Source organism: Marinomonas sp. G8-14 (assembly GCF_055808935.1).
In genome coordinates this window covers 2,437,259-2,494,929 of record NZ_CM147891.1, presented here as the reverse complement: position 1 = coordinate 2,494,929, position 57,671 = coordinate 2,437,259, and the positions used below count along the sequence as shown (strand labels likewise).

Here is a 57,671-nt window from a genome sequence, read left to right as displayed (position 1 = left end):
TCTGCTCCCATTTGCTGTGCCAAGAAAGCATGTTCAAAATAAGCGGAATTATAGATACCCGGTGTGAGTACAACGATTTCTGGGTTTTCTATGTTTCTGGGTGATAAAGCGGCTAAGGTGTCAAACAGTTGTGAGGTATAAGAGTCAACTGGCAGGATGGATTCGTTTTCAAACAATTCTGGCAGTACGCGTTTAGTAATAGCACGATTTTCTAACATGTAAGACACACCAGAAGGTACCCTTAGGTTGTCTTCTAATACAAAGAAGTCACCGTTTTCATCACGTACTAAATCCGTACCACAGATATGTGCCCAAACGCCATAGGCTGGCGATACGCCGACGCATTCAGGTCGAAAGTTTTTTGAGTCTTTAATAATGTGTTCTGGGATAATGCCGTCTTTGATGACGTTTTGATCGTGGTAGAGGTCGTTGATAAAAAGGTTTAGGGCGGTGAGTCGTTGTTTTAATCCTGCTTCTGCGATTTTCCAGTCTGAGGCTTCAATGGTTCGGGGAATGATGTCAAAGGGCCATGCTCTATCTATATTGCCTTCTTCTGTGTAGACCGTGAAGCTGATACCCATCTCTTGTATCGTCGCTTCGGCGGTGAGACGTCTTTTTTCGAGTTCATCTTCTGAGAGACTGTCTAGATATCCCAAGAGTTGTTTTGCTGGAGATCTTGGGGCGCCCTTGTCATCTATTAACTCATCAAAAAAATTAGATGACTGATAATGGCTCGTTAGTTTTTCCATGTATACCTCGTTCTCTTTATCAAGCCGGAGGTGGGTGCTTTAAATTTGCACATGATTGTGTGCCTTTTTTGTGCATCCGCCCCACATTGGGGAGACTTCTTCACTTTATAAGGTTAGACCCAGTGATATCGTTGTCTTTTTGTTAGGTCACGCATAGTGTTTTCGCACTACTGAGGGAATAAAGCAAGGATCGAGCCATAGTATTTGAAATTTTTTTTGCCCGTTAGGTTTTATTAAGCATGATATAGATCGGTTTTATTCCGCTTGAAATTCGCTAAGATGGCGCTCTGTAATTCATATAAATTTGTTATTTATAAAAAAAGGAAAGGTGTGTGGATCAGCTGAGTCATGTTGTGATTGCTGGGGCGGGGATTGGTGGTTTGTGTGCTGCATTGGCTCTGACTAAGCAGGGGAGGCAAGTGGTGGTCTGTGAGCAGGCCGCTACGCTTAGTGAAGTGGGGGCAGGTTTACAGATAAGCCCTAACGCCTTGAAAGTGTTACGACATTTGGGTTTAGAGGATGAATTACGACCTTTTGCTTTTGTGCCGGAATATGCAGCGATCCGTGACTATAAAACGGGTGAATACTATCTTAAATCACCTCTAGGGACTTCGGCAGAAAGTCGTTATGGCGCGCCTTATTGGCACTTGCATCGCGCAGATTTACACCGAGTTCTTGTAGAAGCTTGTTTACAAGCGGGTGTGGAGTTGGTCCTAAATGCTGCGGTGGTTAGTTATCGCGAGAACCTCGAGCGTCAGCCAGTCAGTTTGTTGCTCGAAGATGGTCGTGTGTTCAGCGCTGATTTGTTAATTGGTGCAGATGGTATTCGTTCAAAAGTACGCGAGCAAATGTTAGGGCAAGAGCGTCCAACTTTTATGGGGCAAGTTGCTTGGCGTGGGGTGATTCCAGTGAGTGATCTGACTGTTGATGTGAAGCCTGATGCCTGTGTGTGGGCAGGACCAGGCCGTCATTTTGTCAGTTATTACCTGCGTGGCGGTGATTATGTGAATTTTGTCGCTGTGGAAGAGCGAAGTGATTGGTTGTCAGAGTCATGGCGCGAAGAGGGTAATGTTGACGAGTTAAAGCGAGCGTTTGCTGGCTGGCATCCCGAAGTAAGCGAATTACTTCAATCTGCACGCAGCACGTTTTTATGGGCATTAAATGGTCGTGAGCCATTGTCAACCTGGCATCAAGGTCGAGTTGTTTTATTAGGTGATGCTTGTCATCCAATGTTGCCTTTTATGGCGCAAGGCGCGGCGATGGCGATTGAAGATGGTTATGTTTTGGCAAAATGCCTGTCTCGCCATAGCTTGAAAGATGCTTTGTTTCAATATGAACACTTACGCAAACCCAGAGCGACTAAAATTCAGCAAATGTCGAAAGCTAATGCCGGCTTATATCACATGCATGGGGACGTGCTTGGTAGGATGAAATTGACTGCGCTCCAAGTCGCTGGCCGATTTGTTCCTAATGTTATCCAATCTAAGTTAGATACCGTGTATGGTTATGATGTCACTGAAGTTTGAGATGGATTTGATGATAAATATGTAAGAAAAAAGTCTATTTTGTTGTTTTATGCACTACACTTTTACTTTGAGTTGTAATCATTTATTGTAATTAAGCCGCTGACGGTTGTTTTGTCGTGTAGCTTATTTTTTTATGAATTAAACAATGAATTTAAACGCGAAGGGATTGTGTCCTATGATTGTTCTCTCGGTACTCTTTTGGGCTATTGGTTTAGCTTTGCTAGTGGGTGGTGGCTGGCTAGTGTCACTTGGTGGCAGTCTCTATTATGTTATTGCTGGTGTGGCATTTATTGCCGTTGCTTTATTGTTAAAAAAACGCAGTAAATCCGCCAATTTTTTATATGCTTTGTTGTTAATTGGTACCTTGATTTGGTCGATTACTGAGTCAGGTTTAAGCTGGTGGCCTCTTGCAACGCGTATGGGGCTTTTCTTAGTTCTCGCTATTCCGCTCTTACTCATGGCGTATTTTAAACACCGTGGTGGTAGTCGTTTTTTACTTCCCGTTTGGATCGCGACGGCTTTAGTGACGCTATCTCCTTTGTTCATGGCGTCACCAACAACACTCGAAGGTCAAATGACACGTTCTGTCACTATGTCTGATGCCGATATGGGGGATGTCAATCAGGGAGAGTGGAACGCCTATGGACGTAGTAATTTGGGGCAGCGTTTTTCTCCTCTAAGTCAAATTACGCCAGACAATGCAAATCAGCTTCAGTTAGCGTGGCAATATCAGACTGGTGATAAAAAAGGGCCAAAGGATATTGGCGAGACAACGTACGAAGCAACTCCGCTAAAATTGGCGAATGCCCTTTATGTTTGTACTCCACATAACTGGCTTGTGGCATTGGATGCCGATACCGGAGAGGAGCAATGGGTATACGATGCAAAAGTGCCTGCTGACAGTCAGCGTCAACACCAGACTTGTCGCGGTGTGTCTTACTTACCACCGTCTAATGTGGATACGCTTCCACCTGTACAAAAAGCGTCTGTTCCTGCAGAAAGTCTAAATAGTATGCAGTGTGACGCCCAATTGTTCTTACCAACGTCCGATGCGCGTCTTATAGCCGTAGATCCAACGACGGGGGCCCGTTGTGCGAACTTTGCTGACAATGGTGTCTTGGATTTAATGCACAACATGCCGTTTAAACAGTCAGGTTATTATTACTCTACGTCGCCACCATTGGTTGCTGGTGGCGTGGTGATTGTTGCAGGGTCCGTCAATGATAACTACGATATTAATTCTCCCTCTGGTGTGATTCGCGCTTACGATGTAAAAACGGGGGCATTAAAGTGGAACTGGGATTCTGGAAACCCTGATGATACAGCGCCAATTGGCACGGATGATGTGTATGCGACGAGGCTCGCCAAATAGTTGGTCGGTGGCCAGTGCGGATGAAAAATTAGGATTAGCGTATTTCCCCATGGGTAATCGTACGCCGGATCAGTTGGGCATGTACCGTAGTCCAGCAGAAGAAAAATACGCTACCTCTGTGGTGGCGTTAAGTTTAGAAACCGGCCAAGTGTCTTGGGTGCAACAGTTTGTTCACCATGATTTGTGGGACATGGACACACCTGCGCAACCTTCTTTATTGGATTTAGATACCCCATCAGGCAAGCAGCCTGCTTTGGTTGTTCCGACAAAGCAGGGGGATGTGTATGTGTTGAATCGAGCCACTGGTGAACCGATTTTTCCAATAACCGAAGAGCCAGCACCGCAAGGCGCGATTCCTGGTGACTATACGGCGCCAACTCAGCCCACTTCAGCACTGTCTTTTAAACCAGCCGATTTAACCGAAGCGGATATGTGGGGGGCGACACCGTTAGATCAGTTATTGTGTCGTATTGAATTTAAACAGCTGCGTTATGAAGGGCGTTATACGCCACCTTCAGAGCAAGGGTCTATTGTCTATCCTGGCAATTTTGGTGTGTTTAATTGGGGCAGCATTGCAGTTGATCCGAAGCGTCAACAAATGTTCGGGATGCCTTTGTATCTCGCGTTTACATCGACTCTAGTACCAAAAGCGGACTTAGATTTGAGTGAAACAAACAAAGGTGAACAAGGCGTGAACTCTAACGATGGTGCCAATTTTGCCGTTCAGTTAAAACCTTTTTTATCTCCTTTGGGCGTTCCTTGTCAGCAACCACCATGGGGTTATGTGGCTGGTGCCGATCTTAAAACTGGCAAGACTGTTTGGAAGCACAAAAACGGTACCATTGAAGATATGACACCATTGAAGCTGCCAATAGAAATGGGTATGCCCGGCATTGGTGGCCCAGTAATTACTGATGGTGGGGTTGTCTTTATGGCCGCGGCGGTTGATAACTACTTGCGAGCCTATGACATGGCTACGGGCGAGGAGTTATGGAAAGGCCGTTTACCTGCCGGTGGGCAAGCTACACCCATGACTTACTTGAACAGCAAGGGGGAGCAGATGGTGGTTCAGGTAGCTGGCGGGCACGGGTCTATTGGTACAACCATTGGCGACTATGTGGTTGCATACAAACTTAAAAAATAGCTTTTTCGCTATCACTTTTTTCGATTGTTAGCCGTATTTAATGACGACTTAGCCCAGTGTGAATGAGTCAAATGGATGACTGGTTGATACTGGGCTTTTTATGTCAAAAGCATATATCTGTTTGGTATAATGAATTTTAAATTTAATCTTTTTTGTTATAATGTTTGGTAACAACGACATCGCGATTTATTATTAGTCTCATGCATGACTTTTTACTATCATTCGCGCCTTCTTCCCTAAGATCACAAGTCACAGGGCTAACTCAATCTGGAATCCTCAGACGATATGACTTCTAAATCTCCTTTGGCACTGTTGCCACTGTTACTTTTTCTTATTCTTTTTGTTGGTAGTGGCCTTTGGTATCAGTCCGAAGGTGTAGACTTTGCCTTTTATCAGATCTCTGCCCCCGTCGCGATTTTGCCTGCGATAGCCTTGGCTATATTGTTGGGTAAAGGGCATTTTAATCAGCGTATTGAAACTTTTATTAATGGTGTGGGTGATAACACCATTATTACTATGATCCTGATTTATTTGTTGGCTGGTGCCTTTGCTAGTGTCGCAAAAAGTGTGGGTGGTGTGGATGCCACCGTCAATTTCGGTTTAAGTGTCGTGCCTCCAGCCTTATTGTTGCCGGGTTTATTTGTGATTACCGCGTTTGTGGCGACTTCGATGGGAACGTCCATGGGAACGATCGCCGCGATTGCTCCCATCGCGATTGGTGTAGCGGAAGCGGCAGATTTACCTTTGTTACTGACGGTTGGTACTGTGATTGGCGGCGCTATGTTTGGTGACAATTTGTCGATTATTTCAGATACCACCATCGCGGCGACGAGAACGCAAGGCTGTGATATGCGTGATAAATTCCGCATGAATTTTAAGATTGCCTTACCTGCAGCATTGGTGACATTAGTGTGGTTGTTTTTCCAAGGCAGTCATGCGCAGATCGCTGATATTCAAGATTATGATCTCATTCGAGTTTTGCCTTATGTTGTAGTACTAGGCCTAGCAATCGCTGGTGTGAACGTCATGTTGGTTTTGTTCAGCGGGATTATTTTGGCGGGGGGATTGGTTTGACTATGGAGGCCGATTACACAGTGGCTTCTTGGTCTTCTGATATTTATGCTGGTTACACTGGTATGCAGGAAATTTTGATTCTTTCGCTATTGATTGGTGGTCTTGCCGCTTTAATGAAATCTCAAGGTGGTTTAGCATGGCTAGTGGGTGCGATTGAGCGTATTAGTCGTATACTAGGTGCCAAAGCTGGCTCAACACGAGCGGGAGAATTGAGCATCAGTGCTGCCGTCGCGTTAACCAATTTATGCACGGCGAACAATACGGTGTCTATTTTAATCAACGGTTCTGTCGCAAAAAATATCGCTGAACGCTACAATGTGGATCCAAGACGCAGTGCCAGCTTGCTCGATATTTTCTCATGTGTGGTACAAGGTGTTTTACCTTATGGTGCGCAAATATTGCTAGCCTCTTCTTTGGCGGCGGTTTCTCCTTTTGCTTTGATTGGTTATGTTCAGTACAGCTGGTTGTTGGCTGTTGCTGCTTTGATTTCTATTGTGATCGCTTGGCCTAAAGGCGCAAAATAGACTTTCTTAAAGGGTAAATAATCCTTTTCAAAGCCCGCTAATCTAGTCTTTTTGTACTAGGTGTGCGGGCTTTTTTGTGTTGTCTAATGTTAGTACGTTTTATTTTATAAGGAAGATGTTTGAAACAGGTTACTCATATAAAAGCTGAGCTTATTTTGGTATTTGTGACCATTCTTGCTGGTTTTGGCTGGATATTTTCGAAAGAAGCATTGGCCGGTTTGCCACCGCTGTTTTTTATGGGTGTGCGTTTTATTATTGCCGGTTTCGTATTATTTTTAGCAGGGCAAAAATATTTTCGAGGTCTAGACTGGCAAGACGTTAAGCAGGCCAGTTTGGTCGGCATGGTAATGGGCATTACCATGATGTTTTGGGTAACGGGATTGGATCAAGGTTCTAATCTTGGTGTGGGCGCTTTTATTACCAGTCTTGGTGTGGTGCTCGTTCCCGTAGTTGCACGGTTTATGTTTGGCGCTAGGCCGCCTTTGAGCATTTGGGTTGCTCTGCCAGTGGCGATTATTGGACTTGGTTTTTTGGCACTCAATAACGGTTTAGACTTTGAATTTGCGCATTTGTATTTTTTGGGGGCTGCCCTAGGGTCAGCTTTACAATTGAACTTATTGTCGCGTTTTTCAATGCGTATGCACGCATTAGTTCTGACGGCTATTCAATTAAGTGTGGCAGGGTGTTTGCTACTGTTTCTTTCTTTGTTAACAGAAACCTTACCACACAGCATTAGTATTGAGGTCGCAGGTTGGTTTTTGGCAAGTACCTTGATTGCTAGCAGTTTACGATTTTTATTGCAGACTTATGGGATGAGTTTGACGCCTGTCAGTCATGCTGCGGTGATTATGAATTTAGAGCCTGTATGGACCGCTATTTTCGCTGTATTTTGGTTTAGCGAGTCTATGGGGGGCGGTCAGGTGATTGGTTGTTTACTGATCTTTATTGCCATGATAGTGAGCCGTTGGCCACAAATTAGAGCAATTTTTAAACCTCATTAATTAAATGTTGTCAGGTAAAATAATATCCAATGTTTGGCGATAAATTTGTTGCATTTCCTCATTGAAAGGTCTTGTTTGGAAATCCCAGCGGACCAGTAATCCTTCTGTCAGTGTCACTAGCATTTCAATTCGTGCAATAGCCTCGCTTTTGGTGATGGTTGGATAGCGTGATTGTAAAATACCCACAGCTCTGTTTTGTAAGCGGTTGTGGGATTCTACGTAGATTTCAGCAATGACAGGGTTTCGAGTGGCTTCGGCTTGAATTTCTGCATGCATCACTCTCATGTTATGAGTTTCTTGATTTTCCTCAGAAAAATGACGATTTAACCAATCTTTTTTGTCCAGAAAAGAGGCCATAAACTGTAATCGTTTTTGTGTAAACTGTTCGACGAGCCTCACGAATAATGTCGTCTTTGTGGGCAAAATAGCGGTAAATTTGCCCTACACTTAATCCTGCGGATTTAGCAATTTCGCTCATACTTGCTTTATGGAAGCCTTTTGTTAGTGCGTGTTGTTCCGTGGCATCAATAATGCATTGTTTCCGTTGGGCGCTGTCATAGGGTAATTTATTAGTTCTCATTTATTTGCACGTTTTGTCATATATTAGGTATATAGCTTATATTATAGTGCTAGCGAATGATCATTCTCAATGTTTCAAAAGGAAGTCTCCTCAATGTTGTCTAGATTTAAATATGCTTCAAGTGTGCTGCTTGTTCTGTTGTTGGCTGGTTGTCAGGAGGAGGCGCCTAAGTCTGCTGTTGCACCATCCCCACCGAAAGTTCAAGTGGGTATTGTGACTATCGAACCCCAAAAGATAGATTTAATCACGGAACTGCCTGGCCGAACTACGTCTAGCTTGGTTGCGGAGATTCGCCCACAAGTGGGGGGTATCGTAAAAAAGCGTTTTTTTGAAGAAGGTCAAGATGTTAAGACTGGAGATTTGCTTTATGAGCTAGATGATTCCACTTATATTTCTTCCTACAAGCAAGCACAGGCTGATTTAGAATCTGCCAACGCCAGCCTAAAGTCCGCGCAGCTAAAATATGAGCGTTACACGCAATTGCGCAAGCAAAATAACGTGTCTCAGCAAGATCTTGATGATGCGCAAGTAGCTTTTTTAGAAGCAACAGCTAAACAAAAAGGCTCAGAAGCCGCACTAGAAAGTGCCAAAATTAATCTCGATTATACCAAAATTCGTTCGCCTATTGATGGCCGCATCGGTATTTCGCAAGTAACGGTTGGCGCATTGGTAACAGGCAGTCAAGCGACGGTAATGACGACAGTACGTTCATTGGATCCAATCTTTGTTGACTTGGCGCAAACCAGTTTGGATCAGCTTAAACAGCGCACTTTTTTGGCATTAGATGATGTTGAAAAGGGTTCTAATAAGGTTGCTTTGTTGTTGGAAGATGGCACCAAATATCAAGATCAAGGTACATTAAAAGCACGAGAAGTCAGTGTGGATGAATCGACAGGCAGTGTCACACTTCGTGCGGAGTTTCCTAACCCTGACAACTTGTTGCTTCCTGGCATGTTTGTGCGTGGTTTGATCCATGAATTGACTCATAATGCTGCACTTTTGGTACCACAGCAGGGCGTTTCTAGAGATGTAAAAGGCAATCCCATTGCGTATGTGGTCAATGCGAACAATGTAATAGAAAGCCGAATTCTGACTGTAGAAAGAACAGTAGATAACCAGTGGTTAGTCACGGAAGGTATTAAGGCGGGTGATAAAGTCGTTGTTGAAGGGTCGTCAAAAATCAGATCGGGAAGTGAGGTGACCACGGTAAATATGAAGCGTGATAGTCAAACTGGCGCGATTGTTGCCGACAACTCGAATGGCTCTTCAGCCCAAGGGAACTAATCTATGTTTGCGCAATTTTTTATTAATCGTCCGGTCTTCGCATGGGTTATCTCCATTGCGATCATGTTGGCAGGCCTTGCGTCCATTTTGAACCTGCCGATTGCTCAATATCCAAACGTAGCGCCACCTACTATTAGTATTTCGGCGACTTATTCTGGTGCTTCTGCTGAAACGGTTGAGAACAGTGTGACGCAAATACTGGAGCAACAGCTTACCGGCTTAGACGGCTTGTTGTATTTTTCTTCCTCAAGCAGTTCTAGCGGTCGTACCAGTATCAATGTGACCTTTGAGCAAGGTACGGATGCGGATATTGCTCAAGTTCAAGTGCAAAACAAAATACAGCAAATCACCTCGAATCTGCCCGATTCAGTGCAGCAAAATGGCGTGACTGTAAAAAAATCGAACTCAGATTTTTTGCTGGTTGCGGCCATTTATGATGAAACAGACCAAGACACTGCGAATGATATTTCGGATTTTTTGGTTTCGACAGTTCAAGATCCCGTTTCCCGTGTGAATGGGGTCGGTAGTATTCAGGTGTTTGGTGCGGAATATGCCATGCGCATATGGTTAGACCCGCTGAAATTAGCGTCTTATAAACTAATGCCTTCTGACATATCGTCTGCCATTAGTGCCCAAAATACTCAAGTCGCAGCGGGTAGCCTAGGAGCTTACCCTATTGTGCAAGGGCAAGAATTAAACGTTACCGTCACGGCACAGTCTAAGTTGCAAACAGTTGAGCAATTTAACAATATTATTCTAGCGTATGATGATAGCGGTGCTACGGTTCGTTTAAGTGATGTGGCTCGAGTCGAATTAGGCAGTGAGTCTTATGGCTATATTCCACGTTTGAACGGTCATCCGGCTTCAGGTATGGCGGTTATGCTGGCTCCTGGAGCGAATGCGCTGTCTACTTCTGAGGCGGTTAAAAAAGTATTAAATGGTTTGTCTGGTAGTTTACCAGATGGCTATAAGCTTTCGTATCCGGTTGATAATACTAGCTTTATTCGTATCTCTATTGAAGAGGTAGTGAAAACACTGTTTGAAGCTATTTTGTTAGTTGTTATCGTCATGTTCATTTTTTTGCAGAATTGGCGTGCAACATTAATACCGGCGATTGCCGTGCCTGTTGTTCTTTTGGGTACATTTGGTATTTTAGAACTATTTGGCTTCTCCATTAATACACTCACTATGTTTGGTATTGTTTTGTCCATCGGTTTGCTGGTGGACGATGCGATCGTTGTGGTTGAGAACGTCGAACGAGTAATGGAAGAAGATAAATTGTCTCCCAAAGAGGCAACGATAAAATCGATGAAAGAGATTACCAGTGCCTTGATTGGTATTGCGGTTGTCTTGTCTGCGGTGTTTTTGCCTATGGCCTTCTTTAGTGGTTCCACTGGGGTGATTTATCGCCAGTTCTCCATCACTATCGTTGCGGCAATGACTTTGTCTGTTTTGGTTGCATTAACCTTGACGCCAGCTCTATGTGCCACCTTCTTAAAAGCTAATCATGAAACAGCTAAAAAAGGTTTAGGTGCTTGGTTTAACCGTAATTTTGATCGTGCAACAGGGAAATATTTTAGTGGTGTTAATCGCATTATTAAGAAGCCTGTTCGTTGGATGCTAGGTTACGGCATTATTGTGGCTGGCTTAAGTGGTTTAATGATGACCTTACCGTCTGGTTTCTTGCCAACGGAAGATCAGGGCCGTGTCATGGTGATGGTGTCTTTGCCTGAAGGTGCCTCCATGTCTCGTACTGACAAAGTGATGCGAGAAGTGGAAAGCTACTTTTTGGAAAAAGAAAAAAATAATGTAAGCGCCATCTTCACTATTTCTGGTTTTAACTTTATGGGCAGCGGACAAAATGCCGGTATGGCATTTGTTGCCTTAAAAGATTGGAGCGAGCGTGTTGGACCAGAAAACAGTGCTGGTGCGATTGTTGGCCGTTCATACGGTGCGTTTGCTGGGCTGCGAGATGCGAGAATTTTTTCGTTGATACCGCCATCTATTCAAGGGTTAGGGCAAAGTAGTGGTTTCACTTTCCAGCTACAAGCAACGGGTAACACTGACCGAGCCACCTTATTGGAAATGCGTGATGCGCTATTGCAAAACGCCAACACTAGCCCTCTGTTGATCGGTGTTCGTCTTGGTTCTGATTCAGAGGCACCACAGCTGCATATTGATATTGACCAAGAAAAAGCCTCGGCACTCGGTTTGTCTTTGTCGGACATCAGCTCAACATTAAGTAGCGCATGGGCAGGCTCTTATGTAAATGACTTCATTGATCGTGGACGAGTCAAAACTGTTTATATGCAAGGTGATGCGCAATACCGTTCTTCCCCTGAGGATCTACAACATTGGTATGTACGTGGTAGTGGTAACACCATGACGCCGTTTTCGGCATTTGCTAAGAGTGAATGGACTTACGGACCAAAAAGTTTAACGCGTTTCAATGGATTAGCTTCTTATGAAATCCAAGGTTCAGGAGCCGATGGGGTGAGTTCGGGGGCCGCAATGGATGAGTTGCAGCGTATTTCTGACGATTTGCCAGCTGGTGTAACTGGCGCGTGGAGTGGTCTGTCTTATCAAGAGCGATTATCAAGCGGACAAACTCAAATACTCTATGGGATTTCTATCCTAGTTGTGTTTTTGTGTCTTGCGGCTCTATATGAAAGTTGGACAGTGCCATTCTCGGTGATATTGGTGATACCGCTTGGTGTCATTGGGTCGGCAGCAGCAGCGCATTTACGTGGTTTGGAAAACGATGTGTATTTCCAAGTGGCTCTGTTAACGACCATTGGTCTATCGTCGAAAAACGCGATATTGATCGTTGAGTTTGCGGAAGCGGCTTACCGTCGAGGGTTGAACGTATGGGATGCAGCTGCTCAAGCGGCTCGTTTACGGTTACGTCCGATTATTATGACGTCGATGGCATTCATGGTAGGAACACTGCCGTTGGCCTTGTCTTCTGGCGCTGGCGCCAACAGTCGAATCTCGATTGGTTCGGGTATTGTGGGTGGTACATTAACCGCAACTGTGTTGGCGATTTTCTTTGTGCCACTGTTCTTTGTTGTGGTGCGACGTATTTTTCCTAAGCGTCCTGATGGTTTGGTTGAGTCAAAGAATATCGATTGATTTTTTGACTGTATAAACAAAAAGGAGTCCAATGCGGACTCCTTTTTTATTGCTTAACGGGTAGTCATAGCGATTGTTTAGATGAGACGCTTACGCACGTTTACCACTAGAATTTCGGCTAGAATTACGATAATGAAAATCGCTAATAACGATACAGCAACTCGGTCCCATTGGAACAAGTTCATTGAGTCATCTAGTACTACACCGATACCGCCCGCGCCCACTAACCCAAGTACCGCAGACTCTCGGACATTAATGTCCCAACGAAAAAGGACGATACTAAAAAAAGCGGGTAAGACTTGTGGCCAATAACCTTTTAGTAAAATAGACAGCCAAGATGCCCCAGTGGCTTTTAGCGCTTCAATGGAGCCCCATGTTAACTTCTTCGAGTGCCTCTCCTAAAAGTTTGCCAACAAAACCTATGGAGCGGAAGGCAATAGCCAATACGCCAGCGATGACTCCAGGGCCAAAGATAGAGACAAACAAGAGCGCCCAAACTAAAGAGTTTACCGAGCGCGAAGACACCAGAAAAAACTTTGAAATCCAGTGACACCAAGTTGAGCTTACGATGTTGCTGGCATTCATAAGGGCTAAAGGAATGGCAAAAATCAACGTAATTAAGGTTCCCAGTGTGGCAATGTTGAGGGTTTCAATCATGGCGTCATGAACCGTGACTGGATAGTAGGCGAAATCCATGGGCCACATGCGAGAAAACATATCTGCCATTTGTTCTGGTGCATCCAGTAGGAACTCGGGAATTACCTCGACAGATTGAATGGACTGGATAAAAGCTATTACCAAAACCAAATAGACAGCATAGCGAGAGAGTTTCTGCTTTAGCGTAAAACGTTGCCAATGATGATCAATAGCGTTCATAAAAATGCTCCTAAGTCAGGTTAGCGAAAAATGCGTCGAACGATGTTGGATAGAAACTCGCCAAACATGATTAGAGCGATAATGACGATTAAAATGGCCGCCACAAAGTCATAATCAAAGCGCTGGAAGGCCGAGAATAAAGTTCCTCCTAATCCGCCCGCGCCGACAATGCCGACCATGGTGGAGTTACGCAAATTCGAGTCGAGCTGATAGGTTGAAAAGCCAATAAAACGCGCAAATACTTGTGGCATGACGGAAAATAAAATGATGCTGGTAAAACCGGCACCGGTCGCTCGAATGGCTTCCACCTGTTTGAGAGAAATCTCTTCAATCGCTTCAGCAAACAGTTTGGCAATAAAGCCAATTGACGCAACGACGAGGGTGAGAATGCCTGCTAGCGCGCCAAAGCCAACACTTTTGACGAACAAAATAGCAATGATAACGGGATGAAAAGTGCGACAAAGGGCAATCAAAGCCCGTACAGGCGTACTGATCCAGCTTGGCATTAAATTACGTGCGGCAAATAATCCGAGGAATAATGAAATGAAAATGCCGCAAATACTTGAAATAATAGCAATTTCTAAACTTTCTATGAGGCCGCTTAAGAGTAGCGACCAACGACCAAAGTTGGGTGGCACCATGCGTGCTAATAATTCACTGGCGTGCCCTAAACCATCACTAATTCGCCCCAAGCTCAGATCCATTGCATTGAAGGAGTAGATGACATAACAGATGACCAGTAGCCAAAGTGAGCTTACTAGCCAGTTATGCTTAAACGGATTTTCTCTGTCTATATTTACTTGTGAGTGAGTTGAGTTTACGCCAGCCATGATTCACCTCCATAGATTTGTTTTAGGTGCTCGTCAGTGATGCCTTCTGGTGGGCCATCGTACACTACCACGCCATTACTCATACCTATCATGCGTTTCGCAAAGCGGCTAGCTAGCTTAACGTCGTGAATATTCACTAAAGCGGGAATATTTTTTTCTTGTGAAAAACGCTCTAACAATTCCATGATTTCGACTGCCGTTTTAGGATCAAGCGATGAGGTCGGTTCATCCGCAAGCAAGATACGAGGGTTTTGCATTACGGCTCGGGCAATACCGACACGTTGACGTTGACCGCCAGATAAACTGTCAGCACGTTTACTCGCATGTTCGGTTAAACCAACGGCATCGAGTAATTCAAAGGCGGTATTGATATCTTGTTGGCTAAATTTGCGGCGCCACGCTTGCCATGCAGACATATAACCGAGCCTTCCAGTTAAGACGTTTTCAATCACAGTGAGGCGCTCAACAAGATTGTACTCTTGGAACACCATGCCAACTTGACGGCGTAGTTTGCGTAGCTGAGCACCTTTGGCTAAGCAAAGGTCGGCGTTATCAAACAAGATCTTTCCTTCCGTGGGATCAATTAATCGGTTGATACAACGTAATAGAGTACTTTTTCCTGTCCCAGACGGGCCGATAATGGCCACAATCCCAGGTTCCGTAATGTGAATATCTATGCCTTTTAAAATGGGGTTGCCAGGTGTGTATTCTTTTTTTAAGTTGAGAATTTCAAGGAAGTTTGAGTGCTCAGTAGAGCTTTGGGTGACAGACATAATCGTTTCCTACAGGCGAAGAGGGCTAACAACCTGATGCTTTAGGTTGTTAGCATGTATTAAGTGAATTTTTAATCGATTAAGCGAGTAGTCGCTGCTTATTGGCTTTTGCTGGCAGCTTCTTTGGCGCGTTTGTCGGCAGCGGCTTTAGCGGCATCGGCTTCCGCCAGCTGCTTAAGTCCTGTTTTGGTATAGGCGGTACCAGAAGAGTGGGCAATATCGCGGATGACCTGCCAATCTTCTTTATAAGTAATTGGGAAGAAGCGATCAGCGCCACCAAAGGTTTTTTGCATTTCAGCGGGGAAGCGGAAGGTGAAAAAGGCGTGTTTAATTTTTTCAACCAGTTCTGGGTTCAAATCGTAAGCATACCCAAACGAAGAGGTTGGAAAACGGGGGCTGGTATAAATAATACGGAAGTCCTCTTCATTGATACGTTTGGCATCAATCATACGTTTTAGAACGTCAGAAGCAACCGGAGCGGCATCGTAATCGCCTGACAATACGCCCATAACAGACTGGTCGTGTTTGCCTGAGTATTTGACTTCATAGTCTTGATCTGGTGTCAGCCCTAGCGCTGGAAAGATCGCTCGTGGAGCAAGGTTTCCCGAGTTTGACGATGCCGATGTATGGGCAACGACCTTGCCTTTTAAATCCGCCATTTTCATGATGCTACTGTCTTTGCGGACAATAGTGACTAGGTTGTAGCCTTGAAAGGCTTCCTCGGTGCCTTTTACGGCAATAGGAACAAGACCGCCTAAATTAACCGCGTAACCTGTTGGACCTGTTGAGAAACCTGCAATGTGTAAACGACCTGAGCGCAAAGCTTCCACTTCGGCCGCATTGGAGTGAACCGTGTAATACACGACTTTTTTACCCGTCACTTCACTAAGGTATTTTTGGAAGTCACTGAATGCGTCTTTGTAAACTGCAGGATCTTCTACCGGCGTGTAGGTAAACACTAAAGTACTAGGATCGCGCCATTGGCTTTGATCTTTTGGAAGATCAGCGACGAGGTCGTAGTTTTCATCACAGAACTTATCATCCAGTACGCCACGATAGCTGCAATCATCGGCTAAAGCGACACTGCTTCCTATCAAGAGTGAGCTAGAGAGCATTAAACCAGTCAGTAATTTAATAGACATTATTGTTTTCCTCGAGATGTATTTTTTATTGTTATCACCGGTCGGGAGGTTCCGTTGTCGGAGATGAGTCAATCCTGTGGGTTCACTGGATTGACTGCCTTGTCGGCGCATAAAATATAGCAAGGCTGGTGCCAATAGTGAAAAAACTATATAAAACATAGGGTTGTGTGTTTATTAGGCTTATATTTTTTAGGTGTTGGGACTTTAGAGTCTCATTGGAAATAAAAAATGGGTCATTCTTGTCCTTCATCTTCGAACGCTTTAAAGTGTTGTTTATCTAATTGGTGTTTTTTCATTTTGCGATACAGTGTCTTGCGTGACATATCCAACAGTTCGGCCGCTTCGTTTAATTGGCCGTTTGTGACTCTTAGTCCTTCTTCGATAATGTGGCGTTCAAATTGCTCCATGCGTTCTTCGTAACTGCCGTTACTATCGTCTTCGCGTTTAATGGAGGCGAGGGAGGTTTCACTGATACCGAGCACAAAACGATCGGCGGCATTTTTTAGTTCACGTACATTGCCTGGCCACGGGTGTTGAATTAAGTATTCTAAGTACGCAGATGTGATCAGAGGTAGAGGGCGAGAAAAATGCTCGGCGGCTTTGTGGGCGTAATGATGGAAAAGGGGAAGGATGTCTTCAGGACGATCTCTGAGAGGTGGAATGGTGAGACTGGCAACGTTAAGGCGGTAAAACAGGTCTTTACGGAATTTTCCCTCTTCGCCTAATTGGGCAAGGTTGTCCTTACTGGCAGCGATGACGGTCAGCTCAACGGGAATGGGCAGGGTACTACCAACGCGTTCAATCGTGCGTTCTTGTAACACTCTTAATAATTTTATCTGTGCGGGTAGTGGCATGGTTTCTATTTCATCAAGAAACAAGGTGCCCCCATTGGCGGCTTCTATTTTGCCAATGTGACGTTTATTAGCGCCTGTGAAGGCACCAGCTTCGTGACCAAATAGCTCGCTTTCAATCAGGCTTTCGCTGATGCCACCACAGTTGATGGCAATGAATCGGCCTTTGTTTCTAAGACTAAATTGATGCAAAGCTCGGGCAACGACGTCTTTACCACAGCCCGTTTCACCGTAAATAATGGTGTCGATATTGGCTTGAGCCAAAGAAGATATATGTTGACGAATGCTCTTGATGGCCGCTGATTCTCCAATAATGAGGGCTTCTAAGCCTGTTTGTTGGGCAATATTTTGCTTTAGTTTCCGGTTTTCTAATACTAACTGCCTTTTCTCCACTGCGCGCTGCAGTTGGTTGATCAGTAGTGCAGGTTGCAGTGGTTTTTCGAGAAAATCGTAAGCACCTTCTTTCATGGCTTCTATCGCCATCGGAATATCCCCATGACCACTCATCAGGATAACGGGCAGCTCGCTGTCCAGCGTTTGAATACGAGCCAGAAGACTTAAGCCATCCATTTTAGGCATTCTTACATCACTTAAAATGACAGCGGCCGTCTGATGATTTAACGTGGAAATGGCTTTGTCGGCGCTTAAATAACTGCTGATCTGGAAACCTTCTAGCTCAAGCATTTCGGTTAGTGCTTCGATAATGGCTTGATCGTCGTCGATAATGATAACTTTGTTTGTGTTGTTCATTTATTTCTCTGCCTTGTTTAATACTAAGGTAAAGCAGCTGCCTTTTTCGGGAGCGGATACCACTTTAATTTGACCACCAAAATCTTGCACTATGTTATAGCTGATGGATAAGCCTAGTCCGAGGCCTTGCCCTACGTCTTTTTGGGTAAAAAACGGATCGAATATTTGCTCAATTTTGTCTGCTTCTATGCCTATGCCCGTATCACTCACCTCGACCATGACTCTATCGTTGAGTTCGTACACCGCAATGTTTAATTGTTTGACCGATGCGCTAGACAAGGCATCAACGGCATTGCTAATAAGATTAACCATTACTTGCTCAAGACGAATTGGTTCGGCTAATACGTGCAGCGACAGTTTGCTTGGCTGATAATTGAGTATGCTGTTTTGCTCATCAATCTGGCTAGACATCAATTCGATAGCATCTTCTATGACGGTTGCCAAACAGACAGGAGTGAGTTCTGTGCCCGCAACGCGTGCAAACGCTTTAAGGTGTTTGGTGATGCGGGTGATCTTGGTGAGTAGTTGGCCAATTTTATCAAGGCTATTTTGTGCTTTATCCAATTGGTTTTTTTCTATGTGACGCCCCGCCGTATGAAGGTGGCTTGCGATGGCGGTTAAGGGTTGGTTTATTTCATGGGTAATGCCCACACCAAGTTGGCCTAGTGCAGCGAGTTTTCCAGCTTGTACCAGTTCATTTTGGGTCGCCTTTAATTGTGCTTCGGCGGCCACTCGCTCTTCGATTTCGGCGGCGAGCCTTTGATTAGTTCGTTCAACCTCAATGGCCGTTTGTTGAAAGTATTGCAGATCCCTAGCCATACTAGACACTTCATCATTACCAGCTATACGGATTTGTGTGTCTAGCTGTGAGCTGGCAATAGCACGCATGTTTTTCTGTAATTCTACAATGCGTTGTAGCACATTGCGCCGGACATAAAACCAAGAGATGGCACAGGCAATGCTCAAGCTAATAAGAGACAACAGTAAAATATTACGAATACTGCTGTTGATGGATTTAATGGCACCTTCTAAAGAACCACGAATACTGGTGTTGGTATAATTAGTATATTGGTTGATTTGGGCGGCCAATTGTTGAATATGTCGTTGACTGTTTTCAAGTAAAAAGCTTTGTTGATACAGTAAATCCAATTCTTCGTTTTTGAGTTGAAAAAGTTCGCCTTGCCGAGAGACTCATGTTTAAAAGCGCTAGTAAGTTTTGCGCTAAAGGCGGTGAGACTTGTGGCAGTAATGTCAGATATTGAGCGATTTCCCCCCAGCTTTTCCAGCCGTAAAAAGGTGTAATCAAGTTCGTTGAATGACGCATCGTTGCTGATTTTTTCCATTAAACCTGAGAAGTAATGAAGTCGATGAATGACTTGTTCTAACTCGGCACTGCGTTCTAGCTGATTCAGTTGCTGAATTAGGGCTTCAAACAAAGGAAAGATAAGTAAAGACGATTGTGCTAATTCGCGTCTTATGACTTCGCGACGTTCAACGCTTTGGTTTAGTAACGTGAGGCTGTTTTGGATCTGGGTGATGAGTTCCAAAAAGTATCGATTGTAATCCGGTAAGTTGCGCATTAAAGCATCCATCTCACTAATAGCAAGACTGAGTGCTGCCATGGTTTGCTCTCTAGATATGGCGGCATCGCTAGTGACCAGAAGTGGCGCCGTTGCGACAATGAGACGACTTTTATCGTTTAGTCTAGCGGCGGCATCTAGGCCCGGAATGTCTTGGTATTTCAGTAGTAAAAGACGATCACTTAGTTGCAAATAGGTATTGGTTGACAAGCCACTTGCGACAATTGTAATAGAGGAAATCAGCACAAAGGCGAGAAAAAGCCGACCACCAATGCCGATATTGCGAAGCCAAAGTAATGTGGGAATACCCATTAGTCACTTGTCCTGTTATTTTTATAATTGGATGACACGTTCGTACGATTCTTGTGTCGGTTAGTACAATGAAAAATTAATGCCAACTTTTAGCCCGTGTACTCAGGGGGATTGAGTGATACTGAGGACAATAATGTCCCATTTAAAGTATTTGGGAATTAATCTCATCGGAATATATCATGATACTGATGATTGGGAATGAGCTGTTTTGGAAATGATATGATTTTGACTTTGGCATACAGTGAAAAAGCGTTTGCGATTGAAAATAGTCTGGATGAAACGGAGAGGCAGCGTGCTGCTTCATTTCGTTTTGCGTATTTACGTGATGCTTATGTGTTTGCCCATGCCTTTAAACGTCGCGTTTTGAGTTATTATTTTCCACTCAAAAAAACATCAGAGTGGTCCTTTTATCGAACGTCGTCTGGTAAGCCTTTTATACAAGAAAATATTGCCTTTAATTTGAGTCACAGCGCGGAGTCGGTGGCAGTAGCGTTGGCTCAGTCTAGCGATGAATGCGCTATCGGGGTGGACGTAGAATGTTACAAAGATATGGATGATCTTGAGAGCATGATTGATATGGTATGTCATCTGGATGAGAAAAGTCTGCTGGAGGTATGTGCAGACAGGCAAGCGAGTTTTTTTGCCTTTGGACAGCCAAAGAAGCGTTATTAAAAGCCAATGGCAGCGGCTTAGTTGATAATTTGAGTCAGATTAACTGTGCCCCGAGTTTGCTGAATAGGGAGCCGTATGGCTTGCCTTGGCAAGGTGATCAATATCGCTTGCAAAGCTTTCATTTTCCTTGGGGGGTGATTTCTCTTGCCTGGCGAGAAAGGCTCAGTGTGTCTGATATTCAACTGGTTGATTGGACATCTGGAGCGCCTATTACTGAAGTGAATGGAATGAAAAATTAACAAATTGTCATATTAGTTCTCGTTAATGGCGACGGCTAAGTATCTTGCTTTAAGCATGTGTGGTTTAAATAGTCATGAATTCCATCGTCATTGATTGTTTATAACTTCGAGATCAGCGAAAATAGCGCCAAACGTAATCACGATTAACATGACGGGGTTGGCAAGCGCTGATTATGCTGTGCTGGTCTTTAAGAAGATGAGAGCAACGCCCGCGTATAACCTAAAAGAATTTTTTAATGGCAAACCAGAATTTTCTCAACGAAGTAAACGAACGAAGAACTTTTGCGATCATATCGCACCCTGACGCCGGTAAAACCACCATAACGGAAAAGCTTTTGTTGCTTGGTCAGCTTATTCAAACGGCGGGTTCGGTAAAAGGCCGTAAAGGCGACAAACATGCGACATCTGACTGGATGGCGATGGAGAAGCAGCGCGGTATCTCTATTACCTCTTCTGTGATGCAGTTCCCATATAAAGACCGTATCGTCAATTTACTTGATACGCCTGGGCACGAAGATTTCTCTGAGGATACCTATCGTACGCTTACCGCGGTTGACTCGGTCTTGATGATTATCGACGGCGCAAAAGGGGTAGAGGATCGCACTATCAAATTGATGGACGTTTGTCGTCTTCGCGATACGCCTATTCTGACTTTCATCAACAAGATGGACCGAGATATTCGTGATCCGATTGAGCTGTTAGACGAAGTGGAAGATGTTCTAAAAATTGCCGCCGCCCCTATTACTTGGCCGATCGGTATGAGCGATTTTTTCAAAGGGGTTTATAACCTTTACACTGACACGATTCATGTATTTGTACGTGGTCGTGGTCATACGCTGATGGATGATATTCGCATCGAAGGGCTGCAATCGGATGAAGCCAAGGCTTTGTTGGGGGATGATTGGGAAGCGTATGTAGATGAGATCGAACTGGTGCGTGGTGCAAGCCATGAATTTGATCATGCAGCTTATTTAGCGGGTGAGTTAACACCTGTTTTCTTCGGTACAGCTTTATCTAACTTCGGTGTTCGTGAAATGTTGGATGGGTTTGTTGAGTGGGCGCCTTCACCAATTGATCGTGAGACCAACAGCCGAAAAGTATCGGCTACGGAAGAGAAGTTTTCAGGGTTTATTTTTAAAATTCAAGCCAACATGGATCCGAAGCACCGTGACCGTATTGCGTTCATGCGAGTGTGTTCTGGAACCTATAGTCGCGGTATGAAGATGCGTCATTGCCGTATCGGTAAAGACATTAAAGTGACGGACGCGGTGTCTTTTACTGCGGGTGATCGTGAAGGGGTTGAAGAGGCCTTTTCTGGTGATATCATTGGTTTGCATAACCATGGCACGATTCAAATTGGCGATACTTTTACGGAAGGCGAAGACTTAAAATTCACCGGGATTCCCCATTTTGCGCCTGAACTTTTCCGTCGAGTCCGTTTAAAAGACCCTATGAAAATGAAAGCCTTGCAAAAAGGCCTTCAGCAGCTTTCTGAAGAAGGGTCGACTCAGTTGTTTATGCCACAACGTAATAACGAATTAATCGTGGGGGCCGTGGGGCAGTTACAATACGAAGTAGTGGCCTACCGCTTGCAGGATGAGTACAAAGTAGAATGTATTTATGAGGCGGTCAACGTTAACACCGCGCGCTGGGTAGATTGCGACGACGCTAAGAAATTTGAAGAGTTTAAAAATAAGTGTCGTGATTATCTGGCTGTTGATGGCGGTGGGCATTTGACTTACCTGGCTCCAACGCGAGTAAATTTAATGATGGCAGAAGAAAAGTGGCCTCAGGTTCGTTTCCGTTCAACTCGAGAACATTGATCAATACTTGACTAAATTACTAGGTTAAGCGGATAATCTGATCATCGGTAATTGTTATAGTGGTGTCAAAATGAGCATGGTTGAATCGATTGATCCTATCGAATTTACAGACGCAGCGGCTGCAAAGCTGCAATCTTTGATCGAAGAAGAAGAGAATGATCGGCTCATGTTACGTGTTTATGTGACGGGTGGCGGTTGTTCAGGCTTTCAGTATGGTTTTACGTTTGATGAAGAGCATCAAGAAGACGATACAGAAGTGAAGCGTAACGGTGTGACTTTGGTCGTTGATCCGTTGAGTTTTCAATATCTTGTTGGATCAGAAGTAGATTACAAAGAGAATTTAGAAGGCTCACGCTTTGTCGTGCAAAATCCTAACGCGACGTCCACTTGCGGTTGCGGAGCCAGCTTTAGTATTTAGCTTTAATCGGCCACACACAGACTAAAGATGAAAAATACACCCTTTATGCCTAGCCGTATAAAGGGTTTTTTATTGTTGTTTTGTGATGTTGTGTCACGTTTTTGGTTTTTCTATTTGCTTGTGAGGCCAGCATATTTCAAACCGCGTACCGCCTTGTGCTGTTGGGTGGCAGCTTGCCTCGCCATTATGCGCTCGCGCAATAGCAGCAACCACGGCTAAACCTAAACCACTTCCCGTTGCGTTACTGTCAGATGAGCGTCTGAATGCGGTGAATACATGTGGCGCTAAGGCTTCAGCAATACCAGGGCCTTCGTCTTCTACAGATAAGGTCAAGGAATGTTGTGTTTTTCGTGTTTGAATCTTAATGCAACCTGGTACAGCATGTTTGATGACATTGGTAAGCAGTGCAATGAGTGCTTGTCTGATTCTGGCTGGATCACAAGAAGCATCGTTTACAGCGAGATCTAGTTCTACATATTGTTGTGTTGAAGCGAGAGCGTCTTTCATAAATTCGACAACGGCATTGATTTCCGTACTTAAATTAACCTCTTGTAATCTTAAATTTAGGTGACCACTTTCTTCTAGGCTGACGACTCGTAAATCTTCCACGAGATTTTTTAGTCCATCCACCTGCACTAATAAACTGCGCAGTTGATGATTGTCTGAGGTAAATACGCCGTCAAGCATGCCTTGTAAACGACCATACAAAATCGTAACAGGCGTTCGTAATTCGTGGGCAATGGCCGCGTTCCAAAATCTCTGCTCGTTGGTCATTCGCTCTAATCTCTCGGCGAGTAAATTAAAATCACGAATAAGCTGATTTGTTTCATTTTGTGCATTATTAAACGACGCGGCTCTCGCTGACAAATCGCCTTCTGCGAGAAGGCGAATGCCTCTCGTAACGGAGTTAAGAGGGGATAAAATATGACGCGCCAAATTGATGGCAACGGCCACGGTAATGCTGAGTGATAAGATGGTTGTTCCTGCGAGCCAGATGAGTTCTGGGCCGGAAGGAATATAGCTGTCTACAAAAATATAATCTGGCCAAAATGTATCCATGAAATAGTAAAAAAGGTACGCGGTAAAGAACACAAGCAATATCGCAAGTAAGGTGATAGCCATCATTGAGGCAATGATTTTGCCACTTAATCCAACTATTTTCATTTTCGATCCCAAAAGCGGTAGCCAATGCCTCTGACGCCAACAGGAATGTCATGGACGCCAACCTGTTCCAATTTTTTTCGTAGTTTACTGATATGACTGTCCACGGTACGCTCTAATGTATCGCCTTCAGGTAAACAATTCTCCAGAAGTTCTGTTCGACTGTAAGCACGTTTTGGCGTGCGGGCCATTAGTGTTAATAGTTTAAATTCGGTCAAGGTTAGCGTGATGTCTTTGTGTTGTGTTTCTTGCTTTACTGACACCGAATAATTTTCTATATCAATGTGTAATGGACCTATTTGAAGTATTTGTTGTGCTGGCGACTCTTTTACCATGGTTCGGCGTAATACGGCTTGGGTTCTTGCGACTACCTCTGCAGGGTTAAATGGTTTAACAACATAATCATCAGCGCCAGTACGCAGTCCCATGAGTTTATCTATGTCTTGATCCATGGCAGTCAGCATGATGACAGGCGTATTACCGCGATGGCGAATTTCAGATAATACACGCCAGCCATCCAGTTTTGGCATTTGGACATCCAGTAAAATAATATCGGGTTTATAATCTAAGTGAAGTTCAAGTGCTTGAAGGCCATTGGCTGCATGTAGGGTGCGCATGCCAGATTTTTCTAAATAGGCGGTCAAAATTTCTGCAATACCCAGTTCGTCTTCTGCAATTAGTACGGTGGCTTTGCTATCCGAGCCCATTGCTGAATCTGTCATCAGATTATTCATAAAAAGTATTCATCTCCATCAAATCTACACACATTCTCGGTCATAGCTCCATTGAGTAAAAGTAGAATTTAGATTATTCAATGTTTGCTTACCTTAAATGGTAAAGGATTTTCGATGAAGTTTGACCTTAGTAGTACCCGCTATGGAATGATTGCTGTGTTAGCTTTTATTCTTATCGCCTGCGATCAGTCACAATCAGATGAAGAGGTTTTGATTCCACCACCTTTAGTATCGACAATGTCTTTAACGCCTGAGTCACTAACCGTGAGGGATACATTACCAGGCCGAGTATCACCGGTGCGTAGCGCTGAGATTCGAGCTCAGGTCGGTGGTATTGTTCAGAAAAAGCTCTTTGAGCAAGGGCGCGAAGTGAAGGCAGGTCAACCTTTGTATCAAATTAATCCCGAGCCTTTTTTGGCTGAGGTTGATACTGCCGTTGCAGGTCTAAAGCGTGCAGAAGTGGCATTAGCGCATGCTCAGGCGCAAATGCTTAGAGTGAGTTCATTGCTTAAGTCCCATTCAATTAGTCGTCAAGTTTACGATGACGAGGTGTTTAAACGAGATCAGGCGTTAGCGGAAGTTGCGCAAGCTCGAGCAATGCTGGAGCGCCGTAAGCTTGACTTAAAATTTGCTACGGTAGAGGCGCCTATATCAGGCCGAATCGATCAGACTTTAGTGTCTGAGGGCTCTTTGGTGAGTAGCACTGATAGTAGTCCAATGGCTCGTATTCAGCAGATCGATCAGGTTTATCTGGATTTACGACGCCCAGCCTCTTCATTGGAATCTTTACAAAAAGCACTCACCACACAGCACTCTGAAAATGGTTTGCCGGTATCGGTTTTGCGTTCTAACGGTGAACCTTACGGTATAACAGGACGTGTTTTATTCTCCGGTATCAGTGTGGATTCTGGTACGGGAGATGTGTTGCTGCGTGTGCTTGTGGACAACCAAAATCAACTGCTTTTGCCTGGCATGTTTGTACAAGCCAGAGCGGATCGTAGTTACTACGACAGTGCTTTGATGCTGCCTCAGCAGGCAATAGTGCATTTTGAGGGAAAGTCTCAAGTATGGGTTATTGATGCTAATCGTCGGGACTCATCTTGTGCCAGTCGAACTCGGAGAGTTGGTTGATAGACATTATCGATTGAAGGCAGGTCTAACCGCTGGGCAAAAGGTGGTAATAGAGGGTATGGATCGACTTAATGATGGCATGGACGTTCGCGAACAAGAGTGGCAGTTAAATAAGTCCGTTTCTGGTGTTGACCACTAAAATTACAGGAAAATGTCGTTATGGCTCAGTTTTTTATTCACCGCCCAGTGTTTGCTTGGGTGATTGCTTTGTTTATTATTTTGGGTGGCGTGTTGGCTATTCCGCAATTGCCAATTGCTCGTTACCCATCTATTGCGCCTCCATCGGTCAGTATCTCTGCAAGTTATCCGGGCGCAGATGCTCAGACGATGAATGATGCTGTGCTCAGTTTAATTGAGCGTGAGCTTTCAGGTGTTAAGAATGTTTTGTATTTTGAGTCTTCAGCAGATGGTTCTGGATCCGCCGCGATTAGCGTGACGTTTACGCCTGGGACGAACCCTGAGTTGGCCCAGGTTGATGTGCAAAATAAAATTAAGGCCGTCGAGGCTCGTTTGCCACAAGTGGTTCGTCAAAATGGCTTGAGTGTCGAATCTGCAACCTCTAGTTTTCTGATGATTGTTGGCCTTAAATCTGATGATGGACGTTTTAGCGAGACGTCGTTGAGTGATTATATGGCACGAAACCTAATGGAGGAGTTTCGTCGCATCGACGGTGTTGGTAATGTGCAGTTGTTTGGTTCTGAACAAGCGTTGAGGGTTTGGGTAGATCCAAATAAGTTAACGTCTTATGGTTTGACTATGGCGGATCTCACGACAGCCATTACGCAGCAAAATACACAAATTGCTCCCGGTAGCATTGGAGCGTCACCTACAGTAGCTGGTCAGCGAGTGACCGTTCCGCTAACGGTTCAGGGGCAATTGAGCCTCGCCTGAAGCGTTTGCCAATATTGTGGTGAAGGCGGGCTTCAGATGGTTCAAAAATTGTCTTGAGTGATGTGGCGCGCGTTGAAATAGGTGCCCAGTCATACGGTTTTAGTAACCGTGAAAATGGCAAAGTGGCAACGTCTGCCGCCATTCAATTAGCGCCAGGTGCTAACGCTGTGAGTACGTCAAATAAGGTGCTTGCTCGTCTGCAAGAGCTAGAGCCTACTATGCCTGCTGGCATGAGTTATTCTATCCCTTTTAATACTGCTCCCTTTGTGAAAGTGTCGATTGAAAAAGTGATTTACACCTTGCTTGAGGCGATGACGCTGGTATTTCTCGTGATGTTTTTGTTCTTACAAAATATCCGTTATACCTTAATCCCGGCCATTGTTGCACCAATCGCTCTGTTGGGTACTTTTTCGATTATGTTGTTGGCGGGCTTTTCGATTAACGTCTTGACTATGTTTGGCATGGTGCTGGCCATCGGTATTATTGTCGATGATGCTATCGTTGTGGTGGAAAACGTTGAGCGGATTATGACGGAAGAAGGGTTGAGTCCGAAGGATGCGACAGTCAAGGCAATGAGGCAGATAACGGGTGCGGTAGTCAGTATTACCTTGGTGCTAACCGCTGTCTTTATTCCTATGGCCTTTGCTAGCGGCTCAGTGGGCGTTATCTATCAGCAATTTGCGCTGTCCATGGCGGTGTCTATTTTGTTTTCTGCATTTTTAGCTCTGACTCTGACTCCGGCGCTGTGTGCCACATTGCTTAAACCTCATGCCCAACAACATCTTGATAAAACGGGATTCTTTGGCTGGTTTAATCGAATGTTTGATGGCATGACAACAGGGTATGTCTCTTGTGTCGGTAAGTTGGTGATACGAACTGGACGGATGATGATGATCTTTGTGGTTATTGTCGGGATCTTGGTGATGGCTTTACGGCATTTGCCAACGTCATTTCTACCGGAGGAAGATCAAGGATATTTTATGACAACCATCCAATTACCCGCTGACGCGACAACAGAACGTACGCTGGATGTGGTGGAAGTGTTTGAAGAGTATATCGCTTCGCGTCCTTCTATTGTGTCAAACCTGTCCATTTTGGGTTTTGGGTTTTCAGGCTCTGGCTCAAATGCCGCGATGGCCTTCACTGTTTTAAAAGATTGGAAGGACAGAGAAGGTACAACGTTACAAGAAGAGGTAATGCTTGCGCAGCAGGCCATGTCCAATATCGCTGAAGGCTCTGTGATGACGTCAATGCCTCCAACAATAGATGAGCTAGATACGAGTTCAGGCTTTTCAATGCGCTTACAGGATCGTGCGAATCGAGGTTATGACGCGTTAAAAGAGGCAGAAGCCAAACTGCTTGCATTGGCAGCGAAAAGTAACATTGTGACGGGTGTCTATTCTGATGGTTTACCTTCGGGGGCGAGTATTCGGCTAGATATTGATCGTCTTAAAGCAGAGGCAATGGGGGTATCGTTTAGTAATATTAGTGACACTCTTTCTACTGCGATGGGGTCTGCCTATGTAGGGGATTTTCCTAATGCTGGACGAATGCAGCAGGTTATTCTTCAAGCTGATGTTTCTGCACGAATGCAGATTGATGATGTGCTTAAATTGTACGTACGAAACAGTAACGGTGGAATGGTGCCCTTATCGGAGGTGGTGACTCCCGTTTGGATAGAAACACCTTCACAGTTGGCTCGTTATCAAGGTTTTCCAGCTGCACGCATATCGGGAGCTGCGGCGACGGGTTTTTCAAGTGGCGCAGCGATGCAGGAAATGGAGCGTTTAGTGGCCCAATTGCCAGCTGGTTTTGCTGTCGCTTGGAGTGGGCAGTCACTTCAAGAGCGTCAATCCTCATCTCAAGCGCCTTTGTTAATGGCGCTATCCATGTTGGTTGTATTTCTTGTGTTGGCCGCATTGTATGAAAGTTGGTCAATTCCTCTTTCTGTTATGTTGGTTGTGCCGCTGGGTTTGCTTGGGGCCGTGATCGCGGTATTGCTTCGAGATATGCCGAATGATGTTTTCTTTAAGGTTGGTATGATTACCGTTATTGGTTTGTCTGCTAAAAATGCGATTTTAATTGTTGAGTTTGCTAAGCAATTACGTGAACAAGGTAGGGGGCTTGCTGAGTCTGCTATCATGGCGGCACGTCTTAGGTTACGCCCGATTCTGATGACATCTCTTGCTTTTGGTTTGGGGGTGATTCCTTTGGTTATCGCTTCAGGTGCCAGTGCTGAAACACAACATGCAATTGGAACGGGAGTGTTGGGTGGAATCATTAGTGCGACAGTGTTAGCAATCTTTTTTGTTCCAGTGTTCTTTGTCTTTGTTATGGGGATTCAAGAACGTGTTAGACGTTGGCGGTTATCTTATTAATTTATTAGCATATTGATTCGTAAAAAAATAAGCTCTTCATGCGCACGGTATGGAGGGCTTTTTTATGGCTAAAATACTACGCCTTTGTATAAAGGTTGTTGGCCTGTCTTGCTCGCTCTTCTTCGGTAATGGGATTTCCTTCTATGGGAGGGTAGTGCCCCACAAATAATAAGCCTATTTTGCTGTCTCCTAGAACCGCGGGCGTCAAAACCTGATTTTTTGCCCGCCAAATTCGCAAACCAAACGCTTGAGGGGAGGTGTTGCTCTCGCTTATTTTACCTTGGTTTAGGTGTGGGTAAAGCGCTGACAGCTGATCTTGTTCGCCATCTTGATCTAATAATATGTGGTAATGCGTGATTTGTTGGTCAAGGAATTCCGGTGAATAGGGCGTGCGTAAAATGGGCAGCCAACTTTCTTGCGCAAAGGTATGAAAAAAGATAGGAGTTTCTGGGGACCCGTTGTGAGGCGACATTAGGACCGTCATTTCGACAGGAATGCCATATAGCGGCTTAACTGGAATGTGAAAGATAAGTTGTTTTGCTGGTGGTCGCTGGGGAACTTCTGGTGCTATGTAGTCATCCGCTCTTTTGATTTTTTCTGTATTCAGTGGTGGAACTTGTAAAAATATCTTCCACTCTTTTGAGTCCAAATTAAGCTCTTCCGGGGAATGCAGGTTAAGGGCGGAATTCATGATGTGGCTTAATACGTGCTCAATGAGATTGGCAAAAATACTGGTTGACGCTGTGAGTGGGTTTTTTGTCTGGCTATCTAAATGAATTTCTTTGACTTGATGAGCAGCAGAGCTTAGGTCAACAGAGTCTTTATTGCTGATGATGGGGCGATATTTGTTTCTCGAGATCAACTTTCTTTCGTTGGTCTGGGTGCTGGCTCTATTGAGTGCCTCTATAAATATCATGATCCGACTCCTTTGTTGGCTGTCAAAGGTATCGGCCATTTTTATGAAGAGTTTAGAGATAGTCTGTTTTTTGAGCAAAAAAGACTATCTCAGTCTACGTTACTAACGAAGTAAGTTGGACAATTTAGGATTTGGCTTGAGCGCAGCACGGTAAAAGAGTGCCACTTTGCCAATCGTTTGTACTGTTTCAGATTTCATTATTTTATTGATTTCTTCAATCAGTGCTGTACGTACTTCACGATCTGTAATGCTAATGCGTATTTTAATCAGCTCGTGATCTTCAAGGGCGCGATCAATCTCAGTAAGAACGGATTCTGTTAGGCCATTGCCCGCAATCATAACCACTGGATTAAGTGCGTGTCCGATTAGGCGATATTGCTTTTTTTGGGCGTTTGTAAGACTCATAGTAAAATTTTCTCATATTAGTTGATCCTCTTTATTGGAGGCTGAAGAGGTTAAGCGATATTATAGCGGAATATTGACTGATTTAGGTATGATGAAAACGTGGCAAGATCAAAAAGTAGTAATAATTGGATGAAGGAACATTTTGACGATCCGTATGTCAAAAAATCGCAACAAGATGGTTATCGCTCCAGAGCCAGTTATAAACTGATAGAAATTAACGATAAGGACAAGTTGTTTCGACCCACGATGCGTGTCGTTGACCTAGGTGCGGCACCAGGTGGCTGGTCTCAGGTGGCAGCGAAACTGGTAGGAGATAAAGGAACGATTGTTGCCTCAGATATATTGGAAATGGCGCCCTTGCCAGGTGTGCGTTTTGTTCAAGGTGATTTTACTGAGCAAGAAGTATACGAAGCGATTTTAAGGGAAATCGGAGATGAAAAAGCAGATCTTGTAATTTCCGATATGGCCCCCAATATGAGTGGGAACAGTTCTACTGATCAGCCACAAGCTATGTATCTTGTAGAGCTTGCTTTGGATATGGCATCTCAAGTGCTGCGTCCGGGCGGAAATTTTCTAGTGAAGGTGTTTCAGGGGGAGGGGTTTGAAGAATACCTCAAAGCCATGCGGGCTCAATTTGATTCTGTTGTAACACGTAAGCCGGATGCCTCGCGAGCAAGAAGTCGCGAAGTTTACTTATTAGGAAGACAATATAAGGGTTAATAGGGTATGTTCTGGTATTATTACCAGAGATATTAAAAATAACCTTTAAGAGGTGTGCTCTTGAACGATATGCTGAAAAATATACTGTTGTGGTTAGTAATAGCTGCTGTACTGCTAACTGTGTTTAATAATTTTAATACAACGGCCGACACGAACCGGATTTCCTATTCCGAATTCGTAAAAGAGGTGCAAGATGGTCGTATTGCGAAAGTAGTGGTGGATGGTTATACCATTAGCGGTAGCAGAACAAGCGGTGATACCTTTGACACTGTGCGTCCTGCGGCAGCTGATCCAAAGATAATGGATGATCTGTTGAGTAATAATGTCATTGTAGAAGGGCGCATGCCTGAGCAGCAAAGCATTTGGACTCAATTGTTGGTAGCCAGTTTCCCAATTCTTCTGATACTTGCGATTTTCATGTTCTTCATGCGTCAGATGCAAGGCGGTGCTGGTGGCAAGGGTGGCCCTATGTCTTTTGGTAAATCCAAAGCACGCCTTTTACCAGAAGATCAAATTAAAACCACTTTTGCTGATGTAGCTGGTTGCGATGAAGCGAAAGAGGACACTGAAGAGCTTGTTGATTTCTTGCGTGAGCCAAGTAAATTTCAGCGCCTAGGTGGAAAAATTCCTCGTGGTATCCTGATGTGTGGACCTCCAGGAACAGGTAAAACTTTGTTGGCTAAAGCAATTGCCGGCGAAGCAAAAGTGCCGTTCTTTACTATTTCAGGTTCTGACTTCGTTGAAATGTTTGTTGGTGTTGGTGCATCTCGTGTTCGTGACATGTTTGAGCAAGCTAAAAAGCATGCGCCATGCATTATCTTTATCGACGAGATCGATGCTGTTGGTCGTAATCGTGGTTCCGGTATGGGTGGTGGTAACGATGAGCGTGAGCAAACATTAAACCAGCTATTGGTTGAAATGGATGGCTTCGAAGGTAATGAAGGTATTATCGTTATTGCGGCAACAAACCGTCCTGACGTATTAGATCCTGCTTTATTGCGTCCAGGTCGTTTCGATCGTCAAGTGCAAGTGGGCTTGCCTGATATTCGTGGTCGTGAGCAGATTTTGAAAGTGCATTTGCGTAAAGTGCCTTGTGATGACGATGTTGAGCCAAAAAACATCGCTCGTGGAACGCCTGGTTTCTCTGGTGCTGACTTGGCGAACTTGGTTAACGAAGCAGCATTGTTTGCGGCTCGCTCTAATCGTCGCTTAGTGAACATGGAGCAACTTGAGCTTGCGAAAGACAAGATCCTCATGGGCGCAGAGCGCAAAACCATGGTGATGAGTGACAAAGAGAAGCTGAATACCGCATATCATGAGGCCGGTCATACTATTATTGGTTATCTAATGCCAGAGCATGACCCAGTGTACAAGGTGTCTATTATCCCTCGTGGTCGTGCACTTGGTGTCACCATGTATTTACCAGAAGAAGATAAATACAGTATCAGTAAGCGTGGTCTTGAAAGTCAGGTTTGCAGTTTGTATGGTGGTCGTATTGCAGAAGAGATGATCCATGGTTTTGATGGTGTCTCTACTGGTGCCTCAAATGACATTGAGCGAGCCACTAGTATAGCTCGTAACATGGTGACTAAATGGGGGTTGTCTGAAAAATTAGGCCCATTTGCTTACGAAGAAGATGATCATAGTGGTAGCTATATCAGTGGTCCTACAGGCAGCAAGGCGAATTATTTCTCTCCTGAAACGGGTAAGATTATTGATGCTGAGGTTCAAGATATTATTACTCGTTGCTATGCAAAGGCGACGCAGATATTAGAAGAGAACCGCGATAAGCTAGATGTCATGGCGGAAGCTTTGATGCAATATGAAACAATTGATGCGAAGCAGATTAAAGAAATTATGGATGGTAATAAGCCTTCCGCTCCTGAGGGTTGGTCAGACCCTAGTGCGAATTCGCCAAAAGGTGATGACGCAAAAGCGGTGAAGGAGGATGGTGTTACTGAGTCTTCTGAAGAAGAATCGTCCAATCTTGATGATTCTACTGGGACAGTATCTCCTAAACCTACGGGTGAGTGATTTTTCCTTGTTAATCTGCTGATATGGATTTTTCATGTCGTTAATGTCGTTCGGGGACAAGTCGTTAGACTTGTCCCTTCCTCATGTAATGGGGATCTTAAATGTGACACCCGATTCTTTTTCTGATGGCGGTGTCTTTCATTCCCTTGATGCGGCCCTGCGTCAATCTGAAAAAATGATTGCCGAAGGTGCTAGTATTATCGATGTCGGTGGTGAGTCAACTCGCCCTGGTGCTGCTCCCGTCAGTATCCAGCAAGAAATGGATCGCGTCTTACCTGCTATAGAGGCGATAAAGAAACGCTTTGATATTATAGTCTCTGTTGATACCAGTACCACACAAGTGATTCGAGAGGCTGCCCGTTTAGGGGTTGGTCTGATTAATGATGTTCGTGCTCTTGAACGTGATGGTGCCTTGCAAGCTGTTGCTGAAACGGTCTTGCCTGTTTGTTTGATGCACATGAAAGGGGTGCCACAAACCATGCAGCAGCAACCGGATTACGCTTCGGTCGTTGATGATGTGATGCAATATCTGCTGTCTAGAGTGGTAGAGTGTGAGCATGTGGGGATTGATCGTTCTCGTCTCATTTTGGATCCGGGTATTGGGTTTGGAAAAACACTGTTTCATAATTTATCCTTGCTGAATCGGACATCTCAGTTTAAAGAGATGGGGTTTGAGGTCCTGATTGGTCTTTCGAGAAAAACCATGATAGGGGATGTGTTGAATTTACCAGTTGATGAGCGTTTGTATGGCACAATGGGGGCAAATGCTTCCGCCTATTCAAAAGGTGCTCGTATATTTAGGGTTCATGATGTTAGGCCACACGTTGAAATGTTGGCGCTAATGTCTCGTATTGAGAGAGAGATTTGATGCGTAAGTATTTTGGAACAGATGGCATTCGTGGCAAAGTTGGAACCACCCCAATTACGCCTGAGTTTATGCTCAAACTTGGTTGGGCGGCTGGGCAGGTTTTTAAAGAAAATGATAAGAAAATCCTGATCGGTAAAGACACTCGAATCTCAGGTTACATGTTTGAGTCAGCGCTTGAGTCCGGTATTGTTGCCGCGGGTGCTGATGTCCGTTTGGTTGGGCCTATGCCAACGCCTGCAATAGCCTATCTGACACGAACATTTCGCGCCAGTGCGGGGATTGTGATTAGTGCTTCCCATAATCCTTATACCGACAATGGCATTAAGTTTTTTTCGGCAGAAGGTGGGAAAATTTCTGACGAAATAGAAGAGCGCATTGAGTATTTCATGGAACAGCCGATGGTTGTGGTGGAGTCTAGTCTTATCGGTCGTGCCAAACGCATTGATGATGCAGCTGGGCGTTACATAGAATATTGCAAAGGCACTTTTCCAATCGGTTTGCAGTTAAGTGGGCTAAAGATTGTTGTCGATTGTGCGGATGGTGCTACTTATCATGTCGCTCCCCGAGTATTTTCAGAACTAGGGGCTGAAGTTATTTCTATTGGTGTTAACCCTGACGGACTAAATATCAATGAGTTTAGCGGGGCGACAAAACCAGAGTTGTTACGCAAAAACGTTTTAGCTGAGGAGGCAGATCTTGGTATCGCTTTGGATGGCGATGGCGATCGTTTGATCCTAGTAGATCGTCATGGGGTGGTTCGTGATGGCGATGATATTTTGTATATCATTGCGAATCATTTAATGCGAACAGGGCGTTTTAGTGGCGGTGTTGTTGGTACATTGATGAGTAATTTTGGTCTTGAGTTGGCGTTCTCTGAAACGGGTATCGGTTTTAGTCGAGCGGCGGTGGGGGACCGATATGTGAATGAAAAGTTGATGCAGCATGGCTGGGTGTTAGGTGGTGAGCCTTCTGGGCATATCGTTTGTCGCTCTATTACAACGACTGGTGACGGTATTATTGCGGCCCTCCAAGTACTTCGGGCCATGGTGGAAGAAGGTAAGTCCCTTGATGAGCTTTTGGTCGGTCTTGTAAAATTCCCGCAGAAATTAAAAAACATACGTGTCGCGAAGCGTTTTGTGCCAAATGAAGAGCCTGCTTTACAGAAAGCCATTGCCGTCGCTAATGAGCGTTTGAATGGTCTTGGTCGAGTATTGCTTCGGGCTTCGGGGACAGAGCCTTTGATTCGTGTCATGGTAGAGGGCCGAGACGATCAAACAGTGGATGAGCTTGTTGATTATTTGGTCGAGGAAGTGAATTCTGTTGTTTCAGCAAAAGCGAGCCTCATAAAGCAAAATTTATGAGCTGAATAGTAATAAATGACTTGAAACTAAAGCGTCCATTCCATAGAATGGGCGCCTCGAATTTAGGGGTTAGAATATGATTCGTCAAAAGATAGTAGCTGGTAATTGGAAAATGAATGGCTCAAAAGAGTCCATATCCTTACTGATTAACGGTTTGCTTGAGATGGAAGGTTCTGACTCTGAGGTTGTTGTTGCACCATCTTTTCCCTACTTGTCTCAAGTTGAGAGTTTGATTTCTGGCAGTGCCATCGTGCTAGCGGCTCAAAATGTTAGTCAAGAAGTAAAAGGCGCCTTTACGGGAGAAGTATCCGCTTCTATGTTGGGTGATTTCGGGGTTAAGTATGTTTTACTTGGTCACTCTGAGAGACGTTCTCTTTATGGTGAGATAGATGCGTTAGTTGCATCAAAAGTAAAGGCAGTATTAGATTTTGGCTTGGTTCCTATGTTTTGTGTCGGAGAGACGCTGGCAGAACGCGAAGCAGGCAAGACGCTTGAAGTATGTGAACGACAAATTCAAGCGGTCATTGATGTTGTTGGTATTGCTGCGTTCGAAGGTTTGGTTATAGCCTACGAACCTGTGTGGGCAATAGGCACCGGTTTGTCAGCCAGTGCAGAGCAGGCACAAGAAGTTCATAAAGCAATCAGAGATTTTTTAGCTCAATCGTCAGAATCTGTTTCTCAGAAAGTGCAGATTTTGTATGGTGGAAGTGTTAAGGCATCAACCAGCTCGGCTTTATTTCAAATGCCTGATGTAGATGGTGCTCTTGTTGGTGGTGCATCGCTTGATGCAAAAGAATTTATAGCAATAGTAAAAGCGGCAGGTTAATTAATGGAAGCACTTATTTTAGTTTTGCATGTACTGGCGGCAGTAGTGATTATTGCGTTGGTCTTGTTGCAGCAAGGTAAAGGTGCGGACGCTGGTGCCTCTTTTGGTGGTGGTGCGTCCCAGACTGTATTTGGTAGCCAAGGTGGCGGTAGCTTTTTTGGAAAGATGACGGCGTTTTTTGCATTGATTTTCTTTCTGACTAGCTTTGGTCTGGCTTACTATGCAAGTGAGCAGGCAAAAAGCGTTTCTGGTGCACTTGATTTTGTTCCTTCAGCACCTCAAGTTGAAGAAACGGTTGGTCTGCCTGATTTAGGTAATAGTAAAAACACAATATCTGATATTCCAGTGACTGAGTGATTTTAGTCTCTGTAATACTTAGTTAGTTTAGTGTTTGGTTAAGCGTTTTGCGGATGTGGCGGAATTGGTAGACGCGCCATCTTGAGGGGGTGGTGAGCAACGCTCGTGGGGGTTCGATTCCCCCCATCCGCACCAATATTGAATTGGTATCATATTTTGTGTATGATGTCGTCATATTGATGCAGAGCAATCTGGTTTGTTGAGTTGAGAGTTTCTTTAAACGAGTTATTCTTCTCATGGTTTTCCTAATTTAGGTATCCGCAGCAGTTTGTTCTTAGTATTTGGTGTCAGGATTGATAGCCTTCTTTTTAGAAGGATGCTCTTTCAATGCTTCATTGAGTAGAGTACTAAGAACCCCTATATGGGGTTTTTTGTTATCTGCACCGTGCACTATATTTTAATGAAAATGGGCCTTGAGCTCGTTTTTTGTTTCTGCGTTTTACAAAATTGGTTTTCGGAGAAAACGATTGTCAGCAAAATATACGATTTTAGAAGAACTTATTCGACCAGTCGTTGAAGGTTTGGGATTAGAGTTTTGGGGGATGGAGTACTTGTCTTTAGGTAAGGATTCTGTGCTTCGTATTTATATCGAGACTGACGCTGAAAAGGGGATTGATGTTGAAGATTGTGCCCGCGTTAGTCGTCAAGTAAGTTCTATTTTAGATGTTGAAGATCCTATTACTGGGGAATATAGCCTAGAGGTATCGTCACCAGGTTTAGATCGGCCTTTATTCAGTTTGGCTCAGTATCAGGCGTATATCGGTTCTATTGTTTCTTTGCGTTTACGAGTGCCTTTTGATGGGAGGCGTAAATTTAAAGGGCAACTAATGGGGATCGAAAGCGAAGATATTGTTATTCGTGTAGATCAAGAAGAATACCTATTGCCTATCGAATTGATTGATAAGGCAAATGTTGTTCCACAATTTTAAAATTAACCTTGAAGAGAGGCTAAAAGGATGAGCAAAGAAATTCTTTTGGTAGTGGAAGCCGTTTCCAACGAGAAAGATGTTCCGAAACAAGTTATTTTCGAAGCCGTTGAAATTGCTTTAGCAAGTGCTGCCAAGCGTCGTTTTGAAGAAGACGCATTAATTCGTGTTTCCATTGATCAGCGTACAGGTGATTATAAAACGTACCGTCAGTGGCACATTGTTGCCGATGAAGAATATTCTGCGCCAGCTTCAGAGCTGACAATAGACGATTCTGAAGAGCAAAATCTTGGCTTGGGTATCGGTGAAATATACGAAGAAGAAGTCGAGTCTGAAGCATTTGGTCGTATTGCCGCGCAAACAGCAAAACAAGTTATTGTGCAAAAAGTGCGCGAAGCGGAACGTGCAAAAATGGTTGCGCTGTACACTGAAAAAGTAGGCAAGCTTGTTCACGGTCAAGTTAAAAAAGTGACACGCGATAGCCTGATTATCGATCTAGGTGAGAACGCCGAAGCGTCTTTACCAAAAGATCAACTTATTGCTCGTGAGAGCTTCAGAATGAATGATCGAATTCGCGCTTTATTGCTTGAGATTCGTGAAGATAATCGTGGATCGCAATTAATCCTTTCTCGTAATGCCCCCGCTTTCATGATCGAGCTATTTCGTCTTGAAGTGCCAGAGATTGCAGAAGAAGTTATTGAGATTCGTGGTGCCGCACGAGATCCTGGGTTGCGTGCAAAAATTGCCGTCAAAACAAATGATCGTCGCATCGATCCAATTGGTGCGTGCGTTGGTATGCGTGGCGCGCGCGTTCAAGCGGTATCAAATGAGATGAACGGCGAGCGTGTTGATATTGTGCTTTGGGATGATAACCCAGCTCAATTGGTTATCAACGCAATGGCACCTGCTGAAGTCGACTCTATTGTGATTGACGAAGATGCGCACTCTATGGATGTCGCTGTTAAATCAGACAACCTAGCGCAAGCTATTGGTCGTAATGGTCAGAACGTTCGCTTGGCTTCTACTTTGACTGGTTGGTCTTTAAACGTTATGACCAGCGAAGATGCGGAAGCGAAGCAACAAGAAGAGTCTCAGAAACTGATTGATATTTTTGTTTCTGGTTTGGACATTGACGACGATTTGGCCATTCAAATGGTTGAAGAGGGATTCACTTCTTTGGAAGAAGTGGCCTATATCCCGATGGAAGAAATGTTAGACATCGACGGATTTGATGAAGATTTGGTAAATGAACTACGTTCACGAGCAAAAGAGTCCTTGTTAAACCGAGCTTTACAAGCTGAAGAGCAATTAGATGATGCTAAACCGGCTGCTGACTTGTTAGCAATGGAAGGTATGGATAATCATCTTGCTCTAGTGTTGGCTTCTATGGGAGTGATCACCATGGAAGATCTAGCAGAGCAATCGGTTGATGAATTGCTAGACGTTGAAGGTATGACAGAAGCGCGCGCGGCGAGTCTTATATTGACAGCTCGTGCACCTTGGTTTGCTGAATCTGAATAAAATCTGAGTACATAAGGGGGAACTTAATGACAGTTCAAACCGTAAAGATATTATCCGAGCTGGTTAATACACCAGTCGATAAGCTACTAGCTCAGATGAAAGACGCTGGCCTGCCTCAAACGAGTGCAGGTCAAGAAGTCTCTGAAGTTGAAAAGCAAGCGTTACTGAATTATTTAAAACGTCAGCATGGCGAAGACGGCGGTAGTAGCCAAAGAATTACTCTGCAACGAAAGACAACAAGTACGTTGTCGCGTGATGGCGGAAAAGCGGTTAATATTGCAGTGAAGAAAAAACGCACGTACGTTAAGCGTGATGATTCAGACAGCGAGTCTCAAAAGCAAGAAGAGTTGTTGCTTGCCCAACGCCTTGCTGAAGAGCAAGAACGTTTGGCTGCTGAAGAGCAGGCCCGTTTAGAAGCTGAGCGTAAGATTGAAGAAGAGAAGGCGGCCAAAGCAAAAGCTGAAGCCGAAGCAAAAGCGCGTCAAGACGCAGCGGCAAAAGCCGCCGTAGCGGATGCTGACGCGGTAAATTATACGGAGCAGTATGTTTCCGATATAGGAGCGGCAGAACCCGTGGAATCACCGAAGCAGCCTAAAGCAGCGAAAAAAATGTCTCAACCAGCAATGGACAGTAAAAAATCATCGGTTGCGCCAAAAGGCAAAAAAGGCCCAGTGAGACATGACAACGATAAAGACAAACCTCGTGGTCGTATTAATCCAGATAACAAGCGCACATCACGCGTAAATGTCAATGACGAAGATGAATTCACTCGTCGCGGCAAGTTAGGTCGTAAAAATAAGAAGCCTGCAAAACAAGAGCATGGTTTCCAAAAGCCAACGGCTAAAATGATTCATGAAGTTGCTTTGCCAGAAAGTATCACTGTGGCAGATCTTGCTGAAAAAATGGCAGTGAAAGGCGCAGAAGTTATCAAGGTCATGTTTAAAATGGGCGCAATGGCAACCATTAACCAAACGATTGATCGCGATACAGCAACGCTTGTTGTTGAGGAAATGGGTCATACGGTTAAGCTGATCGACGAAAACGCTGTTGAAAATGACATGATCGAAGCCATTGACTACGAAGGTGAGGCGATTAAACGCGCACCAGTCGTTACCGTGATGGGCCATGTTGACCATGGTAAAACGTCTTTGCTTGATTATATTCGTACTACTCGCGTTGCTGCGGGTGAGTCTGGCGGTATCACACAGCATATCGGTGCTTATCACGTTGAAACACCACACGGTATGATTAGTTTCTTAGATACGCCTGGACACGCGGCATTTACTTCTATGCGTGCCCGTGGTGCGAAAGCAACAGACATCGTTATTCTAGTGTGTGCTGCAGATGATGGCGTTATGCCTCAGACAATAGAAGCCATTCAGCATGCTCGCGCTGCTGGTGTACCTATTGTTGTTGCAATGACTAAGATTGACAAAGAAGGCGCGGATTTAGATCGCGTTAAAAATGAATTGGTCGCACAAGCTGTCATTCCTGAGGAGTGGGGTGGTGACGTACAGTTCGTTGGCGTGTCTGCTAAGACTGGTGAGGGTATTGAAGCACTCTTAGAAGCCGTACTATTGCAATCAGAAGTACTTGAATTAACTGCAGTTCCTAGCGCACCAGCTAAAGGTGTGGTTGTTGAAGCACGTTTGGATCGTGGTCGTGGTTCTGTTGCCACTTTACTCGTTCAAAACGGTACTTTGAAGAAAGGCGACATCGTGTTGGCTGGTCTTCAAATGGGTCGTGTGCGTGCTTTGTTGGACGAAACTGGTAAGACGATTGATTCTGCAGGCCCATCTATTCCAGTTGAGATTCTTGGTCTTGACGGAACGCCAGAAGCTGGTGAAGAGTTTATCGTGGTGGCGGATGAGCGCAAAGCGCGTGAAGTAGCTAACTTCCGTCAAGGTAAATACCGTGAAGTGCGTTTTGCCCGTCAACATTCTGCTAAATTGGAGAATCTATTCTCTGAGATGGGCAAAGACGAAGTGCGTACTTTGAACATTGTTATCAAAGCGGATGTTCGTGGTTCTCTTGAAGCCTTGATTAAATCATTGACTGACATGAACACCGACGAAGTGAAAGTAAACGTTGTCTCTAGCGGCGTTGGCGGTATCACTGAAACAGATGCTACTCTGGCGCTAGCGTCCGATGCGGTTATTTTCGGTTTCAATGTGCGTGCGGACAACTCTGCTAAGCAATTCATTGAACGTGAAACTATTGATCTTCGTTACTACAGTGTTATCTATAACATTATTGACGATGTTAAATCTGCATTGTCGGGTATGTTGTCTCCAGACCTTCGCGAAGAAATCAAAGGTACTGCTGAAGTACGTGATGTATTCCGTTCGCCTAAGTTTGGTCTGATTGCTGGCTGTATGGTGGTAGAAGGTACCGTTTATCGTAGCAAGCAAATCCGTGTATTACGCGATGATGTGGTTATATACGAAGGTGAACTTGAATCTCTGCGTCGATTTAAAGATGCTGTTAATGAAGTTAGCCGTGGCATGGAATGCGGTATCGGTGTTAAAAACTACACTGACGTAAAAGTAGGCGATAAGATCGAGGTTTTTGAAACTATCGAAGTTGCTCGTACGTTATAATAGGACAAGATCATGGCAGGCGAATTTAGTCGTACTAGTCGGATCGGTGACCAGCTCCAAAAGGAGCTGGCGTCCTTGATCCAGTTTGAAGTAAAAGATCCTCGTTTAGGATTGGTTACTGTCAACGAAGTGCGTGTAGCAAAAGATTTAGGCTATGCGGATATTTATTACACCGTACTAGGTAAAGATGATCAGCCAGAAGTATTGGCTGAGAACCAAGCTGCGCTGGATAGTGCAAAAGGGTTCTTGCGTCGTCGTTTAGCACAAGAAGTAAAACTTCGTGTTATGCCACATTTGCGTTTCCACTACGACCAGAGTGTTGTTAATGGTTCGCGTATGTCCGCTCTGATTGACGAAGCCATTCGTGATGATGAGACAAAAAACGGTAACGAAGACGAGTAATAAGTTCGTATGGTTAAAGCAAAATGGCGTTCGGTAGACGGCATCGTCCTACTGAACAAGCCGATAGGTTTAAGTTCGAACCAAGCTCTACAGCGTGTCCGTCGCCTTTATCAGGCGGCAAAAGCGGGACATACTGGTGCGCTAGACCCTTTGGCAACAGGAATGTTGCCACTGTGTCTTGGTGAAGCGACGAAATTCTCGCAATATCTATTGGATGCAAATAAGCGCTATTTAACGTGTATTCAGTTGGGGAAGCGAACCACAACGGGCGATCGTGAAGGAGATGTGTTAACCGAAGAGTTGATTCCGACCCTAACCGATGATTCGCTTGAGGCAATTTTAGATAGATTTCGTGGTGATATTGAGCAAATACCGCCTATGTATTCCGCTTTGAAGCATGAAGGCCGACCTCTTTACGAGTATGCTCGTCAGGGCATTGTTATTGAGAGAAAACGTCGACGCGTCACGGTTTCAAATTTAACCCTTATTTCCAGAACAGAAGACACGCTAACGCTTGATATTCAATGTTCGAAGGGGACGTATATTCGAACCATTGGTGAGGATATTGGAGAAGCATTGGGCTGTGGTGCTCACCTTCATTCATTGCATCGTATTTCGACGGCAGGATACTCGCCTGAAAATATGATGACGTTGGAAGAGTTTGAGTCCATTGCAGAGCAAGGTTATGACGCGTTGGATTCTCATTTGATCTCCATGGATACCGCTGTAGAACACTTCGAAAAAGTGGATTTAGTTGAAGCGGACACTTTGGATATGATGTTTGGTCGGACCATTTCTAGTCCTATTTCATTAGAGCATGAAACTGTGGTGAGGATGTACGATCAAAAATCTCAGCGTTTTTTGGGACTTGGACAGATAAAAGGAGTGTCTATTCGTCCTTATCGATTGGTAAATACTAGCGAGTTCTCTTTATAAATAGCAGTGAGTTCTGCTAAAAAAAGTGCTAAACTTGCTGGCCTAGGATGACTGAAAATATGCTCGGCTATCCTTTACTTTCAATAGCATATTAATTTGGAGATTAAGATTATGGCATTGTCTGCAGAAGCTAAAGCAGCATTGGTTAAAGAGTTTCAAGTAGCGGAAGGTGATACAGGTTCTCCTGAGGTTCAAGTTGCATTGTTGACTAAGAACATTGAAGGTCTACAGGGTCACTTCCAAGCTCATAAACACGACCACCATTCTCGTCGCGGTCTAATCCGCATGGTAAACCAACGTCGTAAGTTGTTGGATTACCTTAAGCGTAAAGATGCAACTCGTTACACTAGTTTGATCAAAAAACTAGGTCTGCGTCGCTAAGACTGAGAAAGGGCCATAAATTATTATGGCCCTTTTTTTATTGGTCTCCCAAGGGACAGCCTGTACTTCATATGCACTTTTCTTCTGCTAGACGAAGAAGCAAAAAGAGTTCATATGAGTACTGGCTTAAAAAGAGGTCTTTGGGAGAAGAAATTTTTTTAATAAAAGGAATACGCGTGAGTATTACGACAAAAACTTTCCAGTTCGGTAATGATACCGTAACGCTAGAAACAGGCCGCATTGCTCGTCAAGCAACGGGCGCCGTACTTTGTACAATTGGTGATGCACAAGTGTTAGCAACGGTTGTTGGTGCGAAAACAGCCACACCTGGTCAAAACTTTTTTCCATTGTCTGTACATTATCAAGAGCGAGCTTATGCTGTTGGTAAAATTCCAGGTGGTTTTTTAAAGCGCGAAGGTCGTCCTTCTGAAAAAGAAACCCTGACTTCTCGTTTGATCGACCGTCCAATTCGTCCATTGTTCCCTAAAGGTTTCATGAACGAAGTTCAAGTTGTTTGTACCGTTATGTCTACGAACACTAATCTAGACGCTGATATCGCAGCTATGATCGCAACGTCTGCTGCTTTGACTATTTCTGGTATCCCATTCAATGGTCCTATCGGTGCGGCTCGTGTTGGTTTTAATGACGAGTCTGGTTACATGCTTAACCCAAATTACTCTGATCTAGAAGGTTCATTGCTAGACATGGTGGTAGCAGGGACAAAAGACGCCGTATTGATGGTGGAATCTGAAGCGCAGGAATTGACCGAAGATGAAATGTTAGGCGCGGTTCTTTATGCGCATAAAGAAATGCAAACCGCGATTTCTGCCATCACTGAATTCGCAGCTGAGTGTGCTAAGCCTCGTTGGGATTGGCAAGCAGAAGAGGCTAATGTTTCTTTGGCTGACGCTCTTCAATCTGGTTACGCGGCTCAAATCGAAGAAGCGTATGGAATCAGTGAGAAAATGGCTCGTTACGCACAATTAGGTGTTGTTCGTGATGCTGCTGTTGCTGCCTTAGTGACTGAAGGCGGTGAGTTTTCTGAAGCGGACGTAACAGGCGCTTTCTCTAAATTAGAAAAACGTATTGTACGTCGTCGCGTTATTGACGGTAAGCCACGTATTGATGGCCGAGACAACAAAACGGTTCGTCCTATCAATGTTGAAGTGGGTATTTTAAACAAAACTCACGGTTCTGCATTGTTCACTCGTGGTGAAACCCAAGCCATTGCAACTTGTACGCTAGGTACGAGCCGTGATTCTCAAATGACAGACGGTTTGACTGGCGAAAGCAAAGACAGTTTCATGTTGCATTACAACTTCCCTCCATATTCTGTAGGTGAATGTGGTCGTATGGGCGGTGTTGGTCGTCGTGAAATTGGTCACGGCCGTTTGGCTCGTCGCGGTGTTCAAGCCGTATTGCCTTCTGAAGACGAATTCCCATACACTATTCGCGTCGTATCTGAGATCACTGAATCTAATGGTTCAAGCTCTATGGCGTCTGTATGTGGTGCGTCTTTGTCTATGATGGACGCTGGTGTACCTTTGAAAGCACCAGTTGCGGGTATCGCAATGGGTCTTATTAAAGAAGATGACGGCTTTGCTGTATTGACTGATATCTTGGGTGACGAAGATCACCTTGGCGATATGGACTTTAAAGTAGCGGGTACTGCAGAAGGTATCACTGCACTTCAAATGGACATTAAAATCGAAGGGATCAACGAAGAGATTATGGACATTGCCTTGAGCCAAGCGCTTGAAGCTCGTACTCATATTCTTCGTGAAATGGCAAAAGTAATTGGTTACGCTCGTCCAGAAGTGTCTCCAAATGCGCCATCTATGGCGACGATTAAAATTGATCCAGAGAAAATTCGTGACGTTATCGGTAAAGGTGGTGCAACAATCCGTTCTATCACTGAGCAGACAGGTGCTTCTATCGATCTAGATGACGATGGTACTGTTCGTATTTACGCCGCTGATAAAGCGTCTTCTGATGCCGCATTGCTGAAGATTCATGAGATCACTGCTGAAGCTGAAGTTGATAAGCTTTACAAAGGTAAAGTGGTTCGCTTAGCGGAATTTGGTGCATTCGTAAATATCTTACCTGGTAAAGATGGTTTGGTTCATATCTCTCAAATCGCTGAAGAGCGTATTCGTGCGGTGACCGACTTCCTTTCTGAAGGACAAGATGTCATCGTTAAAGTACTAGATGTTGATGCTCGTGGTCGTATCAAATTATCTATGAAAGACGTTACGGCAGAAGAAAAAGCCGCTTACACAGAGTAATTTTGTGTGACGGATTGATTAAAAAGGTGCTATTTATTAGCGCCTTTTTTTGTTTTTAATGTTATGTATAGACTAAAATGACAGCATTGTATGGCTGATATTAGTGCTCTATTTGTTGATTGTCTTAGTGAAAATAAAGGAAAAGATCATGATGTTTAAAGTGGTAGGGTTATTAGTGGCGAGTCTTGCGTTGATAGCATGTAGCAAAGATGCGGTGAATACCCCTGTATCGGCGATTCCTGACTGTGTTTTTGCCGATGGCTCTAACCAGCCTGCGCCTGATTGGGTGTGTGGGGCTCCTATTGATGGCGTGGCTTTATCGGCTGTTGGATATAGTGAAAAATCCGCTGCAGGGGTGAATTATATGAAGCAGATGGCAGCCACAGCAGCACGAGTTGAATTAGCTCAAGTGCTGAGTATTGATCTGCAAAATATGGTTAAGCAATACGTCGAGACAACGGGGGCTGGCGATTCTGAAACGGTAGACCGTGTGAACAGTGTTGTTACCAAGCAAATTACTGAGCAGCAATTAATCGGCTCAAAAATCATCCGTCAAATGCCAACGCCATCTGGTGGTTTAGTTGTATTAGTGGGGCTGGATCCCGCTCAAGCTCAAGGTGTTGCAGAGAGTATTTTGCGTTCTTCAATGCGAAATGAAGCAGCATTGTTTCAAAAGCTTGAGTCTGAAAAAAGCTTTGATGAACTTGCAGCTGAAATTGCCAAGCGACACGCAAAATAAGGAATAAAAAACACAGTGATGTCGTTAAGTGGAGCTCACTGTGTTTTTGATAATTGCTAAGACATTATTTCTTCATCAAAAATGGGGGTTGGTTTTTTGTTGCTATCCACAGCAACAAAGTTGAAATGCCCCGTGACCGCTTTTGTGCGTTTGTCGCTGTCGAGTTGTTCTAGAAAAATAGACACTTCTACTTTCAGTGATGTTCTTCCAACATGAACGACGCGAGCAATGAGTTCGACTAAAATACCTGATGGGATGGGGTGTTTAAAGTCAACCTGTTCTGTTGAAATGGTGACCATGGTTTTTCTGGCAAAACGAGTGGCAGCGATATAGGCGACTTCATCCATCCACTGTAGGGCGATGCCACCAAATAAGGTATCGTAATGGTTTGTTGTGGCTGGAAATACCATTTTGGCAACACGTGTCTCCGATATTTCTTCTCGTTTTTGGATGAGTAGTTTATTCATGTTAGTAAAAACCTTTGTTTCAATGATTCTGTTGAGTGGCATTATACTCGTAGGAATGAGTGGTTGTGATACGCGTTTTCAAGGCGAGGATGTTTTATCTCAATATGCAGCAGGTTTAAATCGCTCGCAGTATGTGTCGGTGTCTTCTCCTGCAATTCAAATGCCAGCAAGCCTGCCGTCGCCTCGTCATCGTCAACAAAATCTGACACAATTTGATATTGGTTTATTGGATTATTTGTCTTTACAGCAATGTGATGTTGGTTTTGTCGCAGGAAGAAAGAACAGCATATTAGGTAAAGTGATGCCTGACAGTCAGCGGTTTTTATATGAGCTGGACATTATCCGAGCCATTGAATCGTGTGATATTAAGAACGACACTTTGGCTGAGGAGTTGCATTATATAGCGCAACAGAAACGCCTAGAATTGACGATGGCGTTTGGAAATGCGCTTTTTAATGGTGCGGAAAGTGAGGCTTTTTTTAGCTTATCCAATGGCTTTTTACCGCTGAATTCCTCAACCGCAGATCAGCAAGAATTAATGAACGCCCTTAATCGATTGGTTGTCATAGGTGAGAATCTTGAACGCTTGCCTGTTATTGATGCCAAAGTTTTTGAGGGCGATTTAAAGACTCTTATGGACAGTGAATATGCAGGTAGGTTGTTATATACGATCGTTCGAATAACGGATTACTTAAATCTCATTGCTGGCGAGATTGCTGGTCTTGATCAACAAATGTGTGGTGCGCCAATGGTGTTTTTTAAACAGCAATTTGAAACGCATTATGTAGATATTGTTCAGCCTTATATGGGGCGCATTAATCGTAGTGCGTATCAGGTTTTACCGCTTTTAAATAAGCTATTTGAGTTAAGTGCACCATTGAGTAATGATATGCATGTTTTTTCTCATCAGTTCTCATTAGTGGCTTCAGATAGCCGTTGGCAACATTATCAACAAGCGTCTCAAAGGCATGCACAGCAATGGAGTGCGCTTTTTGGATTGTGCTCCATGTCTATTGGGAGCGAATCTTAAAGGCGGGTATTGAGTTGTCTTTCCAAACTTTCTACGGCGTCATATTGGTAAGCTGGGCCTTCAGCTAAAGGTTCGAAGCTTAATGCTTTTAGTAAAGCTATGTTGGCAATTGGATTCTCTCCAATGCTTTGCGAAAATTGCATTGGGCGCGTTACTGCATGAGGTTGGTGTTGGCTCAACTTATCAGCCGTATCAATCAATGACGGCCCTGGCTGGCTGAATAGGCTCATTAATAAGGCAAAATTGGCATTGCCAGAAACCGGTTGTCCCGCTCGACTACTTTGGGTTACCTGTGTTTCAACAATGTCTCTTATATTCATTTATTTACCTATTAAATTCGCTACGATACGCTATCGGCACGGAGTGATTTTTCTTAAGAAAACAAAGAATTAATTAGAATAACGAAGCGTTTTTCTTTGGCTGATGGTTAATTGGGGTTTTTTATGCTGTTGAGATGGCAAATTTTCTTCAACGTATAGCTCAAATTGTGTAAGCATCGTACTATAATGCATTGCAGATCAATAATGTTTTAGGATCTGCTGCTTTCTATTCAGAGAAGTGGGCCGCTTACTGTTGGTGCGGTGGGGCATAATGCATGCATGATATTAACGAACTGATCGACAATGTTAGACGCAATGAAGAAATTGCACGCAAGTTCTTTGAGATAGAGCGCTGTATTCTTTCGATTGGTCGTTGTGACCAGTTTGTTTCTACCTTAACAAAAGAAGTGCAAAAGCAATTTAATGTGCCCTATGTATGGGTGAACTTAATCAATGAAGCGCCCTTGTCCCATCTCATAGAAAGCCTAGAGAAAATGCCTGATTTACGTGATCGGGTATTGTTTACTAGACGTCGATCTATGATTGATATTATTAAAGCCAGTAATAAAACGGTATTAGTAAATACAAATCTGAGTCGTTGTTGGGAGATCATTCCGACTGTTTATCGTGATATTATTTCTTCTGTGGCAATTTCTCCGCTGACGATTGACGGTGAGTTAGTTGGTCTGTTTTGTCAGGCCGACTCGGACAGCACTCGTTATGATGCGATGACCAAAGACACTTTTTTACTTGACCAGCTTGCCATCAAAATTTCAATCTGTCTCAGTAACGTGACAGCAAGAGAGAAGCTTGAGTATTTAGCTACTCGGGATCCGTTAACCGGCCTATTAAATCGTCGGCAGCTTGAGTTGATGTTGGAGCGTGAGTTTGCTCGGTCTAAGTTACAAGAGCGTGATCTGACGGTTGTATTTATCGATTGCGATGCTTTTAAGTCGATCAATGATACCTTGGGACATAATTGTGGCGATGAGGTGTTAGAATACATTGCCAAGCGGTTGTTAAAATATGTTCATAAGCAAGGGTTGGCGTTTCGTTTTGCTGGCGATGAATTTGTGTTTGTGATGCCGGGTAAAAGTTATGAGCAATCCATTATGGTTGCTGAATCCATTCAGGAATACCTTCAATCTAATCCATTAAGGTATAAATCGAATCTTGTGCCGATTACGATCAGTTATGGTGGCGCCAGTGTAATGTCTGATAGGCCAAATAACTACAAGCACCTGCTAAAAATAGCGGATGAGCGTCTTTATGATTATAAAAATAACCGTAAAAGATTAGTGCCGACTAAGGTATTTAAATTTTTAAACAGACTCAGGTAGAATTGTAATTTTATTACATTCTGGCGACTGTTTTTTCAGGGTTGCGGTATTTTTCCCCTCAATTTTGTTGTAAAATTTCAAAAAAATTAAATAGGGTTCGTCTATGTCCCATGCTTTAATCGCCGATCTTGGTGGAACGAATGCACGTTTTGCTTTGGTTCCTATCCATCAGTATGAGCCTCTTGAAATTAGAGTGCTCCCTTGTAAGAATTATGCCAATTTTTTCGACGCTGCGGCCGATTATATAGAGCATTGTAGTGTTGATATGGAAAATATTGACGCTGTCGTTCTTGCCATTGCAGGTCCTGTCAATCAAGCGGTTATACGCTTTTCTAACAATCCTTGGCATTTTACTCGTGCCGAAGTGCAATCTTATTTTGGTGACGATAAACCCGTTGCCTTGCTCAATGACTTTGATGCTGTGGGTTACAGCTTAGAGGTTTTACCTAAAAGCGATATGGTGGTGTTGGGTGAAAACGCCACAGTGGATCCAAAAGCACCATGCTGGGTAGTAGGAGCGGGAACTGGGTTAGGTATTTCTTGTGTTGTACCTCAAGACAACGGCCCTAATATGGTGTTGCCTGGGGAGGGTGGACATGTGGATTTGTCTGCTTGTAATGACCTCGAAGACGATATTTTGAAATTCTTACGCACTCGTCATAAACGCGTGTCGGCGGAGCGTGTGCTATCGGGAATGGGTCTTGAAAATATATACGAGGCTATGGCGCAGCGACAAGGGATTGAAAAACGTTTAACAGCACCTGAAATTGGTGATGCCTTAAAGGAAGGTAACGACCCTATAGCCAAAGCTGCACTAGAACAGTTCTTTGTGTTTCTTGGGCGAGTGATTGGTGATCTTGTCCTATCGGTTGAGTCCCGTGGTGGTGTTTATATTGCAGGGGGGATTGTGCCACGTTATGTTAATGAAATCCTGAAAAGTGGTTTTCGTGACGCAATGCAAGATAAGGGGCGCATGAAAGAATTTGTCTCACCTATTCCGACGTTTGTCGTAATGTCTGAATACCCAGGGCTGATGGGATGTGCTTGTTATGCGTCTCATCTTGTGTCGAAAGCCTAAATAGTTGGAGAAAGAATATGAAGGCCAGTTTAAAAGCCTGTGATGTTGTAATTTTCGGTGGCGGTGGTGATCTTGCAATGCGTAAGTTATTGCCTGCTTTGTACCATTTGGATATGGATGGTTTGCTTGCTCCAACGACACGTATTATTGGTGCTTCGAGACGAGAAGTAAGTACAGCGGAATACCAGACAAAAATTCGAGCCGCGCTTGATGAGTTTGTGCCTTCCAGTGTTGGTGATGAAAAAACATGGCCGCGTTTTAAAGAGCGTTTGAGTTATGTGTCAGTCGATGCACAAGAAGCGTCGGATTTTTCACGATTAAATGATCACCAAGTGGGTGGTGATAATCGTGATGTTGTTTTTTACCTTGCAACGTCACCAGATTTATTTGGTTCGATTTGTTCTTCGTTAGCGGCCCACGGTTTGAATGCAGAGCGTATGCGTGTTGTTCTAGAAAAGCCGCTTGGTCGAGATTTGGCATCTTCTCGTGCAATTAACGATGAAGTAATGAAGAACTTCAATGAGCAGCAGGCCTTCCGTATCGATCACTATCTTGGCAAAGAGACAGTGCAAAACTTATTAGCGATACGTTTTGGTAACACTCTGTTTGAACCTTTATGGGATAGTGCGCATATTGATAATGTGCAGATTACCGTTTCTGAAACGGTGGGTGTAGAAGGGCGTTGGGGTTATTACGATAATGCCAGGGCTATGCGTGATATGGTGCAAAATCACCTGATCCAGCTATTGTGCTTGGTTGCGATGGAGCCACCAGGTCGAATGGACGCTGACTCCGTGCGCGATGAAAAAATCAAGGTATTGAAAGCATTGCGTCCTATTGCTGGAGCAAATGCTTATACCAAGACCGTTCGTGGTCAATATGCGAAGGGTATGATCAAAGGCAAAGAGGTAAAAGGGTATTTCGATGAAGAAGGCAGTAATCCTGACTCTCGAACAGAAACCTTTGTTGCTTTGCGTGCGGATATTGATAACTGGCGTTGGGCTGGCGTGCCTTTTTATCTTAGAACGGGTAAACGCTTAGGTCAGCGTTATTCTGAAATTGTTATTCAATACAAAGCGGTGCCACATAGTATCTTTAGTGACGAAAGCAACCGTCAATTGCAACGTAACCAGTTGATCATTCGTCTTCAGCCAGAAGAGAAAATCTCTTTAACTGTAATGAATAAGGTTCCAGGCGTGAGTGAGGGCATGCTTCTTCAGCCTGTTGATTTGAACTTGAGTTTGACTGAAGCTTTTAATGATAAGCGTAGTCCGGAAGCTTACGAGCGATTATTGCTTGATGTTATGCGCAACGATGCGACTTTGTTTATGCGCTACGATGAAGTAGAGGCGGCTTGGAAATGGGTGGACGGTATTATGTCTGCATGGAACCAAACCAGTGAGCGTCCAAAAGAATACGCTTCCGGCTCTTGGGGGCCTGCAGCCTCGATGGCATTGCCGATCAAAGACGGCCGTAATTGGCATGATTATTAAGTCTTAATAAAAGGAAAATAAAATGACTACTTCATATACCGCTGAACAGGTAATGACAGCCACTTCTGTTGTTCCTGTCATCGTTGTTGATAGTGTTGAGCAAGCGGTTGCATTGGGTAAGGCCCTTGTTGCCGGTGGCGTGCCTGTTTTAGAAGTAACCTTGCGTACGCCTGCTGCCCTAGAGGCTATTACGGCACTTCGTAAGGAAGTACCAGAGGCGATTGTTGGAGCAGGGACAGTTTGTTCACGTGCACAATATATTCAAGCCATTGAAGCTGGCTCTCAGTTTATTATTAGCCCAGGGATGACGCCAGATCTATTGGCGGTGGGTAAAGAGTACGATGTACCTTACTTACCAGCCGTAGCGACTATCTCTGATATTTTGCTTGGTATGGAATACGGCTATGACCGTTTTAAATTCTTCCCTGCTGAAGTGAATGGTGGGGTGAAAGCGCTGAAAGCATTTGGTGGTCCATTGCCACAGATTAAGTTTTGCCCGACGGGTGGTATTGGTGCGGATAACTTCCGTGAATATCTAGCTTTACCAAATGTGCTATGTGTGGGTGGTTCTTGGATTGTACCAACTGATTTAGTGCGTGCCGGTAAGTGGGATGAGATTACCGAGTTGGCGAAATCCGTTGCTTAGGTTCTGAGTGATTTAATGCGCTGGTAGCAATATGAAAAGGGGAAGAGCATTTGCTCTTCCCCTTTTTTCGACCTAAAAACTCATAAATTCTCTTCAGCAAATTCGGCAAGTCGGCTTCTTTCTATACCATTGACGTGCATGATGCTGGCGTATTTAAAGGATTTTGTTTTCTCCACTAGGTAAGTTAATCCTGAGGTTAGTGGGGTGATGTACTTGTTATCAATTTGTGCCAAATTGCCTAGCACGATAATTTTTGAGTTGCTGCCGACTCGCGTCACGATGGATTTGAGTTGGAATTGTGTTAGTCCTTGTGCTTCGTCGATGATGATCAAAGCATTATTAAACGATCGGCCACGCATAAAGTTCAAAGATTTAAATTGAATGTTGGCTTTTTGTTTTACGTAGTCAATGCTGCTAAAAGAATGTTCGTCAGCACCATGCAAAATTTCTAAGTTATCGTCAAAGGCTGCCAACCATGGTGCCATTTTTTCTTCTTCTGTGCCTGGTAAGAAACCTATGTCTTCTGCCATGGGGGGCGTGGATCTAGCAACGATAATCTTATTAAAGCGTTTTTCCTCCATGGTGACTTGTAGTCCATAAGCTAGGGCTAATAGTGTTTTACCTGAGCCAGCAGGTCCTGTCATTACCATAAGATCTGAGTTGTCATGGCGCAATAAGTAAAATGCCATGGCTTGCTCTAGATTGCGGGGTAGAATGCCCCAGAAGTTTTGATTCATCAGATGCTGTTTATTGATATCGAGTAGGTAGACGTGTTCTTGGTCAAGGTTGACCACAAAGCCAATGAAGTCTTCATCGTCAATGACAAACATATTGAAATAGATATTGGGTAGATGGCTTTTATTAATCACATGGACCGTGTGGCGGCCATGAGCTTCTGTTTTAACGCTTTCAATGGTGGACCAAAAACTGCCTGAAAACTGAATATAGCCCTTACTCATTAGATCTAGATCGTCAAGAACCTTATCTTTACGATAGTCTTCGACTCGTTCTAGTCCTGAGCCTTTTGCCTTGATGCGCATGTTGATGTCTTTTGTCACAAGGCAAACAGAGGAGCGAGGGTGTGTTGCTTGTAAGCTTAAGCCAACATTGATGATGCGATTATCATTGGCGTGATCATGGTTGCCATTTAAAAATGGGATATTATCGGTTAGGGTGATTTGTTGGTCTGGATAGATGGCCAAAGAGCCTTCGACGCGTTTAGATTGCTCCTGATCTGTTTCATTATTGATAATGCGAATGGGGACGCCAGCTTGTAGGTCTCGAGGGGAGGCATCACCCACTATTTTGTCGATGGTGTTGATAGCTACTCGAGCTTCTCTACTAACGTCTTTGTCTCTCCTATCTTTGATAACATCTAATTCTTCTAGGACGGTCATAGGAATGACGACTTTGTGTTCGGCAAAAGCATAAATTGCCAATGGATCGTGCAATAGCACATTCGTGTCGAGAACGTAGATTTTTTCCATAGAATATTACTCCTGCAATGAACATGAAGCTTGCTTTTGAATAGGGAAGAAACGAACGAAACGCCTAGTGCTTAGATAATAATTGAAGAATTGAGTGTTTGGTTTAGTGAAAAGTAACAGGGTGAACCGTAATTTGGTAAGTGTTGTTTGATTGGCAGTTTGATTCACCAAAGAAGGCTGGAGCATTGTATTGAAATGATGGCGATTATGGTTTTGTGGCAAGTTGAACCTCACTGTCTTTATCCATACTCTAATTAGAGTGTATGACAGTTTTGTTGCTTATGCTTGTTCTAATAGGCTTTTTTAGCAATTTTTAGTTATAAAAAAACCGCTGTTTATGGCAGCGGTTTTTTTGTGCTCGATTTATCAATCGTCTAAGAAGCTTCTTAGGTGCTCTGAGCGACTAGGGTGGCGTAGTTTACGTAGTGCTTTGGCTTCGATTTGACGGATACGTTCACGCGTCACGTCAAATTGCTTACCGACCTCTTCAAGAGTATGGTCTGTATTCATGTCGATACCAAAACGCATGCGCAACACTTTGGCCTCACGTGCTGTTAAACCAGCAAGTACCATAGTGGTTGACTCGCGCAAACCTTCTATTGTTGCTATATCAATAGGGGATTCTGCACCATCGTCCTCAATGAAATCACCTAAGTGAGAGTCTTCATCATCACCGATCGGTGTTTCCATCGAAATCGGTTCTTTAGCGATCTTCAGTACTTTGCGAATTTTGTCTTCTGGCATATCCATGCGAGCTGCCAACTCTTCAGGTGTTGCTTCACGTCCCATTTCTTGTAGCATCTGACGAGAGATACGATTTAATTTATTAATCGTTTCGATCATGTGTACAGGAATACGGATAGTGCGAGCTTGGTCAGCAATCGAGCGAGTGATTGCTTGACGAATCCACCAAGTTGCATAAGTTGAGAACTTATAGCCACGGCGGTATTCGAATTTATCCACTGCTTTCATTAAGCCGATGTTGCCTTCTTGAATAAGATCCAAGAATTGTAAACCACGGTTAGTGTATTTTTTCGCAATAGAAATAACCAGACGCAAGTTGGCCTCAACCATTTCTTTTTTCGCACGGCGAGCACGAGTTTCACCGATTGAAATACGACGGTTAATTTCTTTTAGTTCTGCAATTGTTAAACCTGTTTCTTTAGAAACAGCGCGTAGTTTACGCTGACTGCGCATAAACTCAGCTTCGTTCTCTTCCAGTGCAGCAGCGTAATCGGCACCAGAAGCAATTTGTTCTTTCAGCCAATCAGGATTGGTTTCATTGCTTGGAAAACGCTTTAAAAATTCGGTTCTTGGCATGCCAGATTTGCGCACACACACTTGCATGATAAGGCGTTCTTGGTCACGGATTTTTTCCATGCGTGAACGTACGCGATCAATCAGCTCATCAAACATTTTTGGAACAAGCTTAATAGGAGCAAAACTAATGCTTAGCTCTTCTTGCTTATTTTTTACGTCAGGATCTTGTCTGTCGCGTGTTTCCAATAGCACTTTTAATTCATTGTAAATACGTGTGATATCATTAAAACGTAACGCTGTTTCTTCAGGATCAGGACCGTTATCCGTTTCTTCTTCGCTTGTCTCTGAATCATCATCGTCTTCGTCACTGTCGACAGTATCTTCATCGATTAATGGTTCATCGTTAATAGAGTCTTCGAAAATAGGTTCTTCGCCATCGCCATCGATAAAGCCACTAAAAATATCACTTAGACGGCCTTCTTCTTCCTGTACTTTCGCATAGGCGTCAAGCAGTACATCTACAGCGCCAGGGAAGTAAGAGATAGCAGCCATCACTTCGCGAGTACCTTCTTCGATACGTTTTGCGATGGCAATCTCACCGGCACGAGTCAATAGTTCGACCGTACCCATTTCGCGCATATACATACGGACTGGGTCAGTGGTTCTAGTAATATCACCTTCTACTGCGGCCAAAGCGGCAGCGGCTTCTTCCGCGGCGGCTTCATCGGTCGCATCACCTTCTTCCATGAGAAGGCTATCTTTATCGGGTGCAACTTCGGAAACCGTAATGCCCATGTCGTTGATCATGGCAATGATTTCTTCTACTTGCTCCGGGTCTGAAAGGTCATCAGGGAGGTGGTCATTAACTTCGGCAAAAGTTAAGTAACCTTGTTCTTTACCCTTGGTGATCAGCTCTTTGAGACGTGACTGTTGAGTGTCTGGCATTCGACAACCTATCGTTAGAAATTCATTTGGGAGTTTAGCAAGCCGCGGATTATAACAAAATCAATCGCTTTTATCCACCGAATCCTTTCTTTTGTGAGTGAAAATTAAGCAACATTTATGACTTTTTTTGTCTAATCAAATCCATTAAATTTCGTAATTCCTGCTTACTGCTACTGTCCTTTATGGATTCGTTTCCTTTGCTTTTCAACCGTGCAATGCTGCTATTTAATCCAAGATTTTTCTCTAATGTCACAACCATATCGAGTACTTCTTGCTGTGCATTGGTTATTTTTAGCTTTGTTATCGCATCTTTGTGGTTTAATAATGCGTAAATGGATGATATTGCGAATTTATCTGTTAAATCTCCCAATAGGTGTCCTGTGTTTTTGTGAGGATGTTTTGTGAAATATCTCCATATTTTGCAGAAAACTTGTAGCTCATCATTGGCTTGATTTATCACGGGGTCAGGCAAGTCGATCTCTTTTGCTATGTGAGGATGCAGTAGGAGGCATAGAGAGGCCTGTTTTATCCGACTTAGGCTAGGTGCAGCTGGGGGAAGTGCTGGCTCGTCATTGTAAAACTTCCCTTTAGAAAAAGGTTTTTTCCCAAAAGGTTTTTTAAATGAACCTTGTGTTGTTGGTTGGTTTTTTGGTGTTGTGTAATCGGGCTGATGAAAATCATCATAGTGGTTGTGCGACGGTTCGTAATCGTAGTGGCTTAAGTCTGGTGTGTCGCCATTATAATGGTGTGTTTGTTGTGTATGGTCTGGGTGGGGCTGAGATTGCTCTTCCGTTGGGGTGAACTGGCGTCGAGATTTAAAAACGGTATTGCCCAGTGTTTCGCTGTCGATACCAGATTGATCGCTCAATTGGCGAATTAATACTGAGCGAAAGGTGAGCCTCTTTAGGGATTTGCTTAATCATTTCCATGGCGTTGCGAGCGAATTGTGCTTCGCCTTCTTCATCGCCTAAGGTTACCTGGTTTCTGGCGTGATCAAACAGTACATGTGATAACGAAGACGCATCTTCTAGGCGACGATTAAAGGCGTCTTTGCCTTCTTTTCTGATCAGTGAGTCTGGGTCTTCACCCTCAGGTAAAAATAAAAAGCGTACTTGTTTTTCATCTTGCATAACCGGTAAGGAGGCTTCTAAGCCTCGAATGGCAGCCGCGCGGCCAGCTTTGTCGCCATCAAAGCAAAGTACTATCTTGCTAACCAGTTTAAAGAGTTTGCGTATGTGCTGACTATTGACGGATGTTCCTAGCGTAGCAACGGCGTTGGTAATGCCGTGTTGCGCCAACACTATGACATCCATGTAGCCTTCAACCACAAGAATTTGGTCGAGTACGGGGGTGTTCTGCTTCGCCTCAAATAGTCCGTAGA

53 protein-coding genes, 1 tRNA gene and 2 pseudogenes (3 of these 56 only partly in view) are annotated in these 57,671 nt (G+C 44.1%); 34 read left to right on the top strand and 22 right to left on the bottom strand.

What is annotated here, in order from left to right; all coding sequences use genetic code 11:
- A protein-coding gene (locus tag AC0L6V_RS12780; protein WP_265218350.1) for a circularly permuted type 2 ATP-grasp protein crosses the window boundary here: on the bottom strand, positions 1-749 show its 5' portion. It extends 706 nt beyond the left edge of the window; 749 of the gene's 1,455 nt are visible here — the first part of the coding sequence; the start codon lies at positions 747-749; its stop codon lies beyond the left edge, outside the window.
- A 332-nt stretch (positions 750-1,081) separates the two neighbouring features.
- Between AC0L6V_RS12780 and AC0L6V_RS12775 the strand changes: the two genes are divergently transcribed.
- The 5 genes and pseudogenes from AC0L6V_RS12775 (at position 1,082) to AC0L6V_RS12755 (ending at position 7,390) form a co-directional block, all read left to right on the top strand.
- Positions 1,082-2,275, top strand: coding sequence for an FAD-dependent monooxygenase (locus AC0L6V_RS12775; RefSeq protein WP_265218351.1), 1,194 nt, complete (start codon positions 1,082-1,084; stop codon positions 2,273-2,275).
- A 175-nt stretch (positions 2,276-2,450) separates the two neighbouring features.
- On the top strand, positions 2,451-3,647 hold the full coding sequence (locus AC0L6V_RS12770) for a PQQ-binding-like beta-propeller repeat protein (protein WP_418138327.1): 1,197 nt from the start codon (positions 2,451-2,453) through the stop codon (positions 3,645-3,647).
- Positions 3,625-4,791 carry an outer membrane protein assembly factor BamB family protein gene (locus tag AC0L6V_RS12765; protein ID WP_418138326.1) on the top strand — a complete coding sequence of 389 codons (1,167 nt, stop codon included), beginning with the start codon at positions 3,625-3,627 and terminating at the stop codon, positions 4,789-4,791. The genes AC0L6V_RS12770 and AC0L6V_RS12765 overlap by 23 nt, the downstream gene beginning before the upstream one ends.
- 285 nt (positions 4,792-5,076) lie before the next feature.
- Positions 5,077-6,389: pseudogene (locus tag AC0L6V_RS12760) on the top strand (Na+/H+ antiporter NhaC family protein).
- A gap of 119 nt (positions 6,390-6,508) precedes the next feature.
- Positions 6,509-7,390 (top strand): DMT family transporter, encoded by an 882-nt coding sequence (locus AC0L6V_RS12755; protein WP_265218353.1) that lies wholly within the window; start codon positions 6,509-6,511, stop codon positions 7,388-7,390.
- Here AC0L6V_RS12755 and AC0L6V_RS12750 read toward each other — a convergent pair whose 3' ends face one another.
- Positions 7,391-7,675 carry a hypothetical protein gene (locus tag AC0L6V_RS12750; RefSeq protein ID WP_418138325.1) on the bottom strand — a complete coding sequence of 95 codons (285 nt, stop codon included), beginning with the start codon at positions 7,673-7,675 and terminating at the stop codon, positions 7,391-7,393. It lies immediately after the preceding gene.
- A 22-nt stretch (positions 7,676-7,697) separates the two neighbouring features.
- Positions 7,698-7,970, bottom strand: coding sequence for a TetR/AcrR family transcriptional regulator (locus AC0L6V_RS12745; RefSeq protein ID WP_418138324.1), 273 nt, complete (start codon positions 7,968-7,970; stop codon positions 7,698-7,700).
- Between the two features lie 93 nt (positions 7,971-8,063).
- Between AC0L6V_RS12745 and AC0L6V_RS12740 the strand changes: the two genes are divergently transcribed.
- Both AC0L6V_RS12740 and AC0L6V_RS12735 read left to right on the top strand, forming a co-directional pair.
- Positions 8,064-9,254 (top strand): efflux RND transporter periplasmic adaptor subunit, encoded by a 1,191-nt coding sequence (locus AC0L6V_RS12740; RefSeq protein ID WP_409418611.1) that lies wholly within the window; start codon positions 8,064-8,066, stop codon positions 9,252-9,254.
- 3 nt (positions 9,255-9,257) lie between these two features.
- Positions 9,258-12,386 (top strand): efflux RND transporter permease subunit, encoded by a 3,129-nt coding sequence (locus tag AC0L6V_RS12735; RefSeq protein ID WP_265218357.1) that lies wholly within the window; start codon positions 9,258-9,260, stop codon positions 12,384-12,386.
- 77 nt (positions 12,387-12,463) lie between these two features.
- On the opposite strand, the gene AC0L6V_RS12730 is transcribed toward AC0L6V_RS12735, so the two are convergent.
- From AC0L6V_RS12730 to AC0L6V_RS12695, 8 genes are all read right to left on the bottom strand, one after another.
- On the bottom strand, positions 12,464-12,712 hold the full coding sequence (locus AC0L6V_RS12730) for a PhnE/PtxC family ABC transporter permease (protein ID WP_418139088.1): 249 nt from the start codon (positions 12,710-12,712) through the stop codon (positions 12,464-12,466).
- A gap of 34 nt (positions 12,713-12,746) precedes the next feature.
- Positions 12,747-13,262 carry a PhnE/PtxC family ABC transporter permease gene (locus AC0L6V_RS12725; RefSeq protein ID WP_418138323.1) on the bottom strand — a complete coding sequence of 172 codons (516 nt, stop codon included), beginning with the start codon at positions 13,260-13,262 and terminating at the stop codon, positions 12,747-12,749.
- A gap of 20 nt (positions 13,263-13,282) precedes the next feature.
- Entirely contained in the window at positions 13,283-14,092 is an 810-nt protein-coding gene (phnE, locus tag AC0L6V_RS12720) for a phosphonate ABC transporter, permease protein PhnE (protein ID WP_265218359.1), read from the bottom strand.
- Entirely contained in the window at positions 14,080-14,865 is a 786-nt protein-coding gene (phnC, locus tag AC0L6V_RS12715; protein WP_265218360.1) for a phosphonate ABC transporter ATP-binding protein, read from the bottom strand. The genes phnE and phnC overlap by 13 nt, the downstream gene beginning before the upstream one ends.
- Before the next feature lie 98 nt (positions 14,866-14,963).
- The gene (gene phnD, locus AC0L6V_RS12710) at positions 14,964-16,007 is read right to left on the bottom strand and encodes a phosphate/phosphite/phosphonate ABC transporter substrate-binding protein (protein WP_265218361.1); all 1,044 of its coding nucleotides are present in this window, start codon (positions 16,005-16,007) and stop codon (positions 14,964-14,966) included.
- 233 nt (positions 16,008-16,240) lie between these two features.
- Positions 16,241-17,608 (bottom strand): sigma-54-dependent transcriptional regulator, encoded by a 1,368-nt coding sequence (locus AC0L6V_RS12705; protein WP_265218362.1) that lies wholly within the window; start codon positions 17,606-17,608, stop codon positions 16,241-16,243.
- Positions 17,609-18,748: a sensor histidine kinase gene (locus AC0L6V_RS12700; RefSeq protein WP_265219380.1), complete on the bottom strand. Its 1,140-nt coding sequence runs from the start codon at positions 18,746-18,748 to the stop codon at positions 17,609-17,611. It abuts the gene before it with no gap.
- The gene (locus tag AC0L6V_RS12695; RefSeq protein ID WP_418138322.1) at positions 18,637-19,500 is read right to left on the bottom strand and encodes a hypothetical protein; all 864 of its coding nucleotides are present in this window, start codon (positions 19,498-19,500) and stop codon (positions 18,637-18,639) included. The genes AC0L6V_RS12700 and AC0L6V_RS12695 overlap by 112 nt, the downstream gene beginning before the upstream one ends.
- A 219-nt stretch (positions 19,501-19,719) precedes the next feature.
- Here AC0L6V_RS12695 and AC0L6V_RS12690 point away from each other — a divergent pair, with 219 nt between their 5' ends.
- From AC0L6V_RS12690 to erpA, 4 genes are all read left to right on the top strand, one after another.
- Positions 19,720-20,172 carry a 4'-phosphopantetheinyl transferase family protein gene (locus AC0L6V_RS12690; protein WP_265218364.1) on the top strand — a complete coding sequence of 151 codons (453 nt, stop codon included), beginning with the start codon at positions 19,720-19,722 and terminating at the stop codon, positions 20,170-20,172.
- A gap of 80 nt (positions 20,173-20,252) precedes the next feature.
- A complete protein-coding gene (locus tag AC0L6V_RS12685; RefSeq protein ID WP_265218365.1) occupies positions 20,253-20,411 on the top strand; it encodes a hypothetical protein in 159 nt (52 codons plus the stop codon).
- Positions 20,412-20,647: 236 nt separating this feature from the next.
- Positions 20,648-22,234, top strand: a complete 1,587-nt coding sequence (locus AC0L6V_RS12680) for a peptide chain release factor 3 (RefSeq protein ID WP_265218366.1) — start codon at positions 20,648-20,650, stop codon at positions 22,232-22,234.
- Between the two features lie 70 nt (positions 22,235-22,304).
- The gene (gene erpA, locus AC0L6V_RS12675; RefSeq protein ID WP_110575191.1) at positions 22,305-22,652 is read left to right on the top strand and encodes an iron-sulfur cluster insertion protein ErpA; all 348 of its coding nucleotides are present in this window, start codon (positions 22,305-22,307) and stop codon (positions 22,650-22,652) included.
- A 93-nt stretch (positions 22,653-22,745) separates the two neighbouring features.
- On the opposite strand, the gene AC0L6V_RS12670 is transcribed toward erpA, so the two are convergent.
- The gene (locus AC0L6V_RS12670) at positions 22,746-23,816 is read right to left on the bottom strand and encodes an ATP-binding protein (protein ID WP_265218367.1); all 1,071 of its coding nucleotides are present in this window, start codon (positions 23,814-23,816) and stop codon (positions 22,746-22,748) included.
- Complete coding sequence (locus tag AC0L6V_RS12665; RefSeq protein ID WP_409418607.1) at positions 23,813-24,547, bottom strand: response regulator; 735 nt, start codon at positions 24,545-24,547, stop codon at positions 23,813-23,815. The genes AC0L6V_RS12670 and AC0L6V_RS12665 overlap by 4 nt, the downstream gene beginning before the upstream one ends.
- Positions 24,548-24,661: 114 nt before the next feature.
- Here AC0L6V_RS12665 and AC0L6V_RS12660 point away from each other — a divergent pair, with 114 nt between their 5' ends.
- The 3 genes and pseudogenes from AC0L6V_RS12660 to AC0L6V_RS12650 all read left to right on the top strand — a co-directional run bounded on the left by AC0L6V_RS12660 (position 24,662) and on the right by AC0L6V_RS12650 (position 28,947).
- Positions 24,662-25,678, top strand: coding sequence for an efflux RND transporter periplasmic adaptor subunit (locus AC0L6V_RS12660; protein ID WP_418138321.1), 1,017 nt, complete (start codon positions 24,662-24,664; stop codon positions 25,676-25,678).
- Positions 25,650-25,817, top strand: coding sequence for a hypothetical protein (locus AC0L6V_RS12655; protein ID WP_265218371.1), 168 nt, complete (start codon positions 25,650-25,652; stop codon positions 25,815-25,817). Before AC0L6V_RS12660 ends, AC0L6V_RS12655 begins: the two co-directional genes overlap by 29 nt.
- Positions 25,818-25,837: 20 nt before the next feature.
- Positions 25,838-28,947: pseudogene (locus AC0L6V_RS12650) on the top strand (multidrug efflux RND transporter permease subunit).
- A gap of 76 nt (positions 28,948-29,023) precedes the next feature.
- Here AC0L6V_RS12650 and AC0L6V_RS12645 read toward each other — a convergent pair.
- Positions 29,024-29,863, bottom strand: coding sequence for a hypothetical protein (locus AC0L6V_RS12645; protein WP_265218372.1), 840 nt, complete (start codon positions 29,861-29,863; stop codon positions 29,024-29,026).
- Between the two features lie 102 nt (positions 29,864-29,965).
- Positions 29,966-30,268, bottom strand: coding sequence for a YhbY family RNA-binding protein (locus AC0L6V_RS12640; RefSeq protein WP_111605596.1), 303 nt, complete (start codon positions 30,266-30,268; stop codon positions 29,966-29,968).
- A gap of 99 nt (positions 30,269-30,367) precedes the next feature.
- Here AC0L6V_RS12640 and rlmE point away from each other — a divergent pair, with 99 nt between their 5' ends.
- The 15 genes from rlmE (at position 30,368) to AC0L6V_RS12565 (ending at position 46,224) form a co-directional block, all read left to right on the top strand.
- Positions 30,368-30,988, top strand: a complete 621-nt coding sequence (gene rlmE, locus AC0L6V_RS12635; protein WP_111638134.1) for a 23S rRNA (uridine(2552)-2'-O)-methyltransferase RlmE — start codon at positions 30,368-30,370, stop codon at positions 30,986-30,988.
- Positions 30,989-31,048: 60 nt separating this feature from the next.
- Entirely contained in the window at positions 31,049-33,022 is a 1,974-nt protein-coding gene (gene ftsH / locus AC0L6V_RS12630; RefSeq protein WP_265218374.1) for an ATP-dependent zinc metalloprotease FtsH, read from the top strand.
- A 34-nt stretch (positions 33,023-33,056) separates the two neighbouring features.
- Complete coding sequence (gene folP / locus AC0L6V_RS12625) at positions 33,057-33,890, top strand: dihydropteroate synthase (RefSeq protein WP_409418604.1); 834 nt, start codon at positions 33,057-33,059, stop codon at positions 33,888-33,890.
- On the top strand, positions 33,890-35,251 hold the full coding sequence (glmM, locus tag AC0L6V_RS12620) for a phosphoglucosamine mutase (RefSeq protein ID WP_265219382.1): 1,362 nt from the start codon (positions 33,890-33,892) through the stop codon (positions 35,249-35,251). Before folP ends, glmM begins: the two co-directional genes overlap by 1 nt.
- Positions 35,252-35,327: 76 nt before the next feature.
- The gene (gene tpiA / locus AC0L6V_RS12615) at positions 35,328-36,077 is read left to right on the top strand and encodes a triose-phosphate isomerase (protein WP_265218375.1); all 750 of its coding nucleotides are present in this window, start codon (positions 35,328-35,330) and stop codon (positions 36,075-36,077) included.
- A 3-nt stretch (positions 36,078-36,080) separates the two neighbouring features.
- A complete protein-coding gene (gene secG, locus AC0L6V_RS12610) occupies positions 36,081-36,434 on the top strand; it encodes a preprotein translocase subunit SecG (RefSeq protein ID WP_265218376.1) in 354 nt (117 codons plus the stop codon).
- A gap of 49 nt (positions 36,435-36,483) precedes the next feature.
- Positions 36,484-36,569: transfer RNA gene (locus AC0L6V_RS12605), tRNA-Leu, on the top strand.
- 332 nt (positions 36,570-36,901) lie between these two features.
- Positions 36,902-37,363 (top strand): ribosome maturation factor RimP, encoded by a 462-nt coding sequence (rimP, locus tag AC0L6V_RS12600; RefSeq protein WP_111605589.1) that lies wholly within the window; start codon positions 36,902-36,904, stop codon positions 37,361-37,363.
- 27 nt (positions 37,364-37,390) lie between these two features.
- Positions 37,391-38,881 (top strand): transcription termination factor NusA, encoded by a 1,491-nt coding sequence (nusA, locus tag AC0L6V_RS12595; protein WP_111605588.1) that lies wholly within the window; start codon positions 37,391-37,393, stop codon positions 38,879-38,881.
- Positions 38,882-38,907: 26 nt separating this feature from the next.
- Positions 38,908-41,481, top strand: coding sequence for a translation initiation factor IF-2 (gene infB / locus AC0L6V_RS12590; protein WP_265218378.1), 2,574 nt, complete (start codon positions 38,908-38,910; stop codon positions 41,479-41,481).
- 12 nt (positions 41,482-41,493) lie between these two features.
- Positions 41,494-41,883 carry a 30S ribosome-binding factor RbfA gene (gene rbfA / locus AC0L6V_RS12585; protein WP_012068746.1) on the top strand — a complete coding sequence of 130 codons (390 nt, stop codon included), beginning with the start codon at positions 41,494-41,496 and terminating at the stop codon, positions 41,881-41,883.
- 9 nt (positions 41,884-41,892) lie between these two features.
- Positions 41,893-42,819 carry a tRNA pseudouridine(55) synthase TruB gene (truB, locus tag AC0L6V_RS12580; RefSeq protein ID WP_265218379.1) on the top strand — a complete coding sequence of 309 codons (927 nt, stop codon included), beginning with the start codon at positions 41,893-41,895 and terminating at the stop codon, positions 42,817-42,819.
- Between the two features lie 111 nt (positions 42,820-42,930).
- The gene (gene rpsO, locus AC0L6V_RS12575) at positions 42,931-43,200 is read left to right on the top strand and encodes a 30S ribosomal protein S15 (RefSeq protein ID WP_265218380.1); all 270 of its coding nucleotides are present in this window, start codon (positions 42,931-42,933) and stop codon (positions 43,198-43,200) included.
- A 176-nt stretch (positions 43,201-43,376) separates the two neighbouring features.
- Positions 43,377-45,485: a polyribonucleotide nucleotidyltransferase gene (pnp, locus tag AC0L6V_RS12570; protein ID WP_265218381.1), complete on the top strand. Its 2,109-nt coding sequence runs from the start codon at positions 43,377-43,379 to the stop codon at positions 45,483-45,485.
- 148 nt (positions 45,486-45,633) lie between these two features.
- The gene (locus tag AC0L6V_RS12565; protein WP_409418602.1) at positions 45,634-46,224 is read left to right on the top strand and encodes an LPP20 family lipoprotein; all 591 of its coding nucleotides are present in this window, start codon (positions 45,634-45,636) and stop codon (positions 46,222-46,224) included.
- A gap of 56 nt (positions 46,225-46,280) precedes the next feature.
- On the opposite strand, the gene AC0L6V_RS12560 is transcribed toward AC0L6V_RS12565, so the two are convergent.
- A complete protein-coding gene (locus AC0L6V_RS12560; RefSeq protein ID WP_265218384.1) occupies positions 46,281-46,691 on the bottom strand; it encodes an acyl-CoA thioesterase in 411 nt (136 codons plus the stop codon).
- Between AC0L6V_RS12560 and AC0L6V_RS12555 the strand changes: the two genes are divergently transcribed.
- Complete coding sequence (locus AC0L6V_RS12555; RefSeq protein ID WP_265218385.1) at positions 46,690-47,721, top strand: DUF3080 domain-containing protein; 1,032 nt, start codon at positions 46,690-46,692, stop codon at positions 47,719-47,721. The two genes, AC0L6V_RS12560 and AC0L6V_RS12555, sit on opposite strands and share 2 nt — an antisense overlap.
- Here the strand turns inward: AC0L6V_RS12555 and AC0L6V_RS12550 are convergent.
- Positions 47,718-48,041 carry a hypothetical protein gene (locus AC0L6V_RS12550; protein WP_265218386.1) on the bottom strand — a complete coding sequence of 108 codons (324 nt, stop codon included), beginning with the start codon at positions 48,039-48,041 and terminating at the stop codon, positions 47,718-47,720. The genes AC0L6V_RS12555 and AC0L6V_RS12550 overlap by 4 nt on opposite strands.
- Before the next feature lie 275 nt (positions 48,042-48,316).
- Between AC0L6V_RS12550 and AC0L6V_RS12545 the strand changes: the two genes are divergently transcribed.
- From AC0L6V_RS12545 to AC0L6V_RS12530, 4 genes are all read left to right on the top strand, one after another.
- Positions 48,317-49,381, top strand: a complete 1,065-nt coding sequence (locus AC0L6V_RS12545) for a GGDEF domain-containing protein (protein ID WP_409418601.1) — start codon at positions 48,317-48,319, stop codon at positions 49,379-49,381.
- A 103-nt stretch (positions 49,382-49,484) separates the two neighbouring features.
- A complete protein-coding gene (gene glk / locus AC0L6V_RS12540) occupies positions 49,485-50,459 on the top strand; it encodes a glucokinase (protein ID WP_265218388.1) in 975 nt (324 codons plus the stop codon).
- A 17-nt stretch (positions 50,460-50,476) separates the two neighbouring features.
- Positions 50,477-51,952 carry a glucose-6-phosphate dehydrogenase gene (zwf, locus tag AC0L6V_RS12535; protein ID WP_418138320.1) on the top strand — a complete coding sequence of 492 codons (1,476 nt, stop codon included), beginning with the start codon at positions 50,477-50,479 and terminating at the stop codon, positions 51,950-51,952.
- A 22-nt stretch (positions 51,953-51,974) separates the two neighbouring features.
- A complete protein-coding gene (locus AC0L6V_RS12530) occupies positions 51,975-52,598 on the top strand; it encodes a bifunctional 4-hydroxy-2-oxoglutarate aldolase/2-dehydro-3-deoxy-phosphogluconate aldolase (RefSeq protein ID WP_265218389.1) in 624 nt (207 codons plus the stop codon).
- A gap of 80 nt (positions 52,599-52,678) precedes the next feature.
- Here AC0L6V_RS12530 and AC0L6V_RS12525 read toward each other — a convergent pair whose 3' ends face one another.
- Positions 52,679-54,085 (bottom strand): PhoH family protein, encoded by a 1,407-nt coding sequence (locus AC0L6V_RS12525; protein ID WP_265218390.1) that lies wholly within the window; start codon positions 54,083-54,085, stop codon positions 52,679-52,681.
- 366 nt (positions 54,086-54,451) lie between these two features.
- Entirely contained in the window at positions 54,452-56,290 is a 1,839-nt protein-coding gene (gene rpoD, locus AC0L6V_RS12520; protein ID WP_265218391.1) for an RNA polymerase sigma factor RpoD, read from the bottom strand.
- A 115-nt stretch (positions 56,291-56,405) separates the two neighbouring features.
- A complete protein-coding gene (locus tag AC0L6V_RS12515; protein WP_265218392.1) occupies positions 56,406-57,158 on the bottom strand; it encodes a hypothetical protein in 753 nt (250 codons plus the stop codon).
- On the bottom strand, positions 57,106-57,671 hold the 3' portion of the coding sequence (locus tag AC0L6V_RS12510) for a toprim domain-containing protein (protein WP_473481688.1). It continues 61 nt past the right edge of the window; 566 of the gene's 627 nt are visible here — the last part of the coding sequence; the start codon falls outside the window, past its right edge; its stop codon occupies positions 57,106-57,108. The genes AC0L6V_RS12515 and AC0L6V_RS12510 overlap by 53 nt, the downstream gene beginning before the upstream one ends.
- Positions 57,656-57,671, bottom strand: the 3' portion of a protein-coding gene (locus AC0L6V_RS12505; RefSeq protein ID WP_473483156.1) for a DNA primase. The gene runs 623 nt beyond the window's last position; 16 of the gene's 639 nt are visible here — the last part of the coding sequence; its start codon lies off the right edge, out of view; it ends in the stop codon at positions 57,656-57,658. Before AC0L6V_RS12505 ends, AC0L6V_RS12510 begins: the two co-directional genes overlap by 77 nt.

Excerpts from the sequence above, each read along its gene's own strand:
- AC0L6V_RS12770 (WP_418138327.1), top strand. The coding sequence starts at position 2,451 with ATGATTGTTCTCTCGGTACTCTTTTGGGCTATTGGTTTAGCTTTGCTA.
- AC0L6V_RS12765 (WP_418138326.1), top strand. The coding sequence starts at position 3,625 with ATGCGACGAGGCTCGCCAAATAGTTGGTCGGTGGCCAGTGCGGATGAA.
- AC0L6V_RS12750 (WP_418138325.1), bottom strand. The coding sequence starts at position 7,675 with ATGAGAGTGATGCATGCAGAAATTCAAGCCGAAGCCACTCGAAACCCT.
- AC0L6V_RS12745 (WP_418138324.1), bottom strand. The coding sequence starts at position 7,970 with ATGAGAACTAATAAATTACCCTATGACAGCGCCCAACGGAAACAATGC.
- AC0L6V_RS12740 (WP_409418611.1), top strand. The coding sequence starts at position 8,064 with ATGTTGTCTAGATTTAAATATGCTTCAAGTGTGCTGCTTGTTCTGTTG.
- AC0L6V_RS12735 (WP_265218357.1), top strand. The coding sequence starts at position 9,258 with ATGTTTGCGCAATTTTTTATTAATCGTCCGGTCTTCGCATGGGTTATC.
- AC0L6V_RS12725 (WP_418138323.1), bottom strand. The coding sequence starts at position 13,262 with ATGAACGCTATTGATCATCATTGGCAACGTTTTACGCTAAAGCAGAAA.
- phnE (WP_265218359.1), bottom strand. The coding sequence starts at position 14,092 with ATGGCTGGCGTAAACTCAACTCACTCACAAGTAAATATAGACAGAGAA.
- phnC (WP_265218360.1), bottom strand. The coding sequence starts at position 14,865 with ATGTCTGTCACCCAAAGCTCTACTGAGCACTCAAACTTCCTTGAAATT.
- phnD (WP_265218361.1), bottom strand. The coding sequence starts at position 16,007 with ATGTCTATTAAATTACTGACTGGTTTAATGCTCTCTAGCTCACTCTTG.
- AC0L6V_RS12705 (WP_265218362.1), bottom strand. The coding sequence starts at position 17,608 with ATGAACAACACAAACAAAGTTATCATTATCGACGACGATCAAGCCATT.
- AC0L6V_RS12695 (WP_418138322.1), bottom strand. The coding sequence starts at position 19,500 with ATGGGTATTCCCACATTACTTTGGCTTCGCAATATCGGCATTGGTGGT.
- AC0L6V_RS12690 (WP_265218364.1), top strand. The coding sequence starts at position 19,720 with ATGATTTTGACTTTGGCATACAGTGAAAAAGCGTTTGCGATTGAAAAT.
- AC0L6V_RS12680 (WP_265218366.1), top strand. The coding sequence starts at position 20,648 with ATGGCAAACCAGAATTTTCTCAACGAAGTAAACGAACGAAGAACTTTT.
- erpA (WP_110575191.1), top strand. The coding sequence starts at position 22,305 with ATGAGCATGGTTGAATCGATTGATCCTATCGAATTTACAGACGCAGCG.
- AC0L6V_RS12670 (WP_265218367.1), bottom strand. The coding sequence starts at position 23,816 with ATGAAAATAGTTGGATTAAGTGGCAAAATCATTGCCTCAATGATGGCT.
- AC0L6V_RS12665 (WP_409418607.1), bottom strand. The coding sequence starts at position 24,547 with ATGAATAATCTGATGACAGATTCAGCAATGGGCTCGGATAGCAAAGCC.
- AC0L6V_RS12660 (WP_418138321.1), top strand. The coding sequence starts at position 24,662 with ATGAAGTTTGACCTTAGTAGTACCCGCTATGGAATGATTGCTGTGTTA.
- AC0L6V_RS12645 (WP_265218372.1), bottom strand. The coding sequence starts at position 29,863 with ATGATATTTATAGAGGCACTCAATAGAGCCAGCACCCAGACCAACGAA.
- AC0L6V_RS12640 (WP_111605596.1), bottom strand. The coding sequence starts at position 30,268 with ATGAGTCTTACAAACGCCCAAAAAAAGCAATATCGCCTAATCGGACAC.
- folP (WP_409418604.1), top strand. The coding sequence starts at position 33,057 with ATGTCGTTAATGTCGTTCGGGGACAAGTCGTTAGACTTGTCCCTTCCT.
- glmM (WP_265219382.1), top strand. The coding sequence starts at position 33,890 with ATGCGTAAGTATTTTGGAACAGATGGCATTCGTGGCAAAGTTGGAACC.
- tpiA (WP_265218375.1), top strand. The coding sequence starts at position 35,328 with ATGATTCGTCAAAAGATAGTAGCTGGTAATTGGAAAATGAATGGCTCA.
- secG (WP_265218376.1), top strand. The coding sequence starts at position 36,081 with ATGGAAGCACTTATTTTAGTTTTGCATGTACTGGCGGCAGTAGTGATT.
- nusA (WP_111605588.1), top strand. The coding sequence starts at position 37,391 with ATGAGCAAAGAAATTCTTTTGGTAGTGGAAGCCGTTTCCAACGAGAAA.
- infB (WP_265218378.1), top strand. The coding sequence starts at position 38,908 with ATGACAGTTCAAACCGTAAAGATATTATCCGAGCTGGTTAATACACCA.
- rbfA (WP_012068746.1), top strand. The coding sequence starts at position 41,494 with ATGGCAGGCGAATTTAGTCGTACTAGTCGGATCGGTGACCAGCTCCAA.
- truB (WP_265218379.1), top strand. The coding sequence starts at position 41,893 with ATGGTTAAAGCAAAATGGCGTTCGGTAGACGGCATCGTCCTACTGAAC.
- rpsO (WP_265218380.1), top strand. The coding sequence starts at position 42,931 with ATGGCATTGTCTGCAGAAGCTAAAGCAGCATTGGTTAAAGAGTTTCAA.
- AC0L6V_RS12565 (WP_409418602.1), top strand. The coding sequence starts at position 45,634 with ATGATGTTTAAAGTGGTAGGGTTATTAGTGGCGAGTCTTGCGTTGATA.
- AC0L6V_RS12555 (WP_265218385.1), top strand. The coding sequence starts at position 46,690 with ATGTTAGTAAAAACCTTTGTTTCAATGATTCTGTTGAGTGGCATTATA.
- AC0L6V_RS12560 (WP_265218384.1), bottom strand. The coding sequence starts at position 46,691 with ATGAATAAACTACTCATCCAAAAACGAGAAGAAATATCGGAGACACGT.
- AC0L6V_RS12550 (WP_265218386.1), bottom strand. The coding sequence starts at position 48,041 with ATGAATATAAGAGACATTGTTGAAACACAGGTAACCCAAAGTAGTCGA.
- AC0L6V_RS12545 (WP_409418601.1), top strand. The coding sequence starts at position 48,317 with ATGCATGATATTAACGAACTGATCGACAATGTTAGACGCAATGAAGAA.
- glk (WP_265218388.1), top strand. The coding sequence starts at position 49,485 with ATGTCCCATGCTTTAATCGCCGATCTTGGTGGAACGAATGCACGTTTT.
- zwf (WP_418138320.1), top strand. The coding sequence starts at position 50,477 with ATGAAGGCCAGTTTAAAAGCCTGTGATGTTGTAATTTTCGGTGGCGGT.
- AC0L6V_RS12530 (WP_265218389.1), top strand. The coding sequence starts at position 51,975 with ATGACTACTTCATATACCGCTGAACAGGTAATGACAGCCACTTCTGTT.
- AC0L6V_RS12525 (WP_265218390.1), bottom strand. The coding sequence starts at position 54,085 with ATGGAAAAAATCTACGTTCTCGACACGAATGTGCTATTGCACGATCCA.
- rpoD (WP_265218391.1), bottom strand. The coding sequence starts at position 56,290 with ATGCCAGACACTCAACAGTCACGTCTCAAAGAGCTGATCACCAAGGGT.